The 55,392-nt window shown below is 64.1% G+C and carries 40 protein-coding genes, 1 tRNA gene and 2 pseudogenes (1 of these 43 running past the window's edge); 15 read left to right on the top strand and 28 right to left on the bottom strand.

Annotated features, from left to right (window positions below):
• Positions 1–103: 103 nt before the first annotated feature.
• Together ABOA88_RS05605 and ABOA88_RS05600 are read left to right on the top strand one after the other, a co-directional pair.
• A pseudogene (locus ABOA88_RS05605) lies at positions 104–1,129 on the top strand (HAMP domain-containing protein); the annotation flags it as partial.
• A 339-nt stretch (positions 1,130–1,468) separates the two neighbouring features.
• Positions 1,469–1,987: pseudogene (locus tag ABOA88_RS05600) on the top strand (methyl-accepting chemotaxis protein); the annotation flags it as partial.
• 52 nt (positions 1,988–2,039) lie between these two features.
• On the opposite strand, the gene ABOA88_RS05595 reads toward ABOA88_RS05600, so the two are convergent.
• A complete protein-coding gene (locus ABOA88_RS05595) occupies positions 2,040–2,282 on the bottom strand; it encodes a DUF465 domain-containing protein (RefSeq protein WP_043212077.1) in 243 nt (80 codons plus the stop codon).
• A 284-nt stretch (positions 2,283–2,566) separates the two neighbouring features.
• Between ABOA88_RS05595 and ABOA88_RS05590 the strand changes: the two genes are divergently transcribed.
• Positions 2,567–2,641 (top strand) — tRNA-Gln (locus ABOA88_RS05590).
• Positions 2,642–2,813: 172 nt separating this feature from the next.
• Here the strand turns inward: ABOA88_RS05590 and ABOA88_RS05585 are convergent.
• The 3 genes from ABOA88_RS05585 to ABOA88_RS05575 form a co-directional block, all read right to left on the bottom strand.
• On the bottom strand, positions 2,814–3,962 hold the full coding sequence (locus tag ABOA88_RS05585) for a M14 family metallopeptidase (protein ID WP_196168836.1): 1,149 nt from the start codon (positions 3,960–3,962) through the stop codon (positions 2,814–2,816).
• 114 nt (positions 3,963–4,076) lie between these two features.
• Positions 4,077–4,589, bottom strand: coding sequence for a DUF4880 domain-containing protein (locus ABOA88_RS05580; protein WP_196168835.1), 513 nt, complete (start codon positions 4,587–4,589; stop codon positions 4,077–4,079).
• A gap of 428 nt (positions 4,590–5,017) precedes the next feature.
• The gene (locus tag ABOA88_RS05575) at positions 5,018–5,335 is read right to left on the bottom strand and encodes a hypothetical protein (protein ID WP_196168834.1); all 318 of its coding nucleotides are present in this window, start codon (positions 5,333–5,335) and stop codon (positions 5,018–5,020) included.
• A gap of 130 nt (positions 5,336–5,465) precedes the next feature.
• Here ABOA88_RS05575 and ABOA88_RS05570 point away from each other — a divergent pair, with 130 nt between their 5' ends.
• A complete protein-coding gene (locus tag ABOA88_RS05570) occupies positions 5,466–6,119 on the top strand; it encodes a LexA family protein (protein ID WP_196168853.1) in 654 nt (217 codons plus the stop codon).
• Positions 6,120–6,166: 47 nt separating this feature from the next.
• Here the strand turns inward: ABOA88_RS05570 and ABOA88_RS05565 are convergent, their stop codons facing one another.
• The 4 genes from ABOA88_RS05565 to ABOA88_RS05550 form a co-directional block, all read right to left on the bottom strand.
• Positions 6,167–8,119, bottom strand: coding sequence for an acetyl/propionyl/methylcrotonyl-CoA carboxylase subunit alpha (locus tag ABOA88_RS05565; protein ID WP_367851093.1), 1,953 nt, complete (start codon positions 8,117–8,119; stop codon positions 6,167–6,169).
• Complete coding sequence (locus ABOA88_RS05560; protein WP_367851092.1) at positions 8,116–8,928, bottom strand: gamma-carboxygeranoyl-CoA hydratase; 813 nt, start codon at positions 8,926–8,928, stop codon at positions 8,116–8,118. Before ABOA88_RS05560 ends, ABOA88_RS05565 begins: the two co-directional genes overlap by 4 nt.
• A 3-nt stretch (positions 8,929–8,931) precedes the next feature.
• Positions 8,932–10,539 carry a carboxyl transferase domain-containing protein gene (locus ABOA88_RS05555; RefSeq protein ID WP_367851091.1) on the bottom strand — a complete coding sequence of 536 codons (1,608 nt, stop codon included), beginning with the start codon at positions 10,537–10,539 and terminating at the stop codon, positions 8,932–8,934.
• A 114-nt stretch (positions 10,540–10,653) separates the two neighbouring features.
• Positions 10,654–11,817 (bottom strand): isovaleryl-CoA dehydrogenase, encoded by a 1,164-nt coding sequence (locus tag ABOA88_RS05550; RefSeq protein WP_102082443.1) that lies wholly within the window; start codon positions 11,815–11,817, stop codon positions 10,654–10,656.
• Positions 11,818–12,055: 238 nt separating this feature from the next.
• Here ABOA88_RS05550 and ABOA88_RS05545 point away from each other — a divergent pair, with 238 nt between their 5' ends.
• The gene (locus ABOA88_RS05545) at positions 12,056–13,726 is read left to right on the top strand and encodes an AMP-binding protein (protein WP_196168829.1); all 1,671 of its coding nucleotides are present in this window, start codon (positions 12,056–12,058) and stop codon (positions 13,724–13,726) included.
• A gap of 182 nt (positions 13,727–13,908) precedes the next feature.
• On the opposite strand, the gene ABOA88_RS05540 is transcribed toward ABOA88_RS05545, so the two are convergent.
• Entirely contained in the window at positions 13,909–14,076 is a 168-nt protein-coding gene (locus ABOA88_RS05540; RefSeq protein ID WP_367851090.1) for a hypothetical protein, read from the bottom strand.
• Between the two features lie 137 nt (positions 14,077–14,213).
• Between ABOA88_RS05540 and ABOA88_RS05535 the strand changes: the two genes are divergently transcribed.
• From ABOA88_RS05535 to glgB, 3 genes are all read left to right on the top strand, one after another.
• On the top strand, positions 14,214–16,232 hold the full coding sequence (locus ABOA88_RS05535; protein ID WP_196168827.1) for an alpha-1,4-glucan--maltose-1-phosphate maltosyltransferase: 2,019 nt from the start codon (positions 14,214–14,216) through the stop codon (positions 16,230–16,232).
• A 69-nt stretch (positions 16,233–16,301) separates the two neighbouring features.
• On the top strand, positions 16,302–19,613 hold the full coding sequence (treS, locus tag ABOA88_RS05530; RefSeq protein ID WP_367851089.1) for a maltose alpha-D-glucosyltransferase: 3,312 nt from the start codon (positions 16,302–16,304) through the stop codon (positions 19,611–19,613).
• A 76-nt stretch (positions 19,614–19,689) separates the two neighbouring features.
• Entirely contained in the window at positions 19,690–21,900 is a 2,211-nt protein-coding gene (gene glgB / locus ABOA88_RS05525; protein WP_367851088.1) for a 1,4-alpha-glucan branching protein GlgB, read from the top strand.
• An 87-nt stretch (positions 21,901–21,987) separates the two neighbouring features.
• On the opposite strand, the gene ABOA88_RS05520 is transcribed toward glgB, so the two are convergent.
• The 10 genes from ABOA88_RS05520 to ABOA88_RS05475 all read right to left on the bottom strand — a co-directional run bounded on the left by ABOA88_RS05520 (position 21,988) and on the right by ABOA88_RS05475 (position 36,663).
• Positions 21,988–23,061, bottom strand: coding sequence for an autotransporter domain-containing protein (locus ABOA88_RS05520; RefSeq protein ID WP_196168824.1), 1,074 nt, complete (start codon positions 23,059–23,061; stop codon positions 21,988–21,990).
• A gap of 330 nt (positions 23,062–23,391) precedes the next feature.
• Positions 23,392–24,186 (bottom strand): endonuclease/exonuclease/phosphatase family protein, encoded by a 795-nt coding sequence (locus ABOA88_RS05515; RefSeq protein ID WP_367851087.1) that lies wholly within the window; start codon positions 24,184–24,186, stop codon positions 23,392–23,394.
• 125 nt (positions 24,187–24,311) lie between these two features.
• Positions 24,312–24,926: a protein-tyrosine phosphatase family protein gene (locus tag ABOA88_RS05510; RefSeq protein ID WP_196168822.1), complete on the bottom strand. Its 615-nt coding sequence runs from the start codon at positions 24,924–24,926 to the stop codon at positions 24,312–24,314.
• 262 nt (positions 24,927–25,188) lie between these two features.
• Positions 25,189–27,342: a glycogen debranching protein GlgX gene (gene glgX, locus ABOA88_RS05505; RefSeq protein WP_367851086.1), complete on the bottom strand. Its 2,154-nt coding sequence runs from the start codon at positions 27,340–27,342 to the stop codon at positions 25,189–25,191.
• A 133-nt stretch (positions 27,343–27,475) separates the two neighbouring features.
• Positions 27,476–27,760, bottom strand: a complete 285-nt coding sequence (locus ABOA88_RS05500) for a DUF2934 domain-containing protein (RefSeq protein ID WP_196168820.1) — start codon at positions 27,758–27,760, stop codon at positions 27,476–27,478.
• Between the two features lie 14 nt (positions 27,761–27,774).
• Positions 27,775–30,549 (bottom strand): malto-oligosyltrehalose synthase, encoded by a 2,775-nt coding sequence (locus tag ABOA88_RS05495; RefSeq protein WP_367851085.1) that lies wholly within the window; start codon positions 30,547–30,549, stop codon positions 27,775–27,777.
• On the bottom strand, positions 30,546–32,615 hold the full coding sequence (gene malQ / locus ABOA88_RS05490; protein WP_196168818.1) for a 4-alpha-glucanotransferase: 2,070 nt from the start codon (positions 32,613–32,615) through the stop codon (positions 30,546–30,548). Before malQ ends, ABOA88_RS05495 begins: the two co-directional genes overlap by 4 nt.
• The gene (treZ, locus tag ABOA88_RS05485) at positions 32,612–34,354 is read right to left on the bottom strand and encodes a malto-oligosyltrehalose trehalohydrolase (protein WP_367851084.1); all 1,743 of its coding nucleotides are present in this window, start codon (positions 34,352–34,354) and stop codon (positions 32,612–32,614) included. Before treZ ends, malQ begins: the two co-directional genes overlap by 4 nt.
• Before the next feature lie 15 nt (positions 34,355–34,369).
• Complete coding sequence (gene glgA / locus ABOA88_RS05480; protein ID WP_196168816.1) at positions 34,370–35,929, bottom strand: glycogen synthase GlgA; 1,560 nt, start codon at positions 35,927–35,929, stop codon at positions 34,370–34,372.
• Between the two features lie 563 nt (positions 35,930–36,492).
• Positions 36,493–36,663 carry a DUF6026 family protein gene (locus ABOA88_RS05475; RefSeq protein ID WP_196168815.1) on the bottom strand — a complete coding sequence of 57 codons (171 nt, stop codon included), beginning with the start codon at positions 36,661–36,663 and terminating at the stop codon, positions 36,493–36,495.
• Positions 36,664–36,866: 203 nt separating this feature from the next.
• On the opposite strand from ABOA88_RS05475, the gene gnd reads away from it, so the two are divergent.
• Genes gnd through ABOA88_RS05460 form a run of 3 tightly spaced genes read left to right on the top strand, consistent with a single transcriptional unit; the run spans position 36,867 to position 41,266 of the window.
• Positions 36,867–37,847, top strand: coding sequence for a phosphogluconate dehydrogenase (NAD(+)-dependent, decarboxylating) (gene gnd, locus ABOA88_RS05470; RefSeq protein WP_196168814.1), 981 nt, complete (start codon positions 36,867–36,869; stop codon positions 37,845–37,847).
• Complete coding sequence (gene zwf / locus ABOA88_RS05465; protein ID WP_367851083.1) at positions 37,844–39,349, top strand: glucose-6-phosphate dehydrogenase; 1,506 nt, start codon at positions 37,844–37,846, stop codon at positions 39,347–39,349. The genes gnd and zwf overlap by 4 nt, the downstream gene beginning before the upstream one ends.
• Positions 39,350–39,406: 57 nt before the next feature.
• Complete coding sequence (locus tag ABOA88_RS05460; protein WP_196168812.1) at positions 39,407–41,266, top strand: glycoside hydrolase family 15 protein; 1,860 nt, start codon at positions 39,407–39,409, stop codon at positions 41,264–41,266.
• Between the two features lie 19 nt (positions 41,267–41,285).
• On the opposite strand, the gene ABOA88_RS05455 is transcribed toward ABOA88_RS05460, so the two are convergent.
• From ABOA88_RS05455 to ABOA88_RS05435, 5 genes are all read right to left on the bottom strand, one after another.
• A complete protein-coding gene (locus ABOA88_RS05455; RefSeq protein WP_367851082.1) occupies positions 41,286–43,730 on the bottom strand; it encodes a TonB-dependent siderophore receptor in 2,445 nt (814 codons plus the stop codon).
• A 76-nt stretch (positions 43,731–43,806) separates the two neighbouring features.
• Positions 43,807–44,643, bottom strand: a complete 837-nt coding sequence (locus ABOA88_RS05450; RefSeq protein ID WP_367851081.1) for a FecR family protein — start codon at positions 44,641–44,643, stop codon at positions 43,807–43,809.
• On the bottom strand, positions 44,640–45,164 hold the full coding sequence (locus ABOA88_RS05445) for an RNA polymerase sigma factor (protein WP_196168810.1): 525 nt from the start codon (positions 45,162–45,164) through the stop codon (positions 44,640–44,642). Before ABOA88_RS05445 ends, ABOA88_RS05450 begins: the two co-directional genes overlap by 4 nt.
• A 185-nt stretch (positions 45,165–45,349) precedes the next feature.
• Complete coding sequence (locus tag ABOA88_RS05440; protein WP_196168809.1) at positions 45,350–45,778, bottom strand: glycine zipper domain-containing protein; 429 nt, start codon at positions 45,776–45,778, stop codon at positions 45,350–45,352.
• Between the two features lie 120 nt (positions 45,779–45,898).
• Positions 45,899–46,849, bottom strand: a complete 951-nt coding sequence (locus tag ABOA88_RS05435; RefSeq protein WP_367851080.1) for a ribonuclease Z — start codon at positions 46,847–46,849, stop codon at positions 45,899–45,901.
• Between the two features lie 153 nt (positions 46,850–47,002).
• Between ABOA88_RS05435 and ABOA88_RS05430 the strand changes: the two genes are divergently transcribed.
• Positions 47,003–47,644 carry a LysE family translocator gene (locus ABOA88_RS05430; protein ID WP_367851079.1) on the top strand — a complete coding sequence of 214 codons (642 nt, stop codon included), beginning with the start codon at positions 47,003–47,005 and terminating at the stop codon, positions 47,642–47,644.
• Between the two features lie 221 nt (positions 47,645–47,865).
• Here the strand turns inward: ABOA88_RS05430 and ABOA88_RS05425 are convergent, their stop codons facing one another.
• Positions 47,866–49,614, bottom strand: coding sequence for a BCCT family transporter (locus ABOA88_RS05425; protein ID WP_367851078.1), 1,749 nt, complete (start codon positions 49,612–49,614; stop codon positions 47,866–47,868).
• Between the two features lie 319 nt (positions 49,615–49,933).
• Here ABOA88_RS05425 and ABOA88_RS05420 point away from each other — a divergent pair, with 319 nt between their 5' ends.
• On the top strand, positions 49,934–50,551 hold the full coding sequence (locus tag ABOA88_RS05420; protein WP_196168805.1) for a dihydrofolate reductase family protein: 618 nt from the start codon (positions 49,934–49,936) through the stop codon (positions 50,549–50,551).
• 113 nt (positions 50,552–50,664) lie between these two features.
• Here ABOA88_RS05420 and nhaB read toward each other — a convergent pair whose 3' ends face one another.
• Positions 50,665–52,167: a sodium/proton antiporter NhaB gene (nhaB, locus tag ABOA88_RS05415; protein ID WP_367851077.1), complete on the bottom strand. Its 1,503-nt coding sequence runs from the start codon at positions 52,165–52,167 to the stop codon at positions 50,665–50,667.
• Positions 52,168–52,317: 150 nt separating this feature from the next.
• On the opposite strand from nhaB, the gene ABOA88_RS05410 reads away from it, so the two are divergent.
• Together ABOA88_RS05410 and nudC are read left to right on the top strand one after the other, a co-directional pair.
• On the top strand, positions 52,318–53,130 hold the full coding sequence (locus ABOA88_RS05410) for a crotonase/enoyl-CoA hydratase family protein (protein WP_367851076.1): 813 nt from the start codon (positions 52,318–52,320) through the stop codon (positions 53,128–53,130).
• 34 nt (positions 53,131–53,164) lie between these two features.
• Positions 53,165–53,995: an NAD(+) diphosphatase gene (gene nudC / locus ABOA88_RS05405; protein WP_196168802.1), complete on the top strand. Its 831-nt coding sequence runs from the start codon at positions 53,165–53,167 to the stop codon at positions 53,993–53,995.
• Here the strand turns inward: nudC and ABOA88_RS05400 are convergent.
• Positions 53,969–54,742 carry a TSUP family transporter gene (locus ABOA88_RS05400; protein ID WP_043212203.1) on the bottom strand — a complete coding sequence of 258 codons (774 nt, stop codon included), beginning with the start codon at positions 54,740–54,742 and terminating at the stop codon, positions 53,969–53,971. The two genes, nudC and ABOA88_RS05400, sit on opposite strands and share 27 nt — an antisense overlap.
• A 183-nt stretch (positions 54,743–54,925) precedes the next feature.
• Positions 54,926–55,392, bottom strand: partial view of an NAD(P)/FAD-dependent oxidoreductase gene (locus tag ABOA88_RS05395; RefSeq protein WP_367851075.1) — the 3' end only. The gene runs 823 nt beyond the window's last position; only the last 467 of its 1,290 coding nucleotides appear in the window; its start codon lies beyond the right edge, outside the window; the stop codon is at positions 54,926–54,928.

Below are 55,392 nucleotides of genomic sequence, written 5' to 3'. Positions count from 1 at the left end.
TTCGCGGGTGAGCCTGCTCCCACAGCGCTTGTGCGTTTTCTGGGGGAGTGGGTTTTCCCGCGAAAGAGTTATCACCGCCTGTACGATTTCCCCTGGAGTCTTGATGAAAATCCGGTACAAGGTCAGCCTCGCCGCTGCCTGCGTGTTGTTGATCACCACCAGCCTGTTGTCCTTGGCCCAGGTCAGTCAGGTGCGCACAGTGCTGCGCACGCAAGCGGGAGAAAGCATCCTCGAATCGAGCACGGCCGTTGCCCGGCAGATCGAGAACTGGCTCAACGGCAAGCTGCATCTGATGGACCTGACGGTCCAGTCCATCGCCAGCCCCGTCAGCCAGCAAACCATCCAGCGCATCACCGGTTCACCCGTGTTGAAGCAGGAGTTTGCACTGGTGTTCGGTGCCCTGCAGGTCGATGGCAAGCCCATTGGCGACCTTGAAGCCTGGAAGCCCAAGCCGGGCTATGACGGTCGCACGCGACCTTGGTATGCAACCGGGGAGGGGAGCAGCCAGGCAGTGCTGACCGAGCCCTATCAGGATTCTTCAACGGGGAAAGTGCTGATTTCGGCTGTCAGCAGAATCACAGACGATGGGCGTTTCGCCGGTGTGCTGGGCGGCGATATCCATCTCGACACAGTCATCGAGGCCATCAACACGCTGGACTTCAGCGGCGCGGGCTACGCCTTCTTGCTGAACCAGAACGGCAACATCATTTCCCACCCTGATGCTCAGCTCAACGGCAAGCCCTACAGTGCCTTGTTCGGCGGCGCGCAGCCGCCACTGGAAAGCCAGCTTCAGTCGATCGAGGTGGATGGCAAGTCCCTGCTGGTGTCGTTCATTCCGTTGTCCAACCTCCAGGGCATGCACTGGTATATCGGCGTGGTGCTGGATGAAGGCATCGTCATGGCGGCCAGCCATCAACTGACCTGGCGCGCAGTTGTCGGCACCGGGCTGGGGGGGCTGCTGAGCCTGCTGGTGCTGGGCCTATTGGTGCGGCGCTTGTTGTTGCCATTGGATCGGCTCAAGGCCTCGCTGGCCGACATGAACCGTGGTAACGGCGACCTGACGCGTCAACTGCCAGTGTCCGGCAACGATGAAGTGGCGCTGGTGTCGGTGGAGTTCAATCAGTTCCTGGGCAACCTCAAGGCGCTGATCGGCGATGTGCAGCAGACCTCGCAACAGGTGCGCGAGAGCACCACGGCCACCTCCCACGAGGCGAACCAGGCGGCCAGCCGCGTGCAACTGCAGTTGCAGGAGCTCGATCAACTGGCCGCCGCCATGAACGAAATGGCCTCCACCGCCGAGGACGTGGCGCGCAATGCCCAGGCCGCCGCCCAGGCTGCGGTGGCTGCACACGATCAGACCGAGAACGGCGTGGCGCTGGTGTTGCGTTCGACCGGGGCCATCAACGGCCTGGCCGAGGAAATGAACACCACCGGGCAGGCCATCAACGAGTTGTCCACCCTCAGCCACAGCATCGAGTCGATCCTCTCGGTCATCACCAGTATTGCCGACCAGACCAACCTGCTCGCACTCAACGCCGCGATCGAGGCCGCGCGTGCCGGCGAGTCCGGGCGCGGATTCGCTGTGGTGGCCGATGAGGTGCGTTCGCTGGCCTCGCGCACCCAGCAATCGACCCAGGAGATCCGCCTAATGATCGACCAGTTGCAAGCGGGTGTACGCCAGGCCCAGGTGCGCATGCAGCAAAGCCGCGATGCCGCCAGCAAGACTGCCGAGGATGCCAATGCAGCCAATGAGACCCTCGGGCGCATTCGCGAGGCGATCTACCGCATCAATGACATGAACCTGCAGATCGCCGCCGCTGCCGAGCAGCAGAGCGCTACCAGCGAAGAGATCAACCGCAACACCACCAATATTCGCGACATCGGCCTGGAAGTGTCCGGCGGTGCGCAGCAGCAAGTCAGCCAGTGCTCGGTGATGGTCGAACATGTGGGTCAACAGGACCGCCTGCTCAGCCGCTTCCGGATCTGACCGGCGCGCCCCGTCGACATCTGGCGGGGACTGCGATACAGCCCCAGGGGGCTCACGCCTTGCGCTCGAGCTGGCGCTCTATCATGTATTTGACCGCCAGCCGCCGTTCCTTGAGGCGCCGTAGGTCGTCGTCATCGGCGATGCCTGCCGAGATCGATTCGGCCGCCAGTACCTGATTGTCGATGTCCACATATTCATCCAGCAGCCGGTCGAGTTCCTTGTCCTGTTGGCGCCGCTGCTGGACGATTTCGCGGGGATAGTGCAGGTCCTGGTATAGGTCATGGGAAACTGGCATGGCGCCCTCCTTGTAATGCGCAGGCTTTTCTTACCTGATTGGAAGGGGCGAACACGCGGTTGTTAAAGCGAGGCGCAGAAAATACGACGGATGGCCAGAGCAGGTGGGGCTGAAGAAACGGATGCGAAGACTAACTTGCTGTTTTAAGGCAATTTTTTTCGCTCCGGGGGTTCCCAGGTGAATTGAGTGTTGGTATAGTGCCGCCCATTCCAGCACAGCGGCTCAACGTCGTTGTCAGCGAACCGTCAGAACGACAGTGCTCTCGCACTCGTCGCATCCGATACAGGGGCGTCGCCAAGCGGTAAGGCAGCAGGTTTTGATCCTGCCATGCGTTGGTTCGAATCCAGCCGCCCCTGCCATTTCTTCAAGTCTTTTCCCAGCTTTTCTCTGCGCTATGGCGCACTGGCCCTCTGTTGTCTTTCGCTCGTATAGCCATTGAGCCTCGTGGCGCCTATCCGGCTGCCATCGCGGAACAAGCACAGCGCTGCTCCCTGTAGGAGCGGGCTCGTCCCCCGATAGCGCCAGATTGCTTCAGCGCAAATCCTTGACCATCTTCTCCAAGGTCTCCAACACGGCGCCAGCCAGCGCCTTGGAGCGCTCGCCCGACCAGCCGGTGATGGCGTTGGGCGCATCGTCGTGGTCCTTGAACGGCATCTCCAGCGTCAGTGAAAGGCAATCATAGGCCTGGCCCACGGCGTTGCAGGCCAGCGTCATGTTGGCCTGACCGGGCTCGTCGCGGGTATAGCCGTGTACGGTCTGGAAGTCCCGAGTGATCCTGCACAGAGTGGAGCGGAACTGCTCCTCCAGCTTCGCCAGGCGTGGCGTGTAGCCTGGGTTGCCTTCGCAGGCAGCGGTGAAGACGTGGGGGATTTCCTCGTCACCATGCACATCGATGAACGCATCCACGCCGTGCTGCTTCATCTGGCTCTGGGCAAAGAAGACCTCGGGGCTGAGCTCGACGCTGGCGTCCTGCCAGGCGCGGTTGAGGTCCTTGCCCTTGAAGTTGGTGCGCAGATGGCCGAGGAAGGCACCATCAGGGTTCATGTTCGGGATCAGGTACAGGTCGGCGGCGGCCAGCAGTGACTGGACGGTGCTGTCGTTGGCTTGCAGACGGTCTATCACGCCCTCCATGAACCATTCCGCCATGTGCTCGCCTGGGTGCTGCTGAGCGATCAGCCACAGCTTGCGCTTGCCCGGTGCGCCGTTACCTGCGCGCAGCAGCGGGATATCGCGGCCTTGCACGCTACGACCGCAGGCCAGCAGCTCGACGCTCGGCAACTGCTTGGCACGTTCGATCAATTGATTGTGGCGGGCGCGGGGGTAGGGTTCGAAATAGGCGAACCAGGCTTGGGGGGCCTTGGCTTGAAGTTCGAACACCAGGGCTTGGCCGTCGAACTGGCTGGGGATGCGAAACCAGTGCTGTTGATCATAGGATGCTACGGCTTGATAGCCGTGCCAGGCCTTGTTATAGGAGGACTGGCTGGCGTTATCCAGGCTGAAACGGTGGGTCTGGCCCGGGGCCAGGCCGCTGGCCTTGAAGTGGAACCACTGGAAATGGCCACTGTTGGTATCGGGGCGGATGGCCAAGCGCACCCGGCTCGGGTCGCGGGTGTCCAGTACCTGGATATTTCCGGAATCGAAATCGCAGTCGATCTGCAGCGGGGACAGCGTCACGGTCATTGCCAGACTCCTGTGGCTTTGTTGTGGCGTTACTGTACACCGCTTGGCCAGAAGGCTGGGCGACTAAATCCTGTAGGAAAGTACTGCTTGCTCATCCAATGGCCTGGAAGAGATTCAGGTCAAGAAGCCGAGCAAGGCCAAGGCGGCCACACCCAATCCGACCACGATCGAACAACCGCCCAGCGACAGTGCCGCCCGGCCATGGCGGTACCAGCCGTCATGGCCCAATTGGCGGGCAGGGGCGAGCAGGCTGCGCCAGCGCAGTTCGGTGTCGTGGAAAGCATGCAGGTGTTCCGGGGCGGCGTCGAGCCAGCGGCGAAAGTCGATGCGTTCGCAGGCGGTGGCCTCAGGGTTCTGCAAGTGGATGTACCACTGCCCCGCAGTGCGGGCGAGGGCGTCGCCTGGGGTACAGGTGATCTGCAAGGCCTGATTCAGGTGGCGCTCGATGGTCAACAGGGGGAGGTCGAGACGCTGGGCGATGCTCGCAAGGTCCTGCTGGTCGAGGCGATTGAGCAGAAAGATCTGTTGCACGCGCCGTGGTAAGCGCTGCAAGCCATGGAGCAGGGCGTCGTCGGTCGGCGCCTGCAAGGCGGTGTCATGTTCCAGGGGCAGCAACAGACGGGTCATGGATAGCTCCTTGCTCTAAATGGAGTAGGGGGCATCTTCCGTGATGCGCCATTAGATTATTCGTAACGATATTGATTCTCAAGTGCTGATTTCGCAAAACGCTGCAACACACGTTCACGAATTGACATACCTTTGCTATCCTCGCGGCCATCAAACGGTACCGATCTTCATTAGCCTGAAGAGCCAAAAAAATGACCCGGCAAAAAGCCGGGTCAAAACCGTGATTAGCCTGATGAGGAGATAATCTGAGAGTCCGACCTAAGGGCTTCCAGGTTATCCAGCAGGTCTCGCGACCAGCTGAGTGCAATAATAATCGTTATCATTTGACAGTCAAATGAATTTTCCCCTGCCTGGTAAAAAAATATTACCGGACGGCGCCTGATCGCCGGGATACGGCTCCTCACCGTTCGTCGGCCCTCACGTCTTGCTCATCTTTCGGCCTTTCCTGACGCCTGCTGGTGCTCCAGCAGTGCCCTGGCCATGTTCATCATGTGCATCAATGCGAACATCACCTCCCGGGTCATGCCCTGGGGTTGGTGAGTGGCTGTTTCGTGGGCAGTGGCCGCTGCGCAGCGCAACAGCGCCAGGGCATGGTCATGTGCCTGTGCGGCGCTTACGCCTTCATGCAGAGTCCAGATCTTGGTGTCCAGATTGGGCCGGGGCGGTGTGGGATTGAGGTAGTAGTCCAGGGCGCGGCGGGCTGCTTCGCTGTCGAGATCTGTTTCGTCGTTTTTCGATGGTTTCATCCTGATACCTGTTGATATTCACTTGGGAGTGGTGAATACGCAGCATAGGTCAGCATGTATTATTTGGCTCATTGAAGATAATTCAGGATGTGTATTGATGCGGCAGGTGCAGTCCGTATTGTTCTCCGCCATGGAAAACTGGAACGAATTTCTTGCGCGCTACAAGCGTGAACACAAGCTCAACCAGCTCAAGCTCGCCGAACGTCTGGGGATGACCCAGGGCGGTGTAGGCCATTGGTTGCGCGGTACTCGAAAACCCACGCTGGCGACCATCAACGAAAAGCTGGAAAAACTCGGGCTGGTGTACCTGCAGGCGCAGGTCATGGTGGTGGAGCGCAACCTGTTGCGTGAACCTCCAGGGGTCTACGCGCCAGGGCGGCCAATATCGGGCGAAGCGTTGCGCTATGCCAGTTTTCGGCTTCCGGTACTGGCCTGGAGCGATTTACAGGGCACATTGCCTGAAACCGCCGATGTGCATGAGCAGAGTGACTACATGCCAGCCGGTAACGCATTCTGGCTGCCGGTTGAAAACGATTCGATGAATGCCGCAAGCGGTATGAGTGTGCCCCAGGGGATGCTCATCCTGGTGGATACTGGCCTTGAGGTGGCGCCTGGCAAACTGGTGATCGCCCGTCAGCCGGGCAAGGCTGCGGTGTTGAGGCAGTTGATCGAAGAAGGCGGAGAGCGGATGCTCAGGCCGCTCAATACCCGGTATCCCACAATGCTGTGCGAAGAGGGCTGCGAGTTTCTCGGTGTCGTGGTCCGCGTGCACGGCAAGTTCTGATCGGCAGGGGCCGCTGCGCACTCCATCGCGCAGCGGCCTCTTTGTGTTTACTCAGCCAATTCCACCAGTACCGCCCCTTCGCTGACCATGTCACCTTCCTGACAGAACAGTGCCTTGACCGTGCCATCATGAGGTGCGCGGATGCTGTGCTCCATCTTCATCGCTTCAAGCACCACCAGCGCGGTGCCAGCCTCCACGACCTGACCCGGTTCCACCAATACACGCACGATACTGCCGTTCATGGGGGCGCTCAGGCCGCCTTGGTGGCTGTGGCTGGCTTCGGCCTCGGCGATCGGGTCGAAGGCGCTGACCGCGTGCATTTCGCCATTCCATTGCAGATACAGCGCGTCACCTCGACGAATGGCCAGGCAGCGACGACGCAGGTCGTCCTGCTCATGGCACAGGTGCTCGCCCTGTAGTTGCCAGGTGGAGGGTGCGCTGTATTCCAAGGCTACGGCCTGGTCCTGCCCGCCACTGACCAGGTGCAGGCTGCTGCGCGCCGGCAGGCCCAGGCGCAGGCCGTCATGCCGGGCCCAGGGCGAGCCGGGATCGTCCTGGCGCTGGAGCGTGGGGCGGCCCTGTAGCCAGGCCTCGGCGGCGGCTTGCCAGAACGCTGCCGGCAAGGCAGTGGGTGCCGGCAACAGGTCGGCCTGGTGGCGTGGAATGAAGCCCGTGTCCAGTTCGGCTGCGGCGAAGGCCGGGTGCGCCAGGATGCGGCGCAGGAAGGCGATATTGGTCTTCAGCCCGCCGATGGCGAACTCATCGAGCATGGCCAGCAGGCGCAGGCGGGCCTGTTCGCGGTCCTTGCCCCAGGCGATCAGCTTGCCCAGCATGGGGTCGTAGAACGGCGAGACGACATCCCCCTCGCTGACGCCGCTGTCCACTCGACGGCCTTCGCCTGGGGCCGATTCGCGGTACAGTGCGAGGGTACCGGTGGCCGGCAGGAACTCGTTGGCGGGGTCTTCGGCATACAGCCGCACCTCGATGGCATGACCGATCAGTGGCACCTGCGTCTGAGTGATCGGCAGCGGCTCGCCACAGGCCACGCGGATCTGCCAGGCCACCAAGTCCAGGCCGGTGATGGCTTCGGTGACCGGGTGCTCGACTTGCAAGCGGGTGTTCATCTCCATGAAGAAGAATTCGCCACGGGCATCGAGCAGGAATTCCACGGTACCGGCACCGACATAGCCGATGGCCTGAGCGGCGCGCACCGCCGCCTCGCCCATGGCCCGGCGCAGCTCGGGGGACAGGCCAGGAGCGGGGGCTTCTTCGACCACTTTCTGATGACGGCGCTGGATCGAGCAGTCGCGCTCGTTGAGGTACAGGCAATTGCCGTGCTGGTCGGCGAACACCTGGATTTCCACGTGACGCGGCTTGAGCACGTATTTTTCCACCAGCATGCGCGCATCGCCGAACGACGATTGCGCCTCGCGCTGCGCCGAGGCCAGGGCGTCGGCCAGTTGGCTTTCTTCCTCGACCACTTTCATGCCTTTGCCGCCACCGCCGGCACTGGCCTTGAGCAGTACCGGATAGCCGATGCGCTCGGCGGTGGCGCGGAAGGTTTCCAGGTCTTGGGCATCGCCGTGGTAGCCGGGCACGAGCGGCACGCCGGCGCTTTCCATCAGCGCCTTGGCCGCCGACTTGCTGCCCATGGCATCGATGGCGCTGGCCGGTGGGCCGAGGAAGATCAGGCCGGCCTGTTCGACGGCGCGGGCGAAGCCTGCGTTTTCCGAGAGGAAGCCATAGCCCGGGTGGATGGCCTGGGCGCCGCTGGCCTTGGCGGCGGCGATGAGTTTGTCGATCACCAGGTAGCTTTCGGCAGCCTTGGTGCCGCCCAGGTCGATGCGGATATCTGCCTCGCGACTGTGGCGGGCATCGCGGTCGGTGGCGCTGTGCACGGCGACCGTGGTCAGGCCCATGGCTTTGGCGGTGCGCATGACCCGGCAGGCGATCTCGCCGCGGTTGGCGACCAGCAGGGTGGTCAGGGTGGGGCGGCTCATGGGCGCGTTTCCTTCTCGTTGGCTTGCCAGGCGGGGCGGCGTTTTTCCAGGAAGGCGCGCAGGCCCTCCTGGCCTTCGGGGCTGACGCGGATGCGGGCGATGGTGTTTTCGCAGTAGCGGCGCAAGGCCGGACTCAGCTCGCCGTCGTCGACTTCGCGCAGCAAGTCCTTGGTGGCGCGCAGGGCCTGGGGGCTGTTGAGCAGCAGGTTGTCGACCCAGGCCTCGACCTGAGCGTCCAGCTCGTTGGCCGGGTAGACCTCGGCCAGCAATCCCAGCTCGCGGGCGCGCACGCCGCTGAAGCGCTCGGCGGTCAGGGCATAGCGGCGGGCGGCGCGCTCGCCGATGGCCTTGACCACGAACGGGCTGATCACCGCTGGCGCGAGGCCGATGCGCACTTCCGAGAGACACAGTTGTGCGTCCTCGGCGCCGATGGCCATGTCGCAGCAACTGATCAGGCCCAAGGCGCCACCGAAGGCCGCGCCTTGCACTACCGCCACGGTCGGAGCCTTGAGCCGGTGCAGGGCGTACATCAGCTCGCCCAGCTCACGGGCATCGTCCAGGTTGGTGTTGAAGTCCAGCTGTGCCGATTGTTGCATCCAGGCCAGATCGGCACCTGCGCTGAAATGCCGGCCGCGGCCGCGCAGCAGCAAGAAGCGCAGGCTGGCGTCCTCGGCGAGCTGGTCCAGGGCGACGATCAGTTCGCGGATCATCTGCGCGTTGAAGGCGTTGTTCTTGTCTTCGCGGCTTAGCCACAGGGTGGCGAAGCCGCGAGGGTCCTTGATGACTTCCAGGGTGCTGAAATCGCTCATGGGTCACATCCGGAAAATGCCGAAGCGGCTCTGTTCGATCGGGGCGTTCAGTGCGGCGGACAACGCCAGGCCGAGCACATCGCGGGTCTGCGCCGGGTCGATGACGCCGTCGTCCCACAGTCGTGCGCTGGAGTAGTAGGGGTGGCCCTGGCGTTCGTACTGGTCGAGGATCGGCTGTTTGAGCTTGGCCTCTTCCTCGGCGCTAAAAGCCGTGCCGGCGCGTTCGCTCTGTTCGCGCTTGACCTGCGCCAGCACGCCAGCAGCTTGTTCGGCCCCCATCACGCCGATGCGTGCGTTGGGCCACATCCACAAGAAGCGCGGGTCGTAGGCGCGGCCGCACATGCCATAGTTGCCGGCACCGAAGCTGCCGCCGATGATCACGGTGAACTTCGGCACCTGGGCACAGGCCACCGCGGTCACCAGCTTGGCGCCATGCTTGGCGATGCCGCCTTCTTCATACTTTTTGCCGACCATGAAGCCTGTGATGTTCTGCAGGAACAGCAGCGGGATGCCGCGTTGGCAGGCCAGCTCGATGAAGTGCGCGCCTTTTTGCGCGGCCTCGGCAAAGAGGATGCCGTTGTTGGCCAGGATCGCCACTGGGTAGCCATGCAGGTGGGCGAAGCCGCACACCAGGGTGGTGCCGAACAAGGCCTTGAACTCATCGAACACCGAGCCATCGACCAGGCGAGCGATGACTTCGCGTACGTCGAAGGGTTGCTTGGCGTCGGCCGGGACCACGCCGTACAGCTCCTGGGCGTCGTACAGCGGGGCGATGGGTGCCTGGCGCTGCACCTGGCCGAGCTTGCGCCAGTTGAGGTTGGCCACGCTGCGCCGGGCCAGGGCCAGGGCGTGTTCATCGTTGTCGGCGTAGTGGTCGGCCACACCGCTGGTGCGGCAATGCACGTCGGCGCCGCCCAAGTCTTCGGCGCTGACCACCTCACCGGTGGCAGCCTTCACCAGAGGGGGGCCTGCGAGGAAGATGGTCGCCTGCTGGCGCACCATGATCGCTTCGTCGGCCATGGCCGGCACATAGGCGCCGCCTGCGGTGCACGAGCCCATGACCACGGCGATCTGTGGGATGCCCTGCGCGCTCATGTTGGCCTGGTTGAAGAAAATCCGCCCGAAGTGCTCGCGGTCCGGGAAGACTTCGTCCTGGCGGGGCAGGTTGGCGCCGCCGGAGTCCACCAGGTAGATGCAGGGCAGGCGGTTCTGCAGGGCGATGGTCTGGGCGCGCAGGTGTTTTTTCACCGTCAACGGATAGTAGGAGCCGCCTTTGACCGTGGCATCGTTGGCCACGATCATGCATTCGACCCCCTCGATACGACCGATGCCGGCGATCACGCCCGCAGCGGGCACGTCTTCGCCATAGACCTCATGGGCGGCCAACTGGCCGATCTCGAGGAAGGGCGAGCCTGGGTCGAGCAGGCGATCGATGCGCTCGCGTGGCAGCAGTTTGCCTCGCGAGGTATGCCGTTCCTGGGCCTTGGGGCCGCCGCCCTGGCTGACCTGGGCAAGCAGGGTGCGCAGAGCCTGGACCTGGGCTGCCATGGCGGTCCAGTTCTGCGCGAACTCTGGTGACTTAACGTTCAACTGTGACTTCAGGATCATCATGACTCCTCGCGCAGAATCAAGCCTCAAGCTTCAAGCTGCAAGAATGTTCAGTGTTGTGGCTGCAAGCGCGCATCTGGTTGTCTTGCTGCTTGTAGCTTGCTGCTTGAAGCTGCTTTAGCGGGTTTCGTTGAACAGTTCGCGACCGATCAGCATCCGGCGGATCTCGCTGGTGCCGGCGCCGATTTCGTACAGCTTGGCATCGCGCAGCAGGCGACCTGCCGGGAATTCATTGATATAGCCATTGCCGCCGAGGATCTGGATCGCTTCCAGGGCCATCTGGGTCGCGCGTTCGGCGGTATAGAGGATCACCCCGGCGGCGTCCTTGCGGGTGGTCTCGCCGCGGTCGCAGGCCTGGGCCACGGCATACAGGTAGGCGCGGCTGGCGTTGAGCTGGGTGTACATGTCGGCGATCTTGCCTTGGATCAGCTGGAACTCGCCGATGCTTTGGCCGAACTGCTTGCGGTCATGGATGTAGGGCACCACCAGGTCCATGCAGGCCTGCATGATGCCGGTCGGGCCGCCGGAGAGGACCACGCGTTCGTAGTCCAGGCCGCTCATCAGCACACGCACGCCACCGTTGAGCTGGCCGAGGATGTTTTCCTCCGGGACTTCCACACCATCGAAGAACAGCTCGCAGGTATTGGAGCCGCGCATGCCGAGCTTGTCGAACTTGTTGCTGCGCGAGAAGCCTTTCCAGTCGCGCTCGACGATGAACGCAGTGATGCCGTGGGGGCCCTTGTCCAGGTCTGTCTTGGCGTAGATCACATAGGTGTTGGCGTCAGGGCCGTTGGTGATCCAGGTCTTGCTGCCGTTGAGCACGTAGTGGTCGCCGCGCTTCTCGGCGCGCAGCTTCATCGACACCACGTCGGAGCCGGCGTTGGGCTCGCTCATGGCCAGGGCGCCGATGTGCTCGCCGCTGATCAGCTTGGGCAGGTACTTGAGCTTCTGCTCGTGGGTGCCGTTGCGGTTGATCTGGTTGACGCACAGGTTGGAGTGGGCGCCATAGGACAGGGCCACCGAGGCCGAACCGCGGCTGATTTCCTCCATCGACACCACGTGGGCCAGGTAACCCAGGCCGGCGCCGCCGTATTCCTCTGGCACGGTGATGCCCAGTAGGCCCATGTCGCCGAACTTGCGCCACATGTCGGCGGGGAACAGGTTGTCCTGGTCGATCTGAGCCGCGCGGGGGGCCAGTTCGGCGGCAACGAAGGTGCGCACCTGGTCGCGGAGCATGTCGATGGTTTCGCCCAGGGCGAAGTTCAGGGTGGGGTAATGCATGCGGGGGCACCTTCTTGTTATTGAAGTTGGGTTACACCGTAGCTCAAGGGCTATCCACCGCTCCCGCAGGATGGGTGTCACGCCGACAAGCCCGTTGTCATTTTTCACCTTTACGTTAACGTAAACCTGCCGCTCAATGCTGTCAATCGACTCGTGACCTTTACGTTAACGTAAATCTGCGCCAGAGTAGCGTCGCTTGCTTCAGTCATGCCCAGAACAACCACAAGAAGGGACATCCATGAGTCAACCAAGCTACACCCGCGGCCGACAGGACCGCCCGTTGTTGACCCTGACCATCGGCCAGGCCTTCGATGCGACTGTGGCCCGCCATCCTGACGGCGAAGCCCTGGTCGTTCGCCACCAGGGGCTGCGCTACAGCTGGCGGCAATTGGCCGAGACTGTCGATGAGCATGCCCGGGCGCTGATGGCGCTGGGTGTGCAGGTTGGCGATCGGGTCGGGATCTGGGCGCCCAACTGCGCCCAGTGGTGCATCCTGCAACTGGCCAGCGCCAAGGTCGGCGCGATCCTGGTCAACATCAACCCGGCCTATCGGGTCGGTGAACTGGAATACGTACTGCGCCAGTCAGGCTGCAGCTGGCTGGTGTGCGCCGACGCCTTCAAGACCTCCGACTACCACGCCATGCTGCTGGACCTGGCCCCTGAACTGCGCACCGACGCGCCCGGCCAACTGGCCAGCGAGCGGCTGCCGGCGCTGCGCGGGGTGATCAGCCTGGCCGCCAACCCGCCGGCCGGTTTCCTGCCTTGGGCTCGGCTGATCGAGCGAGCAGGGCAGACCGACCTTGCTGCCTTCGACGCCCGCCAGCGCAGCCTGCAATTCGACCAGCCGGTGAACATCCAGTACACCTCCGGCACCACCGGCGCGCCCAAGGGCGCCACGCTCAGCCACTACAACATCCTCAACAACGGCTATATGGTCGGTGCAAGCCTAGGCCTGACGGCACAGGACCGCATGGTGATCCCGGTGCCGCTGTACCACTGCTTCGGCATGGTCATGGCCAACCTGGGCTGCATCACCCATGGCAGCACCATGATCTACCCCAACGATGCCTTCGACCCGGGCCTGACCCTGCAGGCTGTGGCCGAGGAGCGCGCCAGCATTCTCTATGGCGTGCCGACTATGTTCATCGCCATGCTCGACCACCCCGGTCGCGCCGAGCTGGATCTCTCCAGCCTGCGCAGCGGCATCATGGCCGGGGCCACCTGCCCGATCGAGGTGATGCGCCGGGTGATCGGGCAGATGCACATGGCCCAGGTGCAGATCGCCTACGGCATGACCGAGACCAGCCCGGTGTCGTTGCAGACCGGCCCTGACGACGAGCTGGAACTGCGCGTGACCACGGTCGGGCGTACCCAGCCGCAGTTGGAAAGCAAGCTGGTGGACGAGCACGGCAACATCGTCCCGCGTGGCGAAATCGGCGAGCTGTGCACTCGCGGCTACAGCGTGATGCTCGGCTACTGGAACAACCCGCAAGCCACCCAGGATGCCATCGACCCGGCTGGCTGGATGCATTCGGGCGACCTGGCGGTGATGGATGAGCAGGGCTATGTGCGCATCGTCGGGCGCAACAAGGACATGATTATCCGAGGAGGCGAGAACATCTATCCGCGCGAGCTGGAGGAGTTCTTCTATACCCACCCGGCGGTGGCCGATGCCCAGGTGATCGGCATTCCCTGCAGCCGCTATGGCGAGGAGGTGGTGGCCTGGATCAAGCTGCATCCCGGACACAGCGCCACGGCCGAGGAGCTACAGGGCTGGTGCAAGGCGCGTATCGCTCATTTCAAGGTGCCCCGCCATTATCGCTTCGTCGAGGCGTTCCCGATGACGGTGACCGGGAAGGTGCAGAAGTTCCGCATGCGCGAGATCAGCATCGCCGAGATCAATCTGTAACCTATCGTCGGTATCACCTGATTGCGTGGGAATCAGGGTCTTGCTCCGCGGTGACTTCTTCGCGGGTAAACCCGTTCCCACAAAAAACATGCAAAACCAGGTGGGAGCGGGGTCACCTGCGAAAGGGGCGGCAGTTTCGCTACCGCTCCCAGTGTCCATACCGTGCTTGTCACGGTCCTTGTCTATCCTTTGCCTTTCACCGGTGGCTCCTCGCTCGGCGGATCCCCCACGGTCGGCGGCACGGTCGGTTTGATCGGCAGATCGTCCGGCTCCTCCTCCGGCACGGTCGGCGGCAGGGTGGGGTCGTCGATGTTCGGGTCGGGCGTCTCCGGTGGAATGGGAATGTTCATGGCCAGGCCTCCCTTGGGAATCAAGCGTCTTTGCAGGCTTTGACTTGGCCCTGCACCGTTCGCTCATTTTTTTTGAACCCCAGGCAGCGCCCACGGCTCTGAACCCTTACCGCCACCGCAAAAGGGAGCAAGGTTCGATGTCAGGAAATGAGCCGTTCGACAGCGTGCCCATGGCCAACGATCACCCGGACCAGGCCATCAGCCTGTCCCAGGCGTTGCTGGCACCGCGCATCGTGGTCGAAGACACGCAACCGGTGCTCGATGCTGGCACCTTCGCCACCAAGGCGGTACGTGGCCAGCGCGTGGCGGTGAGCAGCAAGGTCTACAGCGATGGCCATGACCGCTTGGCGGTGGTCCTGCACTGGCGCCAGGCCCACAGCCGCCGCTGGCACACCGTGCCCATGCATTCGCCTGGCAACGACCTGTGGCTGGCCGAGTTCACGCCGCTGGAACTGGGCCTTCACCTGTTCAGCATCGAGGCCTGGATCGACCCCTTCGCCACCTACTGCCACGACCTCGAGAAGAAGTACCACGCCGGCGTCGACATCAAGCTCGAGCTGGAGGAGGGCAGGCTGCTGTTGGGCACGGGCGCCGAGCGCAGCAACGGCCAACTGCGCGGGCAGCTTGTGCAGCTCCAGCACCGCCTGCCGACGCTCGCCGCCGATGACCAGGTGGCGCTGTTGCTCGACCCTGGCACTGCGGCGCTCATGGTCGATGCCGAGCACCGCAGCTACCTGACCCGCAGCGCCGAGTTCCCGGTGGATGTGGACCGCGAGCAGGCGCTGTTCGCCAGTTGGTACGAACTCTTTCCGCGTTCGATCACCGATAGCGCCGAGCGCCACGGCACCTTCAACGACGTGCACCAGCGCCTGCCGATGATCCGCGACATGGGCTTCGACGTGCTGTACTTCCCGCCGATCCACCCCATCGGCACCAAGCACCGCAAGGGCCGCAACAATGCCCTGCAGGCCGAGCCGGGAGAGCCGGGCAGTCCCTATGCCATCGGTAGCCCCGAAGGCGGCCACGATGCCATCCACCCGCAGTTGGGCAGCCGCGAGGATTTTCGCCGCCTGGTCGCCGCCGCCGCCGAGCATGGCCTGGAGATCGCCTTGGACTTCGCCATCCAGTGTTCCCAGGACCACCCCTGGCTGACCGAGCACCCCGGCTGGTTCAGCTGGCGGCCGGACGGCACCATCCGCTACGCCGAGAACCCGCCGAAAAAGTACCAGGACATCGTCAACGTCGACTTCTATTCCGCCGAGGCCGTGCCCTCCTTGTGGCTGGCCCTGCGTGACGTGGTGGTCGGCTGGGTCGAGGAGGGCGTGCGCACCTTCCGTGTCGACAACCCGCACACCAAGCCCTTGCCGTTCTGGCAATGGCTGATCGCCAACGTGCGCAGCCGCTACCCCGATGTGATCTTTCTCGCCGAGGCCTTCACCCGCCCGGCGATGATGGCCCGCCTGGGCAAGGTCGGCTATGCCCAGAGCTACACCTACTTCACCTGGCGCAACACCAAGCAGGAGCTGCGCGACTACTTCCTCGAACTCAACCAGCCGCCCTGGTGCCACTGCTACCGGCCGAACTTCTTCGTCAACACGCCGGACATCAACCCCTACTTCCTGCAGACCTCCGGGCGCGCGGGATTCCTGATTCGCGCTGCCCTGGCGACCATGGGGTCCGGGCTGTGGGGCATGTATTCGGGCTTCGAGTTGTGCGAGGGCACGCCGCTGCCCGGCAAGGAGGAATACCTGGATTCGGAGAAGTACGAAATCCGCCCGCGGGACTTCACCCAACCCGGCAACATCATCGCCGAGATCGCCCAGCTCAACCGCATCCGCCGACAGAACCGCGCCCTGCAGACCCACCTGGGCGTCGCATTCTTCAACTGCTGGAACGACAACATCCTGTATTTCGCCAAACGCACGCCGGAACGGGACAACTACATCCTGGTGGCCATCAGCCTCGACCCGCACAACGCCCAGGAGGCGCACTTCGAACTGCCGCTGTGGGAGCTGGGCCTGGACGACAACGCCGACACCCTCGGCGAGGACCTGATGAACGGCCACCGCTGGACCTGGCACGGCAAGACCCAATGGATGCGCATCGAGCCCTGGCACCTGCCGTTTGGCATCTGGCGAATCGAAAAAGCCCGTTAGAACGGCGTCCCCTGTGGGGCTACCGGACAACACCGTTGCACGCTGAAATCGAATTGAAAGGAGTCGCCCATGGCCAAGCGTTCCCGCCCACAAGCCTTCATCGACGACCCGCTGTGGTACAAGGACGCAGTGATCTACCAGCTGCACATCAAGTCCTTCTTCGACTCGAACAATGACGGCATCGGTGATTTCGCCGGGCTGATCGGCAAGCTCGACTACATCGCCGAGCTGGGCGTCAACACGCTGTGGCTGCTGCCGTTCTACCCCTCGCCACGGCGCGATGACGGCTACGACATTGCCGAGTACAAGGCCGTGCACAGCGACTACGGCACCCTGGCCGATGCGCGCCGCTTCATCGCCGAGGCCCACAAACGCGGCCTGCGGGTGATCACCGAGCTTGTCATCAACCACACCAGCGACCAGCACCCCTGGTTCCAGCGCGCCCGCCACGCCAAGCCGGGTAGCAAGGCCCGGGACTTCTACGTGTGGTCGGACACCGATCAGAAGTACGACGGTACGCGGATCATCTTCCTGGACACCGAGAAATCCAACTGGACGTGGGACCCGGTCGCCGGCCAGTACTTCTGGCACCGCTTCTATTCGCACCAGCCGGACCTGAACTTCGACAACCCGCAAGTGATGAAGGCCGTGATCGGCGTCATGCGCTTCTGGCTCGATCTTGGCGTCGACGGCCTGCGCCTGGATGCGATCCCCTACCTGATCGAGCGCGACGGCACCAACAACGAGAACCTCCCCGAAACCCACGCAGTACTCAAGGCGATCCGTGCCGAGATCGACGCCAACTACCCCGACCGCATGCTCCTGGCCGAGGCCAACCAGTGGCCCGAGGACACCCGTCCCTATTTCGGCGAGGGCGATGGCGACGAATGCCACATGGCGTTCCACTTCCCGCTGATGCCGCGCATGTACATGGCCCTGGCCATGGAAGACCGCTTCCCGATCACCGACATCCTGCGCCAGACCCCGGAAATCCCCGCCAACTGCCAATGGGCGATCTTCCTGCGCAACCACGATGAACTCACCCTGGAAATGGTCACCGACCGCGAGCGTGACTATCTGTGGAACTACTATGCCGAGGACCGCCGCGCCCGCATCAACCTCGGCATCCGCCGTCGCCTGGCGCCGCTGCTGCAGCGTGACCGCCGGCGTATCGAACTGCTCACCAGCCTGCTGCTGTCGATGCCTGGCACTCCGACCCTGTACTACGGCGATGAACTGGGCATGGGCGACAACATCTACCTGGGCGACCGCGATGGCGTACGCACCCCCATGCAATGGTCGCCGGACCGCAACGGCGGATTTTCCCGCGCCGACCCGCAGCGCCTGGTGCTACCGCCGATCATGGACCCGCTCTACGGCTACCAGACCGTCAACGTCGAGGCCCAGTCCCACGATCCGCACTCGCTGCTCAACTGGAACCGCCGCCTGCTCGCTGTGCGCAAGCAGCAAAAAGCCTTTGGCCGTGGCACCCTGAAAATGCTCACCCCCAGCAATCGACGCATCCTCGCCTATTTGCGCGAGTACACCGATGCCGAGGGCAACACCGAGATCGTCCTGTGCGTGGCCAACGTCTCGCGTGCAGCCCAGGCTGCCGAGCTGGAGCTGTCGGCCTACGCCGACAAAGTACCGGTGGAGATGCTCGGCGGCAGCGCCTTCCCGCCCATCGGCCAGTTGCCGTTCCTGCTAACCCTGCCGCCCTATGGTTTCTACTGGTTCCTGCTGGCTTCGCGCGACCGTATGCCCAGCTGGCACATCGAGCCGAGCGAAGGCTTGCCGGAGCTGACCACCCTGGTGCTGCGCAAGCGCATGGAGGAACTGCTCGACGCACCCTCGAGCGACACCCTGGAAACCACCATCCTGCCCCAGTACCTGCCCAAGCGGCGCTGGTTTGCCGGCAAGCAAGGTCCGATCGACCAGGTGCGCCTGAGCTATGGCGTACGCCTGGCCACGGCCACTACGCCGGTGCTGCTCAGTGAGCTGCAGGTTCACAGTGATGGCGTGGTGCAGCATTACCAACTGCCGTTCGGCCTGCTGCCCGAGGAGCAGATCAACAGCGCCTTGCCCCAGCAGCTGGCGCTCTCGCGGGTGCGCCGTGGCCGCCAGGTGGGGCTGATCACCGACGCCTTCGTGCTCGAGCCGTTCATCCGCGCCGTGCTCAGCAACTGCCAGGCCCGCACCCGTCTGCCGTGCGGTGCAGGCGAACTGCGCTTCGACTGCACCGAGCAACTGGCCAGCCTTGCGCTCAATGAAGAAAGCGAAGTGCGTTACCTGAGCGCCGAGCAGTCCAACAGCTCGGTGGTGGTAGGCGGCAGCCTGGTGCTCAAGCTGATCCGCCGGGTCAATCCAGGCATTCATCCGGAGCTTGAGATGAGCGCTTATTTGACTGCCGCCGGCTTTACCAACATTTCGCCGTTGCTGGGCTGGGTCAGCCGCGTTGACGATCAAGGCACGCCACACCTGCTGATGATTGCCCAAGGCTATCTGAACAACCAGGGCGACGCCTGGGATTGGACCCAGAACACCCTGGAGCGCGCCGTGCGCGACGAGATGGAACCGGCCAGTGTCGAGCCCGAGGCGCACACCGACGCCCTGGTGGAACTCACAGGCTTTGCTGCCTTGCTGGGCCAGCGCCTGGGCGAGATGCACCTGCTGCTGGCCGCGCCCAGCGATGACGAAGCGTTCGCGCCACGCCCCAGCGCCACCGAGGACAGCACCCGCTGGAGCACACAGATCAGCGCGCAACTGGACCACGCCTTGGACCTGTTGGCCCGGCACCGCGACAGCCTCGACCGTGACAGCCAGGCCCTGGTCGATGACCTGGCGCAACAACGCGAGGGCCTGGCCCAGCACATCGACACCCTGGCTCGCCAGGCCCAGGGCGGCCTGCTGATGCGCGTGCACGGCGACCTGCATCTGGGCCAGGTCCTGGTGGTGCAGGGCGATGCGTACCTGATCGATTTCGAAGGCGAGCCTGCCCGGCCGCTGGAGGAGCGACGGGCCAAGCACAGCCCGTACAAGGACGTCAGCGGCGTGTTGCGCTCCTTCGACTATGCTGCAGCGATGATCTTGCGCAGCGCCTCGGCGGTAGACCTCTCCGACGCTGCTCGCCAGGCTCGGCAGCGAGTTGCCCGGCAGTACCTGCATCAGTCGCGTCATGCCTTCGTCGAAGCCTATGGCCTGGCCACCGCCGCCATTCCCCACGCCTGGGAGCAGGCCGAGGGCGAGCGCGCCGCACTGGAGCTGTTCTGCCTGGAAAAAGCCGCCTACGAAATCACCTACGAAGCCGAGAACCGGCCAAGCTGGTTGGCTGTGCCCTTGCATGGGCTGCATGGGCTGATCAGCACCTGGGGGGAGGGCTAAGCCTCTTGGTAGGTGATAGGCCTGCTCTGTGGGAGCCGGTTATTTATTTCAAACATCAACGGATAGGGGCAGTGAGATGAATGCAACCACGCGTGATAACGGCGGCCTTCGGCAACGGGATCTGGACGCCCTGGCCCGCGCCGAGCACGCCAATCCCTTTGCGGTGCTGGGCCCCCACGCCGATGGCGCGGGAGGGCTGTTCATCCGGGCCTTCCTGCCCAATGCGCTGAACGTCCAGGTGCTGGCGCGCCATGATGGACGCGTGCTGGCCGAAATGGTGCAGGGCAGCGTACCAGGGCTGTTCACCGCGCACCTGGATGAAGCCCATCCGTACCTGCTGCGCATCGGTTGGGCCGGTGGCGAGCAGATCACTGAAGACCCCTACAGTTTCGGCCCGCAATTGGGCGAAATGGACTTGTACCTGTTCGCCGAGGGCAACCACCGCGATCTCTCCGGGCGTTTCGGCGCCCAGCCGATGTGCGCCGATGGCATCGAGGGGGTGTGCTTCTCGGTGTGGGCACCCAATGCCCGGCGCGTGTCGGTGGTGGGCGATTTCAACAACTGGGACGGGCGTCGCCATCCCATGCGCCTGCGCCACGACGCCGGCGTGTGGGAGCTGTTCGTGCCGCGTCTGGGTATCGGCGAGGCCTATAAGTTCGAGGTGCTTGGCCAGGACGGCGTGCTGCCGCTCAAGGCCGACCCGCTGGCCCGCGCCACCGAATTGCCGCCGAGCACGGCGTCCAAGGTGTCCGGCCCCCTGCAGCACGCCTGGCAGGACCACGACTGGATGCAACAGCGCGCCGCGCGTCACGCCTACGACGCGCCGCTGTCGATCTACGAGCTGCATGCCGGCTCCTGGCGCTGCGAGCTGGATGACGGCGGCGAGGTGTCGCGCTTTTACAACTGGCGTGAACTGGCCGAGCGCCTGGTGCCCTATGTGCAGGACCTAGGATTCACCCACATCGAGCTGCTGCCGATCATGGAGCACCCGTTCGGGGGCTCCTGGGGCTACCAGCCACTGTCGCTGTTCGCACCGACCTCGCGCTACGGCAGCGCCGAGGACTTCGCGGCGTTCATCGATGCCTGCCACCAGGGTGGCATCGGCGTGCTGCTGGACTGGGTTCCGGCGCATTTCCCCACCGATGAACACGGCCTGGCGCGCTTCGACGGCACCGCACTCTACGAATACGACAACCCCCTGGAAGGCTACCACCAGGACTGGAACACGCTGATCTACAACCTGGGGCGCAACGAGGTGCGCGGTTTCATGATGGCCTCGGCGCTGCACTGGCTCAAACACTTCCACATCGATGGCCTGCGGGTCGATGCCGTGGCCTCGATGCTGTATCGCGACTACTCGCGCAAGGCCGGCGAGTGGGTGCCCAATCGCCACGGCGGGCGTGAGAACCTCGAAGCCATTGATTTCATCCGCCACCTCAACGGCGTTGCCGCCGTCGAGGCACCGGGCGCCTTGATCATCGCCGAGGAGTCCACCGCCTGGCCCGGCGTCAGCCTGCCGGTGCAGCAGGGCGGGTTGGGCTTTGCCTACAAATGGAACATGGGCTGGATGCACGACACGCTGCACTACATCCAGAACGACCCGGTGCACCGTGCGTATCACCACAACGAGATGAGCTTCGGGCTGATCTATGCGTACTCGGAGCATTTCATCTTGCCGATCTCCCACGATGAAGTGGTTCATGGCAAGCATTCGCTGATCGACAAGATGCCGGGCGATCGCTGGCAGAAGTTCGCCAACCTGCGCGCCTACCTCACCTTCATGTGGACCCACCCCGGCAAGAAGCTGTTGTTCATGGGCTGCGAGTTCGGCCAGTGGCGCGAGTGGAACCACGACCACCAGCTGGACTGGTACCTGCTGCAGTACCCCGAGCACCAAGGCGTGCAGCGTCTGGTGAGCGACCTCAACCGTTTGTATCGCGAGCTGCCCTCCCTTCACGAACAGGACTGCCAACCCCAAGGCTTCCAGTGGCTGATCGGTGATGACGCGCACAACAGCGTGTATGCCTGGCTGCGCTGGAGCAGCGCCGGGGAGCCGTTGCTGGTAGTGGCCAACTTCACCCCGGTGCCACGTGAGGGGTACCGCATCGGTGTGCCGTTCGGTGAGCGCTGGCAGGAGCTGCTCAACAGCGATGCCGAGCTGTATGCCGGGTCGAACGTGGGCAATCTGGGGGTGGTGGCCACTGAGCAGGTGGCCAGCCATGGGCAGCCACTGTCGCTGGCCCTGAACCTGCCGCCGTTGGGGGTTCTGGTGATGAAACCGGCCTGAGGTGTACCGGGGGCCGCAAAGCGGCCCCTTAAGTCTGGAGGGGTTCCACCGTTTGAGGGCTTGGGGCTGCAAGGCAGTCCCCAAGTCTCACCAGCGCATTCTCACGCCCAGGCTGCCGATCAGGCCATTGAGGTCATTGCCGTCCACATCGCTGCTGTAGTCGGCACTGACGAACAGCGCTACTTTCGGCGTGACCCGCGCCACCAATCCTAAGCCCAGGTCTACGGTGGTCGAGTACCGGGAACTGGAGATCTTGTCGACCTGGTCCAGCTTCACGGTGTCCGAGTCGGTGAAGTCGTACCACACGTTGGTCCGCACATAGGGCTCGATGGGCATCCCGCGCACGGTGTAGCGCCCCGACAATCTGGCACCGACCCGGCCGCTCCAGCTCGGCTGGCTGTCGAACGCCTGCAAGGTTTCTTCCTGTGCCCGGTTACCAGGGAAGAACTGCTGGTTGATCAACTGCGCCTGGGGCTCGATGACCCAGCCACCGCCCAAACCGATGGGGTAGCCACCTTCCACCGAAAAGGTCATGGCATGGCCGCTGTCGTCCAACCGCTGGCCGCTCTCCCCGCGGCCATTGACGTCGATGCGGGTGCCCATGGCCACGGCATCGACGTGCCAGCCTTGTTCATGGGTCATGCTCCAGTACACCCCCAGGCTTTCGCCACTGAGGTTGACGGCGTTTTTCTGTTTGTCGCCGAGCAACCGGCGCATGCCGTTGAAGCTGCTTTGCAGGTTGTTGTGGCCCACGAAAATCCCCGCCCGATGCACATTGCCGTTGTTTTCACGCACGAACAGGTCCGGACCGATGGTCAATTGCTGGCTGGGCGCCTCCAGTTGCGCGGGCACCTGGGCGCCGGGTCGGGTGGCCTCTGGGAAGAACTGCGCCCACTGGCTGGCGACCAGGTCCGGGGCCGCCTGGCCGTGGCGTTCGCTCATACGCTCGGAAAATGCACTCAGGGTGCCCAGGCTCAGGCCGCTGGCGGTCACCGGATCGAGGGAGAGCTGCGGCACGGCCGGCGGCTGCAACAGGCCGGCGAACGAGGCCTGTTCCTGCAGTTCGAACGCGAAGGTTTCCACCGGGGTTGCCAGGAGCAGCGACGTGGAAACCGCACAGAAAATCGCGTCGAAGCGCCAGGGGTTCGAGGTTCTTTTCATGGCGGATCTCCTCTGTTGTGTTGTTGTGTGTTGGTTCAGCCCAAGGACCTGGCCTGATGTCACGAGCTGTACGACACAAAAACAGAGGGCGACCCAAACCAGCACGCCTGGGCTCGCAGGTACGCACAAAGGCGCACGCTAGAGGCCCGGCGCGAATTTTTTACGACACGTTGTAGAGTTCAGCTAAGGAGACGTCGCCGCCTGCGTCAAGAAAACGTGAACGACTTGTTGGTACATCGATGGATGGTGTAACTGGATGATTTGGCTTGAAATTCAGCAATCGATATCGAGGTTGGTTCTTTGCCGTCGGCGGGCTATGCCGAATCATTGCTAGAGACGCACTTCCACCGCCAAGGGCAGGTGATCGGACAGGTGCGTCCAGGGCTTGTGCCCGAGGATCCGCGGCGCATGACTCTCGGCGTTGCGCAGGTAGATGCGGTCCAGGCGCAGCAGCGGCAGGCGTGCCGGGTAGGTGCGCGCCAGCAGGCCGTGGTGGCGCTCGAACGCTTCGTGCAGATCACGCTGATCGCCCAGGGTGCGATTGCCGCGCAGTTGCCAGTCGTTGAAGTCGCCCGCGATGATCACCGGGGCGGCGGCCGGCAGGCTGTCGAGCAAACGGCGCAACAGCTGCAATTGCTTCTGCCGATGGCTTTCCAGCAACGACAAGTGCACACAGATGGCATGCACCTGGCGTTGGCCGGGCACGTCGAGGATGCAATGCAACAGACCCCGGCGCTCGGGACCCGTGATCGATACGTCGAGGTTGCGGTGTTCGAGAATCGGGTACTTCGACAGCAGGGCATTGCCGTGATGGCCATCGGGATAGACCGCGTTGCGACCATAGGCGAAGTCGCTCCACATGCTGTCGGCGAGAAACTCGTACTGGGAGGTCTGTGGCCAGCCCGGGTAGCGCGCGGCGTGGCGGTCATGGCTGCCGAGCACTTCCTGGAGAAACACGATGTCGGCCTGGGTACTGCGCACTGCCTCGCGCAGCTCCGGCAGAATGAAGCGCCGGTTGAAGGCGGTGAAGCCCTTGTGGGTATTGACCGTCAGCACCCGCAGCCGATGGACGGCTGGGGCTTGGCTGACGCTGGCGAAACCTGGACTACCGGCTTCGGGGCTCACGATAGCTCCTCAAGGACTGCGGGGTTGAATGCCCCATCGCAGGCATGCCGACGTCAGGGCCACTCGCACAAACAGACACTGATTCGGACAGATCTTGCTCGCCTGGGTTCATTCTCCAAGAGGCATCAGGTGTAAATAGTCATGCGGCTCTTTCGTTTCGCCGGGAAGGGAATGTGAGCCAAGGTGGATAGCGCTCTGAGCATTTTTTCTTGGCCAGAGGTTTCAGCGGTTGATTGCGCGATGATCTGGTCCAATGTGGTCTCTCTCGACGTGCGGCACATGTCGAACACTTCGAAGGCGGAATACATGGTGCCGGTACGGCCTTGCCCATATCCACAATAGATCAGGACGGATTCGTCGCGGTCGAGTGTGCGTTTCATGAATTCGCAGGCGTCACGAATTTCATTGATATCGGGTACGCCAAAGTCGGGAGTCCTGACATGAATGAATTTTACTTTCAACGCATCGAAATACGTTTGAGTCGTGGGGTCGATCGGGTGGTGATTGAGGCTGACAATGAGCCTGATGTTTCTTGGCGGGGCCATGAGCCATTTGATCAGCCTCATGGGGAAGGTGTGTAAGGTGTCTTCCCCTTTACTGATATCGTAAAACGGCTGAGACGCGCGATAGACATTCAGATGCTTGTTGGGTTTTGCCCAGTTCAACAAGTATTTCTTGTTGATGCCAGGTACGGTGATGAAGGATTGGTAGTTGCGAAGTTCTGTGACTTTTATGTCCATGGTGGCCGTCGCGAAGAGGTGCTTTCAGAGGCGCGCGCAGTGCTCTCGATCGTGTGAATAGAGTCTGTGCAGTAAGGGGTCGCAGCGGATACGACAGCGCCATTGAACGTGCTCTACTATTCCCCAGCCAGTCACGAAATCCACAGATGGTGTAAGAAAAAGCAAGGCGCGAAAGATCGGTCCTAGGAAGCGTCGTACTCGCAAGAGCGCATCCACTTCCATCGCCTAGTGAATTTTTTCGCAAGCAGGTGAGACTGGCCAATCACTCTTCCTCGCGCTGTAGCGCCATCAGCAGCAATGAGCGCCCTTTGACCTCGAACAGCGTGTCGAAGGCCAGGTGCTGAGGCTTGCGCATCTGTGGCCGGTCGGTGTCGACCAGGCAGCTCCAGTAGTCGCCCTCGGGCACCGAGGGAAGCTGGAAGGGCACCGTGTCGTGGTAGGCGTTGACGATCAGCAGCAAGGTCGCCTCGCCGCCGGGCCGAGCGATGCCACTGACCTGGGCGCGACCGTCCATGAGCATGCCCAGGCAGCGGCCATGGGGATCTTCCCATTGCTCCACGCTCATTTCGCTGCCATCGGGGGCCAGCCAGGTGACATCCTTGACCCCGATCGCCTCGTTGTAGTCGCCCACCAGGAACCGCGAACGGCGCAACACCGGGTAGGCCAGGCGCAGGCGGGTCAGGCGTTTGACGAAGGCCAGCAGTTCGGTGCCTTCCTGGTCCAGATCCCAGTTGATCCAGCCGATCTCGCTGTCCTGGCAGTAGGCATTGTTGTTGCCGTGCTGGGTGCGGCTGAACTCGTCGCCGGCGACGATCATCGGCGTGCCCTGGGCCAGCAGCAGGGTGGCGAAGAAGTTGCGCATCTGGCGCATGCGCAAAGCGTTGATCTGTGGGTCGTCCGTAGGCCCTTCGACACCGCAGTTCCAGGACAGGTTGTTGTCGGTGCCGTCCTGGTTGTTCTCGTCGTTGTCCTCGTTGTGCTTGTCGTTGTACGACACCAGATCGCGCAGCGTGAAGCCATCGTGGGCGGTGACGAAGTTGACCGAGGCATAGGGCCGCCGGCCACGGTTGTTGAACAGGTCGCCCGAGGCGGTCATGCGTGAGGCGAAGTCCGCCAGCTGGCCTTCATCGCCTTTCCAGAAGGCGCGCACGGTGTCGCGAAAGCGATCGTTCCATTCGGCCCAGCCGGGGGCGAAGTTGCCGACCTGGTAGCCGCCCGGGCCGCAGTCCCAGGGCTCGGCGATCAGCTTGACTTGGCTCAGTAGCGGGTCCTGCCGACAGGCCACCAGGAAACTGTGACGCTCACTGTAGCCATCGTGATAGCGCCCCAGGATGGTCGCCAGGTCGAAGCGAAAACCATCGACATGCATCTCGCCAGCCCAGTAGCGCAGTGAGTCGGTGACCAGTTGCAGCACGCAGGGATGGCTCAGGTCGAGGGTATTGCCGGTGCCGGAGTCGTTGATGTAGTAGCGCTTGTCGTCGGGCATCAGCCGGTAGTAGGAGGCGTTGTCGATGCCGCGCATGGACAGCGTCGGCCCCAGCTCGTTGCCCTCGGCGGTGTGGTTGTAGACCACGTCCAGGATCAGTTCCAGGCCAGCATCGTGCAGGTGCGCGACCATTTCCTTGAACTCGGCGACCTTGCCGCTGGCCAGGTACTTGGGGTGCGGCGCGAAGAAGGCGATGCTGTTGTAGCCCCAGTAGTTGTTCAGGCCCTTCTGCAGCAGGTGCTGGTCGTTGACGAAGGCATGGATCGGCAGCAGCTCGATGGAGGACACGCCCAGGTCCTTGATGTGCCTGAGCAGCTCATCGTTGGCCAGGCCCGCGAAGGTGCCGCGCAGTGCTTCCGGCACCGCCGGATGGCGCATGCTGATGCCCCGGGTATGGGCTTCGTAGAGAATGGTGCGCTCCCACGGGATCTGCACCCGCTGGTCGCGGCCCCAGGTGAAGGCCGGGTCGATGACCTTGCACTTAGGCACGAAGGGCGCACTGTCGCGCTCGTCGAACGACACGTCGCCATCGGGATGGCCGATGGTGTAGCCGAACAGCGCCTCGGACCACTTCAGATTCCCCACCAGTTGCTTGGCGTAGGGGTCGATCAGCAGCTTGTTGGGGTTGAAGCGGTGACCATTCTCCGGCTCGTACGGGCCATGGACCCGGTAACCGTAGATCAGCCCGGGGTGCGCGTCGGGCAGATAGCCGTGGTAGATCTCATCGGTGTATTCGGGGAGCTCGATGCGTTCGATCTCCTGTTCGCCAGTGGAGTCGAACAGGCACAGCTCGACCTTGGTGGCATTGGCCGAGAACAGGGCGAAGTTGACGCCCAGACCGTCCCAGGTGGCACCGAGAGGGAAGGGCAAGCCTTCGCGGATGCGTGAGGGGGCGACGGAGCGGGTTTTCTTCGGGGTGCGGGGGCTCATGACAGTCCTCGTTGGCCTGGTGCAAGGGCATACCGATGTCTGTGTGCCAGCCTCTTCGCGGGTAAACCTGCTCCCACACGGACCGTGCTGCGCCCTGTGGGAGCGGGTTTACCCGCGAAGGGGCGGTCCAGGATCAGCCTGCAGTGGGTTTCTTCACGGCCTTTGGCTTCTTGGCCGCAGCCGGCTTGACCCCAGGCAAGGCGGCCACTTTCGGCTCGGCTGGCGCTTTGGGTTCAGTCGCTGCCTTGGGCTTGGCCGTCGCCTTCTTGCGTGGCGGTACCTTGGGTGCCAGCGCCTCGGCCTCGGCCAGCTTGCGCGCCATCTCCCAGTGGCGTTCTTCCTGGCCTACGGGTTTACCCTCCGATTCCCAGATCTGGTAGGCGAATTCGCGAATACGTTTTTCATCGGCACTCATCATGACGCTCCTGGTGTTCAAGATTGTTGTATCAGCAGGTTGACCGGAAACTCCGCCAGCACAGTGTTCAAATACAGCTCCTTTGAAGGGCTGACAGCCGCACTGGAAAAAAGTCCCAAGCAAGTGGCAGACGACAAGGCAAACGGCAGGATCAGCCGGGTATCGTCCCAGTTCTGCGCCGGGATCAAGGGGATAGGGGCGTCGCCGAGCAGGCTGGCGCACAGGCGCGGCACCACCACGATGGCCCGGGCATCCTCGCCCAAACGCGCGAACGCCAGCACCTTGTCGGCGTGCCGGCCGCGCACGGTCAAAGGCAGGTAGGCGCCGCGTTGGAACAGCTGCGGATGGGCCTGACGGGCATCCAGGACCCGGGCGATCAGCGCCTGCTTGATATGCCCATCGCGCCAATGCGCCAGCAGCCCGGCCAGCGGCACGCTGTCGTCCAGGCTCGCCCGGCGCGCGGCGTAGTCCACCGGGCGACGGTTGTCCGGGTCGACCAGGCTCAGGTCCCAGTACTCGTTGCCTTGATAGAGATCCGGCACGCCGGGGGTGGTCATGCGCAGCAGGCATTGGGCCAGGCCGTTGAGTGCGCCGGCAGGGGCGATGCGCTGCGCGGAATCGTGCAGCGAGCGGCGCAGCTGTTGGTTTTGCGGCCCCAGCAACAGCTCGTCAACGTAGGTCGCGCAGGCTTGCTCGTAGGCGTCGTTCGGTGCGCTCCAGCTACTGCGCAGCTTGGCCTCGCGCAGGGCCTTCTGCTGCCACTGGCGGACCCGCTCGGCATAGCGGCCCAAGGCCCTGAGATCCTGCAGGTCCAGCTCCAGCGGCCAGCTGCCGAGCAGGGTCTGGTACAGCAGCAGTTCGTCCGCCGGGCTCGGTGCCGGGCCATCGTTCAATGACTGGCGCAGTGGCGTGGCGAGTTCGAGCCAGTGTTCCACGCGGCTGGCCAGCCAGGGGGCGTGTTCGCTCAGCACCGCCAGGCGCGCGCGGCAGTCCTCGCCGCGCTTGTGGTCGTGGGTGGCGGTGGCCAGCAGGTTGTCGGGAAAGTCCCGCAGGCGCTGCTGGGCCTCGTTGTGGAACCCGGTGGCATCGGCGCTGAACCGTTCGGCCTCGAAGCCCACATCGTTGCGTGACAGCAAGCGTCCTGAGCGATAGAACGCAGTGTCTTCCACGGCCTTGGCTGCGCTCGGCGCCGTCAATTGCTGAAAGCGCACGCAGGCATGGCGCAGGTGCTTGCGGGGCAGGCCACGGGGCAGTTGGCGCCAGGGTTGGCCGCCTAGCCAGTGCTGCAGATGTTCGAGCAGTGGCCAGTCGGCTTCAGCCAGGCTCTGCCGGGCACCGGCCAGGGCGTGTTGGAAGAACGCCTCGTCTTCGGCCGGGCGGCCGCAGGCATTGATGTAGGTGCGGTACACCGGGTAATGCTCGACCAGCGCCTGCAGCGCACGGCGGATCGCGCCGAGGGTCAGGTCGCGGGTCATCAGGTCGCCACGGGCCACCTGCAACAGGGCTTGGGCCACGGACTCGCAATCGCCGGCCAGGCTGGCATTGAGCACCAGATGCCGGGCCTGGCGCACTTCCTCCGGAAAGTCCGGGCGTTCGCTGACGCTGCTCCACAGCTCGGTCAAGGGGGCTTCGCCGGCCGGGTCGTGCTGCAACAGCGAGACCTGGTTCATGAATTCGTAGCCGGTGGTGCCGTCGGTGCGCCAGTCCAGATGCAGGTGCTCGCCGGCCCCGAGGATCTTCTCCACATAGATCGGAAAATGCGCCACGGCGGCCTGCATAGGGCGGCGAGCGAGCAGGCGCTCGATTCGTCGGCGCAGCTTGCGGCAGTACTGGCGAGGATCGGCCAGGCCGTCGATGTGGTCGATGCGCAGGCCGTCCACCAGGCCGCGTTCGATCAGCTCGAACAGCTTGGCGTGGGTTGCCTCGAACACCACCGCACGCTCCACGCGCAGCCCGCCCAGCTCGTTGATGTCGAAAAAACGCCGCCAGTTGATGTCATCGGCCGCGGTGCGCCAACTGGCCAGGCGATAGGTCTGATGTTCGAGCAACAGGTGCAGGCGTTTCAGACCCGCTTCGGTGCGGCTGTCGAACGCCGCCAGGGCGCCGTCGAGGCTGGCGCCTTCGCCAACCAGGCGTGCCAGCTCGGCCTGCAGGGGCAGGGCCTCGGTCAACGGATCGGCGGCCTCGCGCAAGGCACTGAAGTGCTGGGCCAATGCTTGCAAAGCGGGGTGTTCGCTCTGGCCGAGGATTTGCCCGTAGTCCAGCGGGCAGATGGGGAAACGGTGCTCGTAGTGGGCCACTTGTAGCACGCCTTGGTCGGCGTCGAACGTCAGCGGGATCTCGCCGTTGTGCAACGCCACACCGTAGTCACTGCCCAGGAACGGCAGCAACAGTTGCCCGGCCAGCAGCGGGTCGCTGGAGTGCCATTGAATGTCGAAGAATTCCGCGTAGGGGCTGCGCCGGCCCCAAGCCAGCAGGCTCTGCCACCAAGGGTTGTCGGCGCCGCCCACGGCCATGTGGTTGGACACCGTGTCCAGGATCAGCCCCATGCCATGCTGGCGCAGCGCGGCGACCAGGCGTTCGAGCGCCGCTTCCCCGCCCAGCTCCGGGTTGACCTGGGTCGGGTCGACCACGTCGTAGCCGTGGCGCGAGCCCGCCCGGGCCCTGAGGATGGGCGATGCGTACAGGTGGCTGATCCCTAGGCGGGCGAAGTAGGGCACCAGCGGCACCGCATCGTCCAGGGTGAAGTCACTGTGCAATTGCAGGCGCACCGTGGCGGTCAAGGGTTTCATCGGTCACGCTCCCAGGCTTGTTCGCGGGCCTGGGCCAGCAGCTCCAGGCGGCGGGCGGCGTCTTCGTCGTCAAGCAACTCGCGCACCGGGCGGGCGAAGCGGCGACGCCAGTTGGGGTGACCATCGGTGGTGCCGGGCAGGTTGGGTTGCTCGTCGCAGCCCAGCAGGTCTTCCAGGGGGACCAGCACCAGCGGGGCACGGGTATGGCCGACGTAGCGGATCGCCGCGTCGATCAATGCATCGTCGTCGGCCAGGGCGCCGTAGTTCTGCTCCAAGGTGCGGCGCAGGCCATCGCGTTCCCGTTGGCGGGTGTGGCGCCAATGCAGCTCGGCGGCCGCATCCACCAGTTGCAGGCGGTGGCTCCAGTCGATGTCGCGGGCTTGCAGCCAGCCGGCCAAGGGGGCGAGGTCGTGGGTGCCGGTGGTGGCCAGGGCGTTGTCCGGCCAGTCGAGAATCGGTTTGAAATGCCCCGGCGGCTGTTGCTCGAATGGCAGCACGCGCATGCCCAGCACGGCCTTGGCCGCCAGGGTTTCGCGCAGGCCTTCGGGTACCGTGCCCAGGTCTTCGCCCAGGATCACCGCCCGGTGGCGCACCGACTCCAGGGCCAACAGGCGCAGCAGGTCGTCCAGCGGGTAGTTCAGGTAGGCACCCTCGCTGGGGCGCGCCCCACGCGGGATCAGCCACAGCCTGCGCAGGCCCATGACGTGGTCGATACGCAGGCCGCCGGCGTGGGCGAGGTTGGCGCGCAGCATCTCGATGAAGGCGCGATAGCCGTTGCGTTTGAGGCCTTCCGGAGAGAAGGCGCAGATGCCCCAATCCTGGCCCTGGCGGTTGAGGATATCGGGTGGGGCGCCCACCTTGAGATCGGCCAGCAATTCGTCCTGGCGGCTCCAGGCCTGGCTGCCGGCGCCGTCGGCGCCCACGGCAAGGTCCGCGATCAGGCCCACGGCCATGCCGTTGCCGCGCGCGGCCTCCTGGGCGCGTTGCAGGCCGCGTTCGGTGAGCCACTGGCAGAAGGCATGGAACTCGACTTGGGCCGGACAGGCGCTGGCAAAGGCTTCCACCTCCGGGTGATAAGGGTCGTGCCAGGCCGCTGGCCAGTTGCGCCAGTCCGCACCCAGGCCTCGGGCCATCGCCTCGGCCTGCAGCACCTGGAACCGACAGTGGTGCAGCAGGGCCTGGCCACCGGCCTCACGGTAGCTGTCGAAGTCCTTTTGCAGGGGGTGAGCGCCCCGGCTGAAGTCCTTGTACAGCGCCTGCAGCAGCTGTTGCCTGGCTTCGGCGGCGCGGGGCCAGTCCACCAATGGGAGTTGCTCGAGCTCATCGAGCAGCGGCTGCAACTGGCACGCCTCGATCGCCATGCGCACTTCCCGCTCGCCCAGCAGCGCGGCAGGGCTGGCGTACAGCGTGTTGAGCAGCAGGCGGCTGGAGGGGGAGTACGGGCTGTAGTGGCGCTGGTCGATGACCGACAAGGCGTGGATCGGGCTGATCGCCAAGGCGTCAGCGCCTCGTTCCGCGGCGGCGCGGGCCAGTTGCTCCAGGGCCAGGCAGTCGCCGTAGCCGCCGTCACCGGGGCGGCGCAGGCTGTACAGTTGGACCGCCAGGCCCCAGTACCGGGGCGGCGATTGCTCGGTCGCCTCGTCCAAGGCATGGCAGCGCGCAGGCGCGACCGCCAGGGTGAACGGGCGGTCGTCGATGGTCAGTTGGTGATAGCCCACGGGCAGTTCCCCCGACAGCTGGGCCTGGCCATCGAGGGTCAGGGTCAGCGGGTCACCGTTTTCGAGGGTGCACTGCACCGGGCTGCCAGGCGCGAAATAGCGCGCAAGGTCCAGCGGCAGGCCCACATCGGCGGTGAGCAACGGCGGCAGGTGGTCGGCATCGTCGGCCTCATCGAGCGCCTGCAGGCTGGCGGCGATGGCGGTATCGTCTTCGGCTGGGTGGCCAAGGCCCGCCAGCACGTGGCGCAGGACCTCATCGCTGACCTGTTGGGGGCGGGCGTTGGCATCGACCCAATCGCGGGCCAAGCCCACCCGTGCGGCCAGTCGGTGCAACGGCAATTCGCTCATGGAGCCTCCTGGTCGGGTGGCAGCAGGCTGACCACGCAACTGTGCGCGGGCAGGGTGGTGTCGAGGTGAGCCGTGTCGCTGCTGTCGAACAACCAGCGCTCGACCGGGGGCAGCGCCACCGATTGCGGCTCGCTGGCCAGGTTGAGGTCGATCCGCAATTGGCTACCGTCGCCCAGGCGCCAGCGCGCGGTCAGGGCCCGTTCGCCCAGTACCGTGGCGCCCAGGGCGCGACTGCCCGGCAGGCGTGGGGTGAGATGCAGGCGGCGCAGGGTCAGTAGGCGCTGGTACAGCCCGTGCCAGCCGGCCACCACCTCCTGCGCTGCGAGCTGCGAGGCGTCGAAGGTGGCCTGGGCGTTGGGGTCGGGGATTCGTTCGCGCTGCGTGGGGTCGGCGAACGCGACGAAGTGGGCGAACTCGGCACGGCGCCCTTCGCGCACCGCGTCGGCCAGCGCATCGTGATGATCGGTGAAGAACAGAAACGGCCGGCGGCTGCCTTCTTCATCGCCCATGAACAGCAGCGGAATCATCGGCGCGAGCAGCAGCAAACCGGTGGCCGCGCGCAAGGCCGGGGGCGGGCAGAGGCGGGTCAGGCGCTCACCCAAGGCGCGATTGCCGATCTGGTCGTGGTTCTGTAGAAACAGCACGAACGCGCTGGGCGCCAGGTGCCCGCTGGGCTCGCCCCGTGGCGTGCCAAGGCGGTTGGCCTGGCCCTGGAAGACAAACCCCTCGCTCAGGCTGCGGGCCAGTTTTTCGATCGGGCGGTCCTTGTAGTCGGCGTAGTAGCCTTCCGTTTCGCCGGTCAGCAAGACATGCAGGGCGTTGTGGCCGTCGTCGTTCCACTGGGCGTCGAAGCCTTGCTCGAGCAGCGAGGCCTGGTTGTGTTCGTTTTCCAGCACCAGCCATACCTGACGACCGGGTGCCACGGCGGCGCGTACGCGCTGGGCCAGTTCGATGAGAAAGTCCGGCTGGTCGATGGCATGCACCGCGTCCAGGCGCAGGCCGTCGAAGCGGTAGTCGCACAGCCACATCAGGGCGTTCTGGATGAAGAACTCGCGCACCTGGGGCTGGCGAAAATCGATGGCAGCGCCCCAGGGCGTCTGCCGGTCTTCGCGAAAGAACGTGCTGGCGTACTGGTGCAGGTAGTTGCCGTCAGGGCCGAAGTGGTTGTAGACCACATCGAGCATCACCATCAGGCCATGGCCATGGGCCTCGTCGATCAAGCGGCACAGTTCGGTCGGACTGCCATAGGTGTGCTGCGGGGCGAACGGCAACACGCCGTCGTAGCCCCAATTGCGCGTTCCCGGAAACGCCCCCAGCGGCATCAGCTCGATGGCCGTGATGCCTATCTCGGCCAGGCGCGGCAGTTCGCGCATCACCCCGGCATAGCCGCCCAGCAAGCCGACATGCAGCTCCTGGATCACCGCCTCGTGCCAAGGGCGGCCCTGCCAGGGATGACGCCAGGGGTAGCTGGCGGTGTCCACCACTTGGCTGGGCCCCTGCACGCCCTCGGGCTGGTAGCGCGACGCGGGGTCGGGCACCTGCAGGGTGTCATCGATTCGGTAACGATAGCGGTCGCCCGCCTGGCAAGGCGCCAGGCCGGTAAACCAGCCACCTGCTTCAGGCAGCAGTTCGACCGCAGGTTGTTGCTCCAACTGCAAGCTCACGCTGCGCGCATCGGGCGCCCAGAGGGCGAAGCGCGCCGACGTGGCGTCCAGCAAGTGTGCGCCATGCCTTTGCATCTTCGGTGCCCTCGCTCAGTAGTGGCCAGCGTGGGCCTGGCAGACCAGTTCCTCGTACAGCTTGGCATAGGGTTCCACGGCCTGGCACCAGTTGAACGGCTGGGTCATGGCCAGGCAGCGCATGGCGTTGAGCAGGTCTTTCTTGCCGTGCACGTAGAACGCCCGGCTCAGGGCCTCGCGGTAGCTCTCGACCGACGATTCATTGAACAAAAATCCGGTGACACCGTCCTCGATGGTGTCGGCCAGCCCACCGGTGTTGCGCGCCACCGGCAGCGAGCCGAAGCGCTGCGCGTACATCTGGCTCAGGCCGCAGGGCTCGTAGCGCGACGGCATCAGGAGGAAGTCGCTGCCGGCGAACATGCGTCGTGCATCGGTTTCGTTGAAGCCGATGCGCACGCCGATGCGCCCCGGGTAGCGCAGGGCCAGCTCCCGCATGGCCTGTTCTTCCTCAGGTTCGCCTCGGCCGATAATCGCGATCTGGCCACCTTGTTTGACGATGTAGTCGGCCACGCCCAGCGTCAGGTCCAGGCCTTTTTGGTACACCAGGCGCGAGACCACGGCGAACAACGGCCCCTGCGATGCCTCGAGTTGGAACAGTGTGCGCACTTCTTGTGCGTTGCGCGCCTTGCCGTCCCAGTCGTTGAGGCTGAAGTTGTGCTGCAGATGCTTGTCGGTGGCCGAATCCCAGCTCTCGTCGATGCCATTGGGAATGCCGCCGAGCAGGCCTTGCTGCGCCTTGCTGGCCAGGAAGCCATCCAGCCCGCAGCCGAATTCGGGCGTGGTGATCTCCCGGGCATAGGTGGCGCTCACGGTGGTGATGTGGCTGGAGTAGGCCAGGCCCGCCTTGAGGAACGACAGCTTGCCGTAGAACTCCATGCCTTCCTGCTGCAAGGCGTGGTCAGGGATGGCCAGCTCCGGGCAGCAGGCGCGGCTGAATACACCCTGGTAGGCCAGGTTGTGGATGGTGAACAGGGTCGGGGTGTTCAGGCCACGCCAGTGCATGTACGCCGGGGCCAGGCCTGCCGGCCAGTCGTGGGCGTGCACCAGGTCGGGGCGCCAGTGGATCATGCCTTCGCCGGCGGCGATTTCCGCCGCGGCCAGGCCTAGACGGGCGAAGCGGATGTGATTGTCCGGCCAGTCGCGACCATTGTTGGCGCCGTAGGGCGTGCCGTCGCGCTCGTACAGTTCGGGGCAGAGCAGGACATAGATGACCAGGCCGTCGGCCAGGTCCATGCGGCCGATCTTGCAGGGCGGCAGCGCCGCGTGGCCACCCAGTTCGCCGACGATATGGATGGGGTTGTCGCTGTCGACCACCTGGCGGTAGCCCGGAATCAATACACGGACATCGTGCAGATGGGACAAGGCGCGGGGCAAGGCTGAGGACACATCGCCCAAGCCTCCGGTCTTGACCAGGTCGGCGATCTCGGAAGTGACGAACAGGATTTTGCGCTTGTGCGGGTTGTGACGGCGCTGGGCGCCGGGTGCCTTGGCTGTCGTGGCGAATGCTGGCGGCAGCGGTTCGCGGTTGTCCGGGGTGAATGTATCTACGTGAGGTTCGACAGCGGCACTGATCATACTTCTCTCCGTCCCTTGTATCGGGTGGCTGGCACCCTTTGGCGTTATGTCGTGTTGGTTCTCTCTAGTCCAAATCTTCGTCGTGCGGTCCATGCCCCAGAGTGGTGCGCACAAGCACCGTGCAATCGGCGTTCCAGCCGAAGGCCGTTGAGCTGTTTGGGGTGTGGGTGGGCCGAAGTGGGGAGGTCCCCTGTGCATTGGCCTACTTAGTTCCTGACCTGCCGTTTTGTTGGAAAGTTTCTTTTTTTTTCCGTCCGGTTACCCAGGCGGTTTGGCAGGCAGAACCCCGAGTGTAGGAGAGGTTTCGTTACATTTGTGACCCGCTGGTCATTTAAATGATGAGCGTGGGCCTGCGCAAACGTTGGCGGGTTGTCACAGGATGTAAATGCGCAAGCTAGACAGGCCGCCAAGCGTGCGGCCGGGGCTACGACAGGCGCGCAATGCGCCCCGGCGATCAGTCGACCGGCAAAGGACGTCGACAGCGAAACCGCAGAGACAGGTCAGGATGCGAAGGGAGAATCTTGCACAGTGGGAGCCAGTGAGCTCCCACCAGGAGGAGGGCATTAGAGGCGGATGGCTTTGTCGTCTTCGCAGCGGGCCTGCTCAAGCAACTGGTTCAACTGGGCAACTTGCTGGCGCAATTGGTCGCGTTCATCCTTCAGGCGGCGCAGCTCGTCACGGCGCACGGTGACATAGAGGGTCTGGGTGGGAGTGGCAGGCATCAGGGTACCCATTGGAACACCTCGCGGTTCTGGCTGGTGACAATTTCAAGCGTAGACGCTTGGCGCGGCGGCATTCTGAATTCTTTTCCTGGCCTTGGGAACTTTTTTGTTTATCGTTGTCGCCCCGTTCGTCGGTGAACCCTCGAACGGAGCACTGGACTAATCTGAAAACCTGAACCGCGTTGTCATCCATTTCATAAGGGGAGCATCGACACATGCAACTGGGAATTGTCGGGCTGGGCCGCATGGGCGGCAACATCGCGAGGCGTCTGATGCTCGCAGGGCATCGGACGGTGGTCCACGACCGCAATCGCGACGCGGTGATGACGCTGGAGGGCGAGGGCGCCCAAGGGGCCCACGACCTGGGAGCGCTGGTGCAGAAGCTCAAGGCACCTCGCGCGGTGTGGGTAATGCTGCCCGCCGGCGAGCCCACCGAGCAGACCATCGCCCAGCTGGCCGGGCTGCTGGAGCCGGGCGACGCGATCATCGATGGTGGCAACACCTTCTATAAGGACGACATGCGCCGGGCCGCCGAACTGGCCAAGCTGGGCCTGCATTATCTGGACGTCGGCACCTCCGGCGGCGTGTGGGGTCTGGAGCGTGGCTACTGCATGATGATCGGGGGTGAGAAGGACGTGTTCGAACGCCTCGAGCCGCTGTTCAAGGCCCTGGCCCCTGGCGTGGGCGATATCCCCCGCACCCAGGGTCGCGAGGGCGAACATGGCCGCGCCGAGCATGGCTATATCCATGCAGGGCCTGCCGGTGCCGGGCATTACGTGAAGATGGTGCACAACGGTATCGAGTACGGCTTGATGCAGGCCTACGCCGAAGGCTTCGACCTGCTGCGCAGCAAAGGCGGCAACGAACTGCCCGAAGAGCAGCGCTTTGACCTGGACGTGGCCGAGATCGCTGAAGTGTGGCGTCGCGGCAGCGTGGTGACCTCCTGGCTGCTGGACCTGACCGCCGACGCCCTGGTGGCTGACCCGCAGTTGGCCCAGTTCAGTGGCTCGGTGTCCGACAGCGGCGAAGGCCGGTGGACCATCGACGCCGCCGTCGAGCAGGCCGTGCCGGTGCCGGTGCTGTCCAGCGCGCTGTTTGCCCGTTTCCGTTCGCGCCAGCAGCAGGGCACCTATGGGGACAAGATCCTCTCGGCCATGCGCCTGGGCTTTGGTGGCCACGTCGAGAAAGGCAAATGACGGCACAGCGCATCCCGGCCGCGCCGCCCTGCACGTTGTTCCTGTTCGGCGCCAATGGCGATCTGGTCAAGCGCCTGCTGATGCCGGCGCTGTACAACCTCAGCCGCGACGGCTTGCTGGACCGCAATCTGCGCATCGTTGGTGTCGACCACAATCCAGCCACGGCCGAGGCATTCGCCGAGCGCCTGCATGCCTTCATGGTCGAGCGCGACAAGGGCGGGGAGGGCTCCAACAAGTGTCTGGACGACAAAGTGTGGGCGCGTCTGGCCAAGCGTCTGGACTACCAGACCGGCGACTTCCTGAACCCGGCCACCTATGAGGCCATCGGCAAGCGCATCGACAAGACCGCCCATGGCAATGCCATCTTCTACCTCGCCACCTCGCCGCGCTTCTTCCCGGAAGTGGCGCAGCGTCTGGGAGATGCCGGGTTGCTCGATGAGTCCGGCGGCGGTTTTCGCCGGGTGGTGGTGGAAAAACCCTTCGGCACCGACCTGGCCAGCGCCGAGGCGCTCAACGCCTGCCTGCTGGGGGTGATGAGCGAGCGGCAGATCTACCGGATCGACCATTACCTGGGCAAGGAAACGGTGCAGAACATCCTGGTCAGCCGGTTCTCCAACGGGCTGTTCGAGTCGTTCTGGAACAACCATTACATCGACCACGTGCAAATCACGGCGGCCGAGACCGTCGGTGTCGAGACCCGTGGCGCCTTCTACGACAACACCGGCGCCCTGCGCGACATGGTCCCCAATCACCTGTTCCAGTTGCTGGCCATGGTCGCCATGGAGCCGCCGGCGGCCTTCGCCGCCGATGCGGTGCGCAGCGAGAAAGCCAAGGTGATCGGCGCCATCCGCCCCTGGTCGCAGAAGATGGCCCTCAAGCACTCCGTGCGAGGCCAGTATGTGGCCGGCAAGCAGGGTCGCAAGCGCCTGGCCGGGTATCGCCAGGAACCGAACGTCGACCCTCAAAGCCGCACCGAGACCTATGTTGCCCTCAAGGTGATGATCGACAACTGGCGCTGGGCCGGGGTGCCGTTCTACCTGCGCACCGGCAAGCGCATGAGCGTGCGCGACACCGAGATCGCCATCTGCTTCAAGCCGGCGCCGTATGCGCAGTTCCGCGAGTCGGAACTGGAACGGCCCAAGCCCAACTACCTGAAGATCCAGATCCAGCCCAACGAAGGCATGTGGTTCGACCTGCAGGCCAAGCGTCCTGGGCCTGAGCTGGTGATGGAAAACGTCGAGCTTGGTTTTGCCTACAAGGACTTCTTCAAGATGACCCCGGCGACCGGTTACGAGACCTTGATCTACGACTGCCTTACCGGCGACCAGACCCTGTTCCAGCGCGCCGACAACATCGAGAACGGTTGGCGTGCGGTGCAGCCGTTCCTGGATGCCTGGGCCAGCGGTGGGGAGGTCCATGAATACCCCGCCGGTGAAGATGGCCCCGCGGCGGGCGACGAGCTGCTCACGCGTGAAAAGCGGGAGTGGCACACTTTGGGATAAAGGGCTGCGATGGGGCGCAAAGCGCCCCCAAACCGACAGTCTTGCAGAGGAGCGCCCATGCCAGCCCCGATCGAAGACTACGCGCTACTGGGCAACTGCCGCAGCGCCGCCCTGGTCAGCCGCGATGGCTCCCTGGACTGGCTGTGTGTCCCGCGTTTCGACGCCCCGGCGGTGTTCGCCGCGCTGCTGGGCAATGAAGAAAACGGCCGCTGGCGCCTGGCCCCCAGCGACCTTGTCGAAGCCGTCGGGCGGCGCTACCTCGATGACACCCTGGTGCTCGAAACCACCTACACCACTGCCAGCGGCCGCGCCCGGGTCATCGACTGCATGCCTCTGGGCGAACACAACGCTGTGGTCCGCATCGTCGAAGGCTTGGCCGGCGAAAGCGCCTTCGAGATGGACCTGGTACTGCGTTTTGACTATGGGCGCAGCGTCCCATGGGTAGAGAAGCTTGACCCGCACACCCTCAGCGCGGTCGCCGGCCCCGACCGGATGATCCTGCGCAGCACGGAGCCTGTGCACTCGCGCGATTACCACAGCGTCAGCCGCTTTCGCGTTCTGGCAGGTGAGCGCCAGGTGTTCAGCCTGCGCCACCAGCTCTCGCACTTGCCGCCACAACCGGACTTCGACGTTGACCAGGCCTTGGAAACAACCATCGCCCAGTGGCAGGCCTTCGCTGCCCGCTGCCCGGATGTTGGCCCTTGGACACCCTTGGTCCGCCGTTCCTTGCTCACCCTCAAGGCCCTGACCTACGCCCCCACCGGGGGCATCGTTGCCGCCGTGACCACCTCCCTGCCCGAGCGTGTGGGTGGTGAACGCAACTGGGATTACCGCTACTGCTGGCTGCGCGATGCCACCATGACCCTGCTGGCGCTGATGAACCTTGGCTACTTCGACGAAGCACAGGCCTGGCGTGAATGGCTGCTGCGTTCGGTGGCCGGCAATCCCGAGCAGATGCAGATCATGTACGGCCTGGCCGGTGAGCGCGACCTGCAAGAGTTCACCCTGCCGTGGCTGAGCGGCTACGAGCACTCGCGCCCCGTGCGTATCGGCAATGCCGCTTCGGCGCAATTGCAGCTGGACATCTATGGCGAGCTCGCCGACGCCATGACCCAGGCCATCCGCGGCGGCCTGCCCCGGCACCCGCGCAGTTCGGCCATTGCCCGCGCGATCCTGCCGTACCTGGAGCGCAGCTGGCGCGAGCCGGACGAGGGCATCTGGGAGGTGCGCGGTGGGCGGCAGCACTTCGTGCATTCCAAGGTCATGGCCTGGGTCGCTTTCGACCGCGCCGCAAGCCTGGCCGACACCACCGAGGAAGACCGCGAACGTGGCCGGCACTACCGCCAAGTGGCCGATCAGATCCACCGCGAAATCTGCGAACACGGGCTCGACCCCACGCGCCAGTACTTCGTGCAGGCTTATGGCTCCCGGGAAGTGGACGCAAGCCTGTTGCAGATCGCCCTGACGGGCTTCCTGCCCGCGAACGATCCGCGCTTTCTGCGCACCCTGGCCCAGCTCGAACAGCGCCTGCTGCGCAACGGTTTGCTGCTTCGCTACGACAGCGACCGCTGTAGCGACGGCTTGACGCCGGGGGAGGGGACGTTCCTGGTGTGTTCGTTCTGGTTGGCGGACGTGTATGTGCTGCTCGGGCGGCAGCAAGAAGCCCAGGCCTTGTATGAGCAGTTGGTCGGGCTGTGCAATGACGTGGGCTTGCTGGCCGAGCAGTACGACCCGGTGGGCAAGCGGATGCTGGGGAACTTCCCTCAGGCGTTCAGCCATATCGGGATCATCAATACGGCGTTGAATCTGCACCGGGCGCAGTGTCCGGTGCGGGATCGGGCGGAGTTTTCCGACGCCAGTGTCACGCCTGTGGAAGCGGGTTCACCCGAGATTGGGGCGCGTAGCGGCCCCAAATAGCCGGTGGTGCCTCACGGGGTTACCAGTCGTGCGTATAACTGGCCGTCAACACCATGCCGGGTGCTGGCAGATGGCTGGTGTTGTTGTTATTGCGCAACAGCTGGCTGTAGAGCGGGTAGTAGTCGCGATTGAACAGGTTCTGGATGCCCACGCTCACCTTGTCGTCAGGGGAAACCTGGTACTGGCTGATCAGATCCACGGTTGTGTAGGTGTCTACCTGGTGCCGGCCGAAGCTGTCCATGCCATCAAGGCGATAGTCCTTGGAGTCGAAGAAGGTGGCTTGCAGTCGGTTGCTCCAGTCGAAATTCGGCTTGTACTGCAGGTAAGCGGTCAGTTTCAGGGGAGGAACGCGGTAGCCGGTCATGTCTTGCCAGTCTTTGCCGTCTGGTTTTTCTCGTCCTTGCATCCAGGTCGCGCTGCCCCCGGCACCCCAGATCTCATCGTCCGACAGCCAGTCGGCACTGGCTTCGACGCCATAAATGCGTTCTTTGGTTCGGGTCAGGATCAAGCCGTTGTTGAAGCTTTGCACATCGCCCAGCTTGGACGTGGTGTAGAACAGTGCCAGGGTGCCTAGCGTGTTGCTGCCCAGTTCTCCACGCCAGCCGAGCTCGTAGTTGTTGGTTTTCACAGGTTCCAGGTTCGAGGCGCTCAGATCGAAACCACGGCGTGCGTTTCGCAGTTGGATACCCACGTCAGGCAGCTGGAAGCCTTGGCTGAAGGAGGCATAGATCTCCTGGCCGAGCACCGGCGAATAGACGATGCCAAGGTTCGACAGCACCGCATCGTAGTGGATCCGCCCACCTTCGACTGCCACGGGCGAGGCGGCCCGGGATTCGGACAGTGGAACGAAGTCATCGAACTGGGCGGTGGAGTATTCGTATCGCAGCCCGCCGTCGATCGACCAGTGCTCGTCGAAACGATGCTGAAGCTGGGCGAACGCGCCTGCGCTTCGGGTCTTGAGCGGCGGCATGTAGGTGAGCTTGCCGATCTTGTCGAAGACAAGGCCACCACTGGCGTCATAAGCCGCAGGGTCGAATACATCCAGTGGCATGTCGCTGCGCTCCTGGTTGTAGTCGCCGCCCCAGACCAACTCGGTATTGCCACTCTGTCCGAGCGGGGTGCGCAAGGTCAGGCGGCTGCCGAACACTTCGCTGTTCTGCATCACCTGGTCCACGTTGCCGCCACGGGTGGGGACGGCGCGGGCGTCGAACGGCGTGAAGCGGGTGAAGTAGTCCCGGTAGTACAACTGGGCGGAAAGCCGGCTCGAGAGGATATCGAGATGCTCGTATTCCAGATTCACCAGGGTGTTGCGAATGCGGTTTTGCTCGTCCAGATCCAGGCCCTTGATCGCGTTGGCCGGCACCGAGCCTGCTGGCAGTTTGGCGACGCGTGGGTCGGTGGCGTAGTCGGTGTCCTGGCGCGCGTCGTAGTGGCTGACACCGAGCTGCACCCGTTGGTTTTCGTCGATGTGCAGGCCAAGCTTGCCGCCGATGTTGTAGATGTTGGCGTCGAACAGGTCTCCCTGGCTGGGTTCCGGCGCAATGCGATCGCCGTGGGCATCGTACGAGGCACCGATGTGGCGGGTGCCGAAGTCGAAGGCATAGTCCACCGCGCCTTGGGAGCCTGCGACATACTGCTGGAACTGCCCGCCCAGGCCATCGCTACCCAGGCGGGTGAGGGGCGAGGTGGCGCTCAGGCTGGTCTGTGCGCGGTGCTCACCACCGGCAGGGCGGGTGGTGATGGAAATGATGCCGCCTGTGGCACCGCTGCCATAGATGGCACTGCTGCCGCGGATGACTTCGACCTGTTCGATCAGTGCCGGGTCGATGTTGGCCAGGTTGCGCGAGGAGTCGCGGTTGGTGTTGAGCGGTACGCCGTCGACCATGATCAACATGCTGCGCCCGCGCAAGGTCTGGCCGTACTCGGTGACGGTGCGGCTGGAGTCGGACATGCCCGGAATCGCCTTGGCCAGCACCGTGGCCAGGCTCTCGGAGCCTTGGCGTAGCGCCTGCAACTGGTCGTGGTCGATCAGTGTCGATTGCCGGGTTGCCGAGACCAGGTCGCTGCGGGTACGCGAAGAGGTGATCTCCATCTGCGCCATTTCAACAGGCTCGCTGCGGGTGATCGGCGAGGGGGTGGCCTGGACCGGGTCGGAGGGGACGATGATGAACGTATGGGCATCCTTGGCCTGTGCCTGCAGGCCAGAGTGCTCGAGCAGCTTTTGCAGCGCTTGCTCTGGCGTGAAGCGCCCTTTCAGCGCAGGCGCTTTTTGGCCTGCACCCAGGTCGCCTGCAAAGATGATCTGTACCGAGGATTGCTGTGCCAGGGCGTTGATGGCCTGGTCAAGCGGGGCGGCTGGCAGGTCGACGTTCACCTGTTCCTGGCCTTGAGCCGATAGCGCGATGAACAGACTGCTGGCGAGCAACGACAGGCGTAGGGGGCGATCGCGCAGGTAAGAATGCACTTCTCGAATTCCTTTGTAGTTGGCTTTTCCAACTAGCCGTCTGGGGAATCGAAAAACCCTACCTTCGCTTGAGCATTTATTTTCCGGGCGCCCGGCGTTTGACCTGGATGCTGCCGTCTTCCTGGCGAGACAGGGAAACAGGCAGGATGCTTGGGAGCAGCTCCAGCAGCAGATCGACGTTGTGCGCCTGGAACACGCCAGTCACTTTGAGCGCCGCCAGACTTGGGTCACCCAGCTCGATGGGCGCCGTTCGATAGTGGCGCAGTACGGCAACGGCCTCGTCCAGCGGCGTTTGCTCGAACACGATGCGATCATTTTTCCAGGCCATTGCCTTGGTCGCGTCAACCTTCGCTAACGCCGTCAGTTGCCCGCCGATCGCATCGATTTGTTGCCCTGGCGTCAGAATGACCGGCGTTTGCACGGTTGCCGGCGCATCGACTTCCACACGGCCCCGCGCCAATGTCACCCGAACATTGTCGTTATCCAGTCGACGGACATTGAACAGCGTGCCAAGCACCTGGATCCTGGCCGAACCTGCCGACACCACGAAGGGGCGGTAAACGGCCGAAGACACCTCGAACAGGACCTGCCCGGCGCGAAGATCCACATCGCGACTGAAGACTCGCCAGCGGACATCGATATCGCTGGCGCTGTCGAGCAGCAGTTCGCTTCCATCGACCAGCGCAACCGCGCGCCGCTCGCCGACCGCAGTGGTGAACCGCTCATGCTTGTAGGCAGGGTTCAGCCAGGCCAGGGCGCCGATGGCCAGGGCGGTCAACAGTGTGAGGGCGGCCGCTTTGGCCGGTCGGCGCGCTGTCGGTTTGGCGGGCGGAATGGGAAACAGCCGCTTGAGGTCTTCACGATGCCGTCCCAGGGCCTCATCCAATCGCCCCTTGCGGGTGTCATGGGTCACAGGTGCACCTCGTCACGTCCGAGCTTTGCCCTGCACGCTGCGAGCCCCAGGCGAAGGTGCTTTTCCACTGTTTTGATGGAAATGCCAAGGTGCTTTGCCACTTCTGCTTGAGGGATTTCATGGATTTTATGCAGGACGAACACTGCCTGACAGCGCGCAGGGAGGGCGGCGATGGCATCGACGAGCAATTGAAACTCACGCTCGGCCTCGTATCGGTTCACGGGGGTGGCGGCGGTACAGGCGATCTCGGGCAGTTCGCTGGCGGCCTCCACCCAGGCGGCTCGACGGCGCTCGCCACGGTAGCGGCTGATGGCGGTGTCGTGGGAAATTTTGCGCAGCAGGGCGAGGGGGCTGCGGACCTCTTCCTTTTCGCCTCGCTCGAGCAACTGCACGCACACGTCATGCACCACGTCGCGCGCTGAGCCTCTGTCGCCGAAGCGTCGGCGAATGTGCTCCACGAGCTCGTCGTAGTGCCGGACCAATGTGGTCAGCAGCGTCGGTTTGGCGGGATCGAATGACACGATGCACCCAGGAAGAGAGGCTTGCTTTCGAAGCGACTGGGCGAGTGTAAATGAGAAATAATTGCGAATAAATACCATCTTTCACAATGGCAATGGTCGAACGGAGGCGGGTGGCTGAGCTGGGTTGAGGCTTGGCGCCACAAGGGACGTGTTGCGCCGTCCCCTGTGGTCGTTGCCCAAGCGAATCAATCGTGATGCTTGTGCTTCTTGTGCTTGTGCTTCTTGCCGGAGTTGTAGCCGCTGTGGTGGTGATCGTCATCGGCCATGCTGTTGCCGATGGCGCTGCCCGCCGCGCCGCCCAGGCCAGCACCAATGGCGCCGCCGGTGGAGCCGCCGACCTTGTTGCCCAGCACCTGGCCCCCTGCGGCGCCCAGGCCACCGCCGATGGCGGCTTCGGTTTTCTTGCCGTGCTGGGCCGATACCGCGCCACCTGCCGCGCCGCCGACACCGGCGCCGATCGCGGCACCTGTACTACCACCAATGGCCTGACCGACCACACTCCCCAGTGCACCGCCGACACCACCGCCGAGCGCGGTGTTGGTGGTTTCGCCGGCGATGACATACGAGCTGGCCATCAAGGTGAACAGTGCGATTACAGGAAATGACTTGCGCATGTTTTACAGATCTCAGGATGAATCAAGAGCGCGAAGTCTGCGGCCCGGCGTGGGTACGGTCAACGAAAAACCGATGGGCTCAAGCATTCGACGATAGCCATGGCCGTTGGTCGGGGCGTTTCATGCCAGGCGCCCGTCGCGCGCCATGTGATAACGCCGCAGGTCCTGCGTCAGGATCAGGTTGCCGCGGTAATGCGCCAAGGCTTCCAGATGCACGTCTTCGATGGACGGGCTGCGCGCTGGGTTGGGCTGGTAGCGGGCACTGAAATGGGTGAGCACCAAGTTCTTAACCCCCGCCTGTTCGGCGAACTGCGCCACCGCCGCGGCCGTGCTGTGGCCGAAGGTGGCCTGGGTGCGCTCGATCAGCGGCTGGGTGAAAGTCGCCTCGTGCACCAGCACATCCACGTCCTTTGCCACCTCGGCGAGCAGGTCCGGGGTGTCGTTGTCGCCACAGACGATGATGCGCCGGGCCGGGCGGGACGCGCGCAGGTAATGCTGGGGGAGGAGCATGCGACCATCGTGTTCGACCGGATTGCCATGGGCCAGCTCGCCCCACAGCGGACCGCGGGGGATCCCCTCGGCGTCCAGGCGCTGAATGTCCAGGCGTGGCTCGGGGTTGATTTCGGTGAACACATAACCGTGGCTGGGGACTCGGTGAGACAGCGCCACGGTGCTCACCTGGATATTGTCGTTGTGCCAGGTGCCGAGTGCTTCCACCGCCAGCAAGCGCAGCTCGAAGGTCAGGTAGGTCTGGCTGACGGCAAGGCTCAGGCGTATCCAGTCGTGCAGCGCCGCCGGTGTGATCAGATCCAGGGGCGCGGTGCGTCCGGACATGCCGGCGCTGGCCAGCAGGCCCGGGAGGCCGAAGCAGTGGTCGCCGTGAACGTGGGTGATGAACACGCCTCGCAGGTCGTGGATCGACAGCGAGGTATGGAGCAATTGGTGCTGGGTGGCTTCTCCACAGTCGACCAGGTACCAGTGGCTTCCGGTCGCTTCGATGACAGCGGTGCCGGTCACGTTGCGCGCCTTGGTGGGCACGCCGGCTGAGGTGCCCAGAAACTGCAGGTCCATGGAGGGCTCCTTGGAGGTGGATAGCCGCATTTTCAGTGGTGGCCCTGCTGCGGGGCAAGCCTGTGTCCCAAGGATCAAAAAGATGCGTCTAGCGCGCCGATCAGCAGGGTATTTCTGTAAGATTCAGCCTTCATTTTGCTTAGAGCTTTGGATATGGACGTTCATTCGATTCTCGCCTTCACCGTGGTCGCCGCGATTGCCATTGCCAGCCCCGGACCTGCCACCTTGATGGCCATCAACAACAGCCTGGCGCACGGACAGCGCAGCGCGGTGTGGTCCTCCATCGGCAATGCCAGTGGCCTGTTCTGCCTGTCCTCGGCCGCAATGCTGGGTCTTGGGGCGTTGCTGGCCAGTTCCGAATGGCTGTTCAACGCGGTGAAGATCCTCGGCGCGGGCTACCTGTTCTACCTAGGCGCCAGGCAGCTGTTCAAGAAGGGGCCGATGCTGGCGCAAGGCGTTGAAGCGGGGACGCAGAAGGCCCGCCCTACACGCTGGAAACTCTACAAATCGGCCTTCCTCACGGCGGTGACCAACCCCAAGGCGACGATGTTCTTCACGGCCTTGTTCCCACAGTTCATCGACCAGCAAGCGGCACTGCTGCCGCAGTTCCTGATCCTTACTTCGATCTTCATGGCCTTGTCGCTGGTGTCGTTGAGCCTGTATGCCGCGCTCGCGTCGCGGGCCAAGGGGGTGCTGACCCGTTCGGCGTTGTCGCGGTGGGTCAGTCGAGTGGTGGGGTCGACGTTCATCGGTTTTGGCGCTGCCATCCTGACCATGCGCCGGCAGGCAGCGTGAGGCACCGAGCGGCACGGGGCATTTCTGAGTGCGCTCAGGGACGCCAACTGAAGGCAACCTTGTGCCATCTGCACTGCCCCCTTCGTGGGTAAGCGCACTCCCACAAGGTCTGCGAGGACTCTTAGGATTCGCGCGGATTCCGTGGGAGCGGGTTTACCTGCGAAGCAGGCGACGCGGTGGGGCAGGTCAATCCGCCCTCGTACGCGCCGCGCTGGGTCGCCTCAGGTCTCTGTGGCCTGTGCCTCGGCGTGCGTGTGTTTGACGGCGGATTTCTTTTCCTGGACGACGATGTAGAACTCCTCGCCATGCTTGACCGCGCCATACAGCACGGCTTTCTCGATTAGCTCGTTGCCGCGCAGGTGACGCAGCATCATCGGGTCGCGGCGCAGGTCGCGGTAAAGCGCCAGGCACAGCAGCACCATCACGATCACGAACGGCAACGCCACGACGATGGTGAGGTTTTGCAGCCCGGTCAGGGCCTCGCCTGGGTTGGCCGGGTCACCGATCGCCAGCATGATCGCCGCCACCGTGCCGGTCAGCGCGCCCCAGAAGATCACCGTGGCCCGGGACGGCTCCGTGGTGCCGTGCTCAGACAGCGTGCCCATCACCAGGGAGGCGGCATCGGCGCCGGAGACGAAGAAGATACCTACCAGGATCATGATCAATACCGAGGTCACCGACGCCCACGGATAGCTTTCCAGCAGCTCGTAGAGCGCGTGGTTGCTGTTCACGGCGCCATTGACCAGGGTGAAGGTGCCTTCCTGCAGCGCGTCGATACCGGCACCGCCGAAGATCGTGAACCAGATCAAGCTCACCAGGCTAGGCACCAGCAGCACACCGGTGACGAACTGGCGAATGGTGCGCCCGCGGCTGATGCGCGCGATGAACATGCCGACGAAGGGTGTCCAGGAGATCCACCAGGCCCAGTAGAACACGGTCCAGCCGGCCAGCCAGTTGTCCATCTGCTCGCCACCGCTGGCGCTGGTGCGCGCCATCATTTCCGGGAGCATCTTGATGTACACGCCGATCGAGGTGGGCAGCAGGTTGAGCATCAGCAGCGTCGGGCCGACCATGAAGGTGAACAGCGCCAGCACCAACGCCAGCACCATGTTGGTGTTGGACAGCCACTGGATGCCCTTGCCGATACCGGACACCGCCGAGGCGACGAAGGCCACGGTCAGCAGGGTGATGATCGAGATGTAGAAGATTTTGCCGGGATGCTCGATCCAGCCGTTGTACTCCAGGCCACCGGCGATCTGCAGGGCGCCCAGGCCCAGGGAGGCGGCGGAGCCGAACAGGGTGGCGAAGATCGCCATCATGTCGATCACGCGGCCGATGGGGCCATTGGCGTGGCGCCCGATCAGCGGCCGGAACGCCGTGGAAATCAGCTGCGAGCGCCCACGCCGGAAGGTGCCGTAGGCGATCACCAGGCCGACGATGGCATACATGGCCCAGGGGTGCAGCGTCCAGTGGAACAGGGTGGTGGCCATGGCCACCTGCATCGCCTCGCTGGTTTGGCCGGCAGCGGTCCCTGGAGGCGGGGAGACGTAATGCGACAGTGGCTCGGCTACACCGAAGAACATCAGCCCGATGCCCATGCCGGCGCTGAACATCATCGCCACCCAGGATACGGTGCGAAACTCCGGCGCCTCGCCATCGCGCCCCAGCGGGACCTTGCCGTAGCGGCTTGCGGCCAGCCACAGCACGAAGAGCACGAACAAGGTCGAGGTGAGAACGAAGAACCAGCCGAAATGGACGATGACCCAGGACTGGGCGGTGGAGGCGCTTTTGGCCAGGCTCGCTTGGCTGACGAAGCCCCAGATGACGAATGCGACTGCGAGGATGCTGGTGATGCCGAAGACAATCCAGTCGATCTTGCCTTCGAGGTGACGATCCTTCTTGGCTTCTTCGGTCTGCGAAGGATCTGTCACGCCAAGGGCGAGTGTGTCAACGCTCTCTTCCTTTGCCATGTGTCGTAATGCCCCTTTGTGGGTGCCTGGCCGCTGCAGGTTTGTTGTTGTGCTTGCCGCTGTGTGACGACGTGCAACCCGGTCAGGCCGAGCCGCCAAGGCGCGATTATCCTGCCGGGAAAAGGGGGCTTCCTATTCCCAGACCGTCCTGTCGCGTCCTTGAAACGACCCCTCTGTGGGACCCTGGTGCCGCTTTGTGCTCATCCGGCTTTGCGTCGCAGCCGTCTGAATTTCAGGCGGCCTGTCGATTTCGCCCGGCGCCGTCCGACCATGGAGTAGGGAAGGCATGCAGGCCTTCCAATGACTGGAGAACCGATCCATGCGCAAGCTCATCGTCGCGGCTTTCATCTCTCTGGATGGTGTCATGCAGGCCCCGGGCGGGCCGAACGAGGACACCCTCGGCGGGTTCCGTTATGGCGGCTGGGTGGTGCCCTACGCCGACGAAGCCTCTGGCCAAGCCATGCAGGTGCTGTTCTCGCAGCCGTTCGAGTTGCTGCTGGGGCGGCGCACCTACGAGATCTTCGCCGGCTACTGGCCCCAGGTGGACGCAGGGCACCCGATTGCCGACCTGTTCAATGCGGTGCCCAAGCACGTGGCCACCCATCGCCCTGAGACGCTCGCCTGGCAGAACAGCCATGGCCTGGGGGATGACGTGGTGGAGGCGGTCAAGGCGCTCAAGCGCCAGGACGGCGCCGACCTGCTGACCCAGGGCAGTGGCGAGTTGGTGCGCCAGTTGCTGGCCGCGGGGGTGGTGGATGAGCTGCGCTTGATGATGCATCCGATCCTGCTCGGGACCGGCAAGCGGCTGTTCGGTGACGATGCGCAGGCGGCGGCCTTCAGGCTGGCCAGTTCGACCAGCACGCCGGCAGGGGTGGTGATCGCCCACTATGTGCGCGAGGGTGAGGTGCGTACGGGGACGTTCGAGAACGTGTGTTAGGTATCGCTGAAACCGGTGTGGACTGCCGTGGACCGCGTAGCCTGCTTCGCGGGTAAACCCGCGAAAGGGCCGGGGCAGTCACTGCAGGGTGACTGCCTCGGCGTTGATCCGGCTCAGAGCCAGTAGGTCACCGCCCACCAGCCCAGCCCGCCCATGACCACGGTATAAGGCAATGCCATCCATACCATCCGCCCGTACGACAACCGCACCAGCGGCGCGATCGCCGAGGTCAGCAGGAACAGGAACGCCGCCTGCCCATTGGGTGTGGCCACGCTGGGCAGGTTGGTGCCGGTGTTGATCGCCACCGCCAGGGTCTCGAAATGCTCACGGCTCATGGCGCCGTTGAGAAACGCCTGCTTGACCTCGGTGATGTAGATCGTGGCGACGAACACGTTGTCGCTGATCGCCGACAGCAAGCCATTGGCCAAGTACAGCATGCCCGGCTGCTGATCGGCCGGCAGGGCCAGCACCCAAGAGATCAACGGGCTGAACAACTGCTGCTGATGGATCACCGCGACCACCGCGAAGAACACCACCAGCAGTGCGGTGAACGGCATGGCGTCCTGGAATGCACGGCCCAGGCGGTGTTCGTCGGTGATGCCGGTGAAGGCGGTGATCAGCACGATCACCAGCAGGCCGATCAGGCCGACCTCGGCAACGTGCAGGCCCAGGCAGACAATCAGGATCAGCGCAGCGATTCCTTGTACCAGCAAGGCGACGCGCTGGGCCGAGGTCCGCGCGGCATCGTCTTCGGCCGCATAGCTGGCCAGCACCTGGCGCACGCGCTCGGGCATCAGCGTGCCGTAACCGAACAACCGCAGTTTCTCCAGCAACACGCACGTCACAAGGCCAGCCGCCAGCACTGGCATCGACACCGGCGCCACCTTGTAGAAGAAGTCGGCGAAATGCCAGCCCATCTCATGGCCGATCAGCAGGTTCTGCGGCTCGCCCACCAAGGTGCACACCCCGCCCAGGGCCGTGCCCACCGCGCCATGCATCAACAGGCTGCGCAAAAAGGCGCGGAACTGGTCCAGGTCTTCACGGTGCAGTTGCGGCACCTGGTTGTCGCTGTCGAGCTCGGACTCCTCGCGCGGGTTGGCGCCGGAGGCGACGCGGTGATAGACCGCATAGAAACCCACTGCGGCGCTGATGATCACCGCCGTGACGGTCAAGGCATCGAGAAACGCCGACAGGAATGCCGACAGCACGCAGAACAGCAGCGCCAGGATGGCCTTCGAACGCACGCCCAGCAGGATCTTGGAGAACAGGAACAGCAGCAGTTCCTTCATGAAGTGAATGCCGGCGACCATGAACATCAGCAGCAGGATCACCGGAAAATTGTGCTGCAGCTCTTCATACAGGGCCTGGGGCGTGGTCATCTCCAGCAGCAGCGCCTCGATCAGCAGCAAGCCGCCGGGCATCAACGGGTAGCACTTGAGCGCCATGCCCAGGGTGAAGATGAACTCGATCACCAGCACCCAGCCGGTGACCACCGGGCCGAGGGTTGCCAGCAGCACGGGGTTGAGCACGAGGAACAGGCAGATGACGGCCTTGTACCAGAGCGGCGACTGGCCCATGAAGTTGTGGGCGAGAGCGCCGGTCAGGGAGCGGGACATGAATTTGTATCCTTTTGATTCAGCAGTCGCGCAAGGTGCCCGATGCGGGCGTCAGGTGCAAGGCGTTCAGTCCCGCTTTTGGCACAAGCACGGCCTTGAGGGTGCGTTATAGTCCGGCGCGTGAACCTTTTACCTACAGGAGTACCGCCCGTGACCGAGTACCGCGCATTCAAGGTTGAATTGACCGACAACATTGCCCATGTGCAGATCAACCGTCCGGAAAAGCTCAATGCCATGAACGGCGACTTCTGGAAGGAAATCATCGACATCTTCCAATGGATCGACGACACCGACGCGGTGCGCGCGGTGGTGCTGAGCGCGGCGGGCCAGCACTTCAGCGCGGGTATCGACTTGGCCTTGCTGGCCCAGCTGGCCGGGCAGATGGGCAAGGACGTGGGCCGCAATGCGCGCCTGCTTCGGCGCACCATCCTGGGCCTGCAGGCCTCGTTCAATGCCGTGGACAACTGCCGCAAACCGGTGCTGGCAGCGATCCAGGGCTACTGTCTGGGCGGTGCGATCGACCTGGTCTCGGCTTGTGACATGCGCTACTGCAGTGCCGATGCGCAGTTCTCGATCAAGGAAATCGACATGGGCATGGCCGCCGATGTCGGGACCTTGCAACGTTTGCCGCGTATCATCGGCGACGGTGTGATGCGCGAAATGGCCTACACCGGACGCCACGTCGCGGCGGACGAGGCCCAGCGCATCGGCCTGGTCAATCAGGTGTTCGACGACCAGGCCGCACTGCGCGAAGGAGTCTTTGCCTTGGCAGCGCAAATCGCGCAAAAATCGCCGATTGCGGTAAGCGGCACCAAAGAGATGCTCAATTACATGCGCGACCATCGCATCGACGATGGCCTGGAGTACATCGCCACCTGGAACGCCGCCATGTTGCAGTCCGAAGACCTGCGGGTCGCCATGGCGGCGCACATGAGCAAACAGAAACCGACCTTCGCCGACTGACCGGGGCGGGGGACGCGCTTTTAAGGATCCCGAAATGTCAGCACGTTGGACTACCGCAGTACTCGACCCGCAGATCACCGGCGGCCTGGCCGTCGCTCGTGGCCCGGAAGGGTTCCTGATGGATGACAACGGCGCGCTGTTCCCCCGCGATTGGCTCAAGGATCAGGACCTGGACGTGCTCTGCGAGCATGGCATCGGCCACCTGGACGGCCAGCCTGTGTTCCTGCTCGAGCTGCGTGGCAGTGCCGAGGTGCCCGGCTGCAGCTGGCGCGGTCTGCGCCAGTTCATGCTTGAAGGCGACATGCTGACCTACACCCTCCTGGGTTATGCCGCGCAGATCGGCACCTGGGCGCGCGAACATCGCTTCTGCGGCAGCTGCGGCCAGCCGATGACCCAGATCCGCTGGGAGCGGGCGATGTACTGTCAGCCGTGCGACCTGCGCAGCTACCCGCGCATCTCGCCGAGCATGATCGTGCTGATCACCCGGGGGGATGAAGTGCTGCTGGCGCGCTCGCCGCGTTTCGTCACGGGCGTCTACAGTACCCTGGCCGGCTTTGCCGAGCCGGGCGAATCGGCCGAGGACTGCCTGGTGCGGGAGGTGCGCGAGGAGGTGGCGGTGGAGGTCAAGAACATCCAGTACGTCGGCAGCCAGTGCTGGCCGTTCCCGCACTCGATGATGCTGGGCTTCCATGCCGAGTACGCGGGCGGCGAGATCGTCATGCAACCGGACGAGATCGAGGACGCCCAGTGGTTCAATGTGCACGATCTGCCGCCGCTGCCTGCCGGGCGTTCCATCGCCCGTTACCTGATCGACCTCTACGTGGCGCGTCGCTTGGGGCTACCCGACCCAGTGCTGCCACACTAGGCGCACGGTCAACGCCAGCACCACGGCGATGAACACCGGGCGGATGAACTTGCTGCCGCCGCTGATCGCCGTGCGTGCGCCGAAGAAGGCGCCAACCATCACCGACAGGCCCATGCACAGGCCGACGATGTAGTCCACCTGCCCGGAAATGATGAACACCGTCAGCGCCGCGATGTTGCTGACGAAGTTCATGCTGCGCGCCACGCCGCTGGCGCGGACCAGGTCGATGGGGTAGAGCAGCAGGGTACTGACCGTCCAGAACGCCCCGGTGCCGGGGCCGGCCACGCCGTCATAGAAGCCCAGGCCAAAGCCCTGGGGGAACTGCCACTTCTTCTTGATCGGCGCGTCGGCATCCAACGGTGCCTTGGGCGTCCCGCCGAACAACAGGTAGACGCCACAGGCGAAGACGATCACCGGCAGCATCTTGTTCAGCCAATCGGCCGGCATGTAGTGGGCGGCCAGCGCCCCCAGCAGCGCGCCCACCAAGGTACCGACCAACGCCCGGCGCCACTGCGCGGGGTGGAACAGCTTGCGTCGGTAGTAGGTGAAGCTGGCGGTGGCCGAGCCGAAGGTGGAGCTGAGTTTGTTGGTGCCCAGCACCAGATGGGGCGGCATGCCGGCGGTGAGCAAGGCCGGGGTGGTGAGCAGCCCCCCGCCGCCAGCGATGGCGTCGATGAAACCGGCCACGAAGGCGACCAGGGCGAGGATGAGCAGGGTGAGCGGTTCTACGGTGAGTTCGAAAGGCATGGGGCTTTTACAGACAGGGCGGCGAGTGCGGCAAAAGGCCGCGCTAGAGGCGGTACAGGGTAGTCCTCAAGGACGGGGAATACCAGTCATGCCATGGAGTAGGTGAAGCCCCAGGGATCCGGGGGCGCTTTGCGGCTCCTTGCAGGCTACGCCAGGCCCCAGATCCCCTCCTGACTGTTCCCGTCAGACGTAGTCGCGCAATCGGTACCACGCCTTCGCCGCCGCCTCCAGGGGCGCGGCCATCAGCTCGCCGCCTGGGAAGCGGCCATTGTCGATGCCTTGGTACAGCCCCAGCAGGTCTTCGTCGCCGAGGATCGCATCGCTCACCGCCCGGGCTGCGGCCAGGGTCGGCAGCACGCCATGCCCTGAGAAGCCCTGCAGCCAGTAGCGTTGGCCCAGACGGCCAATATCCGGGGTGCGCTGGATGCTGCAATCCAGATGACCGCCCCAGGCGTAGTCCAGGCTCACCCCGGCGAGCTGCGGGAACACACGCTCCAGGTAGGGGCGCGTGGCGCTGGCGACGTCCTTGGGTATGCCTCCGAGGTAGGTGCAACCGCCGCCAAACAGCAGGCGATGGTCTGGCGTGAGGCGGAAGTAGTCGGGGACGAACTGGTTGTCGATCACGCAACTGTTGCGCGGCAGCAGCGACT

It is taken from the genome of Pseudomonas sp. PKS (assembly GCF_051913525.1).
Classification (GTDB): domain Bacteria; phylum Pseudomonadota; class Gammaproteobacteria; order Pseudomonadales; family Pseudomonadaceae; genus Aquipseudomonas; species Aquipseudomonas guariconensis_D.
The sequence above is the reverse complement of the archived record's forward strand: the minus strand, read 5'-3'. Positions and strand labels throughout refer to the sequence as shown.

What these genes read in the sequence shown, in the direction of transcription:
- ABOA88_RS05595 (WP_043212077.1), bottom strand. Translation starts at nt 2,282, where the DNA reads ATGCCAGTTTCCCATGACCTATACCAGGACCTGCACTATCCCCGCGAA.
- ABOA88_RS05585 (WP_196168836.1), bottom strand. Translation starts at nt 3,962, where the DNA reads ATGACCGTGACGCTGTCCCCGCTGCAGATCGACTGCGATTTCGATTCC.
- ABOA88_RS05580 (WP_196168835.1), bottom strand. Translation starts at nt 4,589, where the DNA reads ATGACCCGTCTGTTGCTGCCCCTGGAACATGACACCGCCTTGCAGGCG.
- ABOA88_RS05575 (WP_196168834.1), bottom strand. Translation starts at nt 5,335, where the DNA reads ATGAAACCATCGAAAAACGACGAAACAGATCTCGACAGCGAAGCAGCC.
- ABOA88_RS05570 (WP_196168853.1), top strand. Translation starts at nt 5,466, where the DNA reads ATGGAAAACTGGAACGAATTTCTTGCGCGCTACAAGCGTGAACACAAG.
- ABOA88_RS05565 (WP_367851093.1), bottom strand. Translation starts at nt 8,119, where the DNA reads ATGAGCCGCCCCACCCTGACCACCCTGCTGGTCGCCAACCGCGGCGAG.
- ABOA88_RS05560 (WP_367851092.1), bottom strand. Translation starts at nt 8,928, where the DNA reads ATGAGCGATTTCAGCACCCTGGAAGTCATCAAGGACCCTCGCGGCTTC.
- ABOA88_RS05555 (WP_367851091.1), bottom strand. Translation starts at nt 10,539, where the DNA reads ATGATGATCCTGAAGTCACAGTTGAACGTTAAGTCACCAGAGTTCGCG.
- ABOA88_RS05550 (WP_102082443.1), bottom strand. Translation starts at nt 11,817, where the DNA reads ATGCATTACCCCACCCTGAACTTCGCCCTGGGCGAAACCATCGACATG.
- ABOA88_RS05545 (WP_196168829.1), top strand. Translation starts at nt 12,056, where the DNA reads ATGAGTCAACCAAGCTACACCCGCGGCCGACAGGACCGCCCGTTGTTG.
- ABOA88_RS05540 (WP_367851090.1), bottom strand. Translation starts at nt 14,076, where the DNA reads ATGAACATTCCCATTCCACCGGAGACGCCCGACCCGAACATCGACGAC.
- ABOA88_RS05535 (WP_196168827.1), top strand. Translation starts at nt 14,214, where the DNA reads ATGTCAGGAAATGAGCCGTTCGACAGCGTGCCCATGGCCAACGATCAC.
- treS (WP_367851089.1), top strand. Translation starts at nt 16,302, where the DNA reads ATGGCCAAGCGTTCCCGCCCACAAGCCTTCATCGACGACCCGCTGTGG.
- glgB (WP_367851088.1), top strand. Translation starts at nt 19,690, where the DNA reads ATGAATGCAACCACGCGTGATAACGGCGGCCTTCGGCAACGGGATCTG.
- ABOA88_RS05520 (WP_196168824.1), bottom strand. Translation starts at nt 23,061, where the DNA reads ATGAAAAGAACCTCGAACCCCTGGCGCTTCGACGCGATTTTCTGTGCG.
- ABOA88_RS05510 (WP_196168822.1), bottom strand. Translation starts at nt 24,926, where the DNA reads ATGGACATAAAAGTCACAGAACTTCGCAACTACCAATCCTTCATCACC.
- glgX (WP_367851086.1), bottom strand. Translation starts at nt 27,342, where the DNA reads ATGAGCCCCCGCACCCCGAAGAAAACCCGCTCCGTCGCCCCCTCACGC.
- ABOA88_RS05500 (WP_196168820.1), bottom strand. Translation starts at nt 27,760, where the DNA reads ATGATGAGTGCCGATGAAAAACGTATTCGCGAATTCGCCTACCAGATC.
- ABOA88_RS05495 (WP_367851085.1), bottom strand. Translation starts at nt 30,549, where the DNA reads ATGAAACCCTTGACCGCCACGGTGCGCCTGCAATTGCACAGTGACTTC.
- malQ (WP_196168818.1), bottom strand. Translation starts at nt 32,615, where the DNA reads ATGAGCGAATTGCCGTTGCACCGACTGGCCGCACGGGTGGGCTTGGCC.
- treZ (WP_367851084.1), bottom strand. Translation starts at nt 34,354, where the DNA reads ATGCAAAGGCATGGCGCACACTTGCTGGACGCCACGTCGGCGCGCTTC.
- glgA (WP_196168816.1), bottom strand. Translation starts at nt 35,929, where the DNA reads ATGATCAGTGCCGCTGTCGAACCTCACGTAGATACATTCACCCCGGAC.
- ABOA88_RS05475 (WP_196168815.1), bottom strand. Translation starts at nt 36,663, where the DNA reads ATGGGTACCCTGATGCCTGCCACTCCCACCCAGACCCTCTATGTCACC.
- gnd (WP_196168814.1), top strand. Translation starts at nt 36,867, where the DNA reads ATGCAACTGGGAATTGTCGGGCTGGGCCGCATGGGCGGCAACATCGCG.
- zwf (WP_367851083.1), top strand. Translation starts at nt 37,844, where the DNA reads ATGACGGCACAGCGCATCCCGGCCGCGCCGCCCTGCACGTTGTTCCTG.
- ABOA88_RS05460 (WP_196168812.1), top strand. Translation starts at nt 39,407, where the DNA reads ATGCCAGCCCCGATCGAAGACTACGCGCTACTGGGCAACTGCCGCAGC.
- ABOA88_RS05440 (WP_196168809.1), bottom strand. Translation starts at nt 45,778, where the DNA reads ATGCGCAAGTCATTTCCTGTAATCGCACTGTTCACCTTGATGGCCAGC.
- ABOA88_RS05435 (WP_367851080.1), bottom strand. Translation starts at nt 46,849, where the DNA reads ATGGACCTGCAGTTTCTGGGCACCTCAGCCGGCGTGCCCACCAAGGCG.
- ABOA88_RS05430 (WP_367851079.1), top strand. Translation starts at nt 47,003, where the DNA reads ATGGACGTTCATTCGATTCTCGCCTTCACCGTGGTCGCCGCGATTGCC.
- ABOA88_RS05425 (WP_367851078.1), bottom strand. Translation starts at nt 49,614, where the DNA reads ATGGCAAAGGAAGAGAGCGTTGACACACTCGCCCTTGGCGTGACAGAT.
- ABOA88_RS05420 (WP_196168805.1), top strand. Translation starts at nt 49,934, where the DNA reads ATGCGCAAGCTCATCGTCGCGGCTTTCATCTCTCTGGATGGTGTCATG.
- nhaB (WP_367851077.1), bottom strand. Translation starts at nt 52,167, where the DNA reads ATGTCCCGCTCCCTGACCGGCGCTCTCGCCCACAACTTCATGGGCCAG.
- nudC (WP_196168802.1), top strand. Translation starts at nt 53,165, where the DNA reads ATGTCAGCACGTTGGACTACCGCAGTACTCGACCCGCAGATCACCGGC.
- ABOA88_RS05400 (WP_043212203.1), bottom strand. Translation starts at nt 54,742, where the DNA reads ATGCCTTTCGAACTCACCGTAGAACCGCTCACCCTGCTCATCCTCGCC.